This window comes from Sphingobacterium sp. 2149 (genome assembly GCF_031455655.1).
Classification (GTDB): domain Bacteria; phylum Bacteroidota; class Bacteroidia; order Sphingobacteriales; family Sphingobacteriaceae; genus Sphingobacterium.
In genome coordinates, this window is the sequence record NZ_JAVDTD010000008.1 from 1 (window position 1) to 57,671 (window position 57,671).

At 39.7% G+C, this 57,671-nt stretch carries 33 protein-coding genes (1 of these 33 running past the window's edge); 24 read left to right on the top strand and 9 right to left on the bottom strand.

Features of this window, described 5'->3' with window-relative positions; translation table 11 throughout:
* Positions 1–688: 688 nt before the first annotated feature.
* The 9 genes from J2X77_RS12465 to J2X77_RS12505 all read right to left on the bottom strand — a co-directional run bounded on the left by J2X77_RS12465 (position 689) and on the right by J2X77_RS12505 (position 13,874).
* On the bottom strand, positions 689–2,815 hold the full coding sequence (locus J2X77_RS12465) for a hybrid sensor histidine kinase/response regulator (protein WP_310080987.1): 2,127 nt from the start codon (positions 2,813–2,815) through the stop codon (positions 689–691).
* A 287-nt stretch (positions 2,816–3,102) separates the two neighbouring features.
* Complete coding sequence (locus J2X77_RS12470; RefSeq protein WP_070561781.1) at positions 3,103–3,381, bottom strand: DUF4342 domain-containing protein; 279 nt, start codon at positions 3,379–3,381, stop codon at positions 3,103–3,105.
* Between the two features lie 129 nt (positions 3,382–3,510).
* Positions 3,511–4,581, bottom strand: a complete 1,071-nt coding sequence (locus tag J2X77_RS12475; protein ID WP_310080990.1) for a glycoside hydrolase family 2 TIM barrel-domain containing protein — start codon at positions 4,579–4,581, stop codon at positions 3,511–3,513.
* Positions 4,582–4,708: 127 nt separating this feature from the next.
* On the bottom strand, positions 4,709–5,353 hold the full coding sequence (locus J2X77_RS12480; protein WP_209577406.1) for an HAD family hydrolase: 645 nt from the start codon (positions 5,351–5,353) through the stop codon (positions 4,709–4,711).
* 186 nt (positions 5,354–5,539) lie between these two features.
* On the bottom strand, positions 5,540–6,565 hold the full coding sequence (locus tag J2X77_RS12485) for an endonuclease/exonuclease/phosphatase family protein (RefSeq protein WP_209577409.1): 1,026 nt from the start codon (positions 6,563–6,565) through the stop codon (positions 5,540–5,542).
* Between the two features lie 7 nt (positions 6,566–6,572).
* Complete coding sequence (locus J2X77_RS12490; RefSeq protein ID WP_293938373.1) at positions 6,573–7,952, bottom strand: DUF5689 domain-containing protein; 1,380 nt, start codon at positions 7,950–7,952, stop codon at positions 6,573–6,575.
* 11 nt (positions 7,953–7,963) lie between these two features.
* Positions 7,964–10,699 carry a TonB-dependent receptor gene (locus J2X77_RS12495; protein ID WP_209577411.1) on the bottom strand — a complete coding sequence of 912 codons (2,736 nt, stop codon included), beginning with the start codon at positions 10,697–10,699 and terminating at the stop codon, positions 7,964–7,966.
* 87 nt (positions 10,700–10,786) lie between these two features.
* Entirely contained in the window at positions 10,787–12,232 is a 1,446-nt protein-coding gene (locus J2X77_RS12500; protein WP_209577412.1) for a fimbrillin family protein, read from the bottom strand.
* 37 nt (positions 12,233–12,269) lie between these two features.
* The gene (locus J2X77_RS12505) at positions 12,270–13,874 is read right to left on the bottom strand and encodes a fimbrillin family protein (protein ID WP_209577415.1); all 1,605 of its coding nucleotides are present in this window, start codon (positions 13,872–13,874) and stop codon (positions 12,270–12,272) included.
* Positions 13,875–14,032: 158 nt separating this feature from the next.
* Between J2X77_RS12505 and J2X77_RS12510 the strand changes: the two genes are divergently transcribed.
* The 24 genes from J2X77_RS12510 to J2X77_RS12625 form a co-directional block, all read left to right on the top strand.
* Positions 14,033–15,163 carry a clostripain-related cysteine peptidase gene (locus J2X77_RS12510; protein ID WP_293882514.1) on the top strand — a complete coding sequence of 377 codons (1,131 nt, stop codon included), beginning with the start codon at positions 14,033–14,035 and terminating at the stop codon, positions 15,161–15,163.
* A 154-nt stretch (positions 15,164–15,317) separates the two neighbouring features.
* A complete protein-coding gene (locus J2X77_RS12515) occupies positions 15,318–16,019 on the top strand; it encodes a hypothetical protein (protein WP_293882516.1) in 702 nt (233 codons plus the stop codon).
* A gap of 89 nt (positions 16,020–16,108) precedes the next feature.
* Entirely contained in the window at positions 16,109–18,079 is a 1,971-nt protein-coding gene (locus J2X77_RS12520; RefSeq protein ID WP_310080996.1) for a DUF4836 family protein, read from the top strand.
* A 174-nt stretch (positions 18,080–18,253) separates the two neighbouring features.
* Positions 18,254–19,054, top strand: a complete 801-nt coding sequence (locus tag J2X77_RS12525) for a tyrosine-protein phosphatase (RefSeq protein WP_209577423.1) — start codon at positions 18,254–18,256, stop codon at positions 19,052–19,054.
* 284 nt (positions 19,055–19,338) lie between these two features.
* On the top strand, positions 19,339–20,922 hold the full coding sequence (locus J2X77_RS12530; RefSeq protein ID WP_209577425.1) for a DUF3843 family protein: 1,584 nt from the start codon (positions 19,339–19,341) through the stop codon (positions 20,920–20,922).
* A 294-nt stretch (positions 20,923–21,216) separates the two neighbouring features.
* Positions 21,217–21,771 (top strand): RNA polymerase sigma factor, encoded by a 555-nt coding sequence (locus tag J2X77_RS12535; RefSeq protein WP_209577427.1) that lies wholly within the window; start codon positions 21,217–21,219, stop codon positions 21,769–21,771.
* Positions 21,772–21,828: 57 nt separating this feature from the next.
* The gene (locus J2X77_RS12540) at positions 21,829–22,788 is read left to right on the top strand and encodes a FecR domain-containing protein (RefSeq protein ID WP_209577429.1); all 960 of its coding nucleotides are present in this window, start codon (positions 21,829–21,831) and stop codon (positions 22,786–22,788) included.
* A gap of 3 nt (positions 22,789–22,791) precedes the next feature.
* Positions 22,792–26,130 (top strand): SusC/RagA family TonB-linked outer membrane protein, encoded by a 3,339-nt coding sequence (locus J2X77_RS12545; protein ID WP_209577431.1) that lies wholly within the window; start codon positions 22,792–22,794, stop codon positions 26,128–26,130.
* A gap of 17 nt (positions 26,131–26,147) precedes the next feature.
* Positions 26,148–27,677: a SusD/RagB family nutrient-binding outer membrane lipoprotein gene (locus tag J2X77_RS12550; protein WP_209577433.1), complete on the top strand. Its 1,530-nt coding sequence runs from the start codon at positions 26,148–26,150 to the stop codon at positions 27,675–27,677.
* A gap of 141 nt (positions 27,678–27,818) precedes the next feature.
* Entirely contained in the window at positions 27,819–30,296 is a 2,478-nt protein-coding gene (locus J2X77_RS12555) for a phosphocholine-specific phospholipase C (protein ID WP_209577435.1), read from the top strand.
* A 191-nt stretch (positions 30,297–30,487) separates the two neighbouring features.
* Positions 30,488–31,474 carry a LacI family DNA-binding transcriptional regulator gene (locus J2X77_RS12560; protein ID WP_293938378.1) on the top strand — a complete coding sequence of 329 codons (987 nt, stop codon included), beginning with the start codon at positions 30,488–30,490 and terminating at the stop codon, positions 31,472–31,474.
* Positions 31,475–31,621: 147 nt separating this feature from the next.
* On the top strand, positions 31,622–33,970 hold the full coding sequence (locus tag J2X77_RS12565) for a GH92 family glycosyl hydrolase (protein WP_209577439.1): 2,349 nt from the start codon (positions 31,622–31,624) through the stop codon (positions 33,968–33,970).
* 11 nt (positions 33,971–33,981) lie between these two features.
* A complete protein-coding gene (locus J2X77_RS12570; protein ID WP_209577441.1) occupies positions 33,982–34,704 on the top strand; it encodes a basic secretory protein-like protein in 723 nt (240 codons plus the stop codon).
* 10 nt (positions 34,705–34,714) lie between these two features.
* Positions 34,715–37,009 carry a GH92 family glycosyl hydrolase gene (locus J2X77_RS12575; RefSeq protein ID WP_310081003.1) on the top strand — a complete coding sequence of 765 codons (2,295 nt, stop codon included), beginning with the start codon at positions 34,715–34,717 and terminating at the stop codon, positions 37,007–37,009.
* Positions 37,010–37,102: 93 nt separating this feature from the next.
* Positions 37,103–38,419, top strand: coding sequence for a sensor histidine kinase KdpD (locus J2X77_RS12580; protein WP_209577444.1), 1,317 nt, complete (start codon positions 37,103–37,105; stop codon positions 38,417–38,419).
* Complete coding sequence (locus J2X77_RS12585; RefSeq protein ID WP_209577447.1) at positions 38,420–39,121, top strand: response regulator transcription factor; 702 nt, start codon at positions 38,420–38,422, stop codon at positions 39,119–39,121.
* A gap of 158 nt (positions 39,122–39,279) precedes the next feature.
* Positions 39,280–42,534, top strand: coding sequence for a TonB-dependent receptor (locus tag J2X77_RS12590; protein WP_209577449.1), 3,255 nt, complete (start codon positions 39,280–39,282; stop codon positions 42,532–42,534).
* Positions 42,535–42,552: 18 nt separating this feature from the next.
* Complete coding sequence (locus tag J2X77_RS12595) at positions 42,553–44,475, top strand: RagB/SusD family nutrient uptake outer membrane protein (RefSeq protein ID WP_209577451.1); 1,923 nt, start codon at positions 42,553–42,555, stop codon at positions 44,473–44,475.
* Between the two features lie 157 nt (positions 44,476–44,632).
* The gene (locus J2X77_RS12600; RefSeq protein ID WP_310081007.1) at positions 44,633–46,930 is read left to right on the top strand and encodes a GH92 family glycosyl hydrolase; all 2,298 of its coding nucleotides are present in this window, start codon (positions 44,633–44,635) and stop codon (positions 46,928–46,930) included.
* A 206-nt stretch (positions 46,931–47,136) separates the two neighbouring features.
* Positions 47,137–47,499, top strand: coding sequence for a hypothetical protein (locus tag J2X77_RS12605; protein ID WP_209577455.1), 363 nt, complete (start codon positions 47,137–47,139; stop codon positions 47,497–47,499).
* A 293-nt stretch (positions 47,500–47,792) separates the two neighbouring features.
* Positions 47,793–48,899, top strand: coding sequence for an efflux RND transporter periplasmic adaptor subunit (locus tag J2X77_RS12610; protein ID WP_209577457.1), 1,107 nt, complete (start codon positions 47,793–47,795; stop codon positions 48,897–48,899).
* A 13-nt stretch (positions 48,900–48,912) separates the two neighbouring features.
* Positions 48,913–53,463 (top strand): efflux RND transporter permease subunit, encoded by a 4,551-nt coding sequence (locus J2X77_RS12615; protein WP_209577459.1) that lies wholly within the window; start codon positions 48,913–48,915, stop codon positions 53,461–53,463.
* Positions 53,464–53,709: 246 nt separating this feature from the next.
* Positions 53,710–55,338: a DUF6377 domain-containing protein gene (locus tag J2X77_RS12620; protein WP_209577461.1), complete on the top strand. Its 1,629-nt coding sequence runs from the start codon at positions 53,710–53,712 to the stop codon at positions 55,336–55,338.
* A 254-nt stretch (positions 55,339–55,592) separates the two neighbouring features.
* Positions 55,593–57,671: the 5' portion of a TonB-dependent receptor gene (locus J2X77_RS12625; RefSeq protein ID WP_209577463.1), read on the top strand. 900 nt of this gene lie beyond the right edge of the window; the window shows 2,079 of its 2,979 coding nt (coding positions 1–2,079); it begins with the start codon at positions 55,593–55,595; its stop codon lies beyond the right edge, outside the window.

Here is a 57,671-nt window from a genome sequence, read left to right on the forward strand (position 1 = left end):
ATTGCCGTAACAGGTGGGAGAGTAGGTCGGTGCCTTTTTTTACACGGAAGCCCTTGCTGGAAACAGTCAAGGGCTTCTTTCGTTTAACTACCTCCGTGGCCGTCGACGGGGCTGGTCCATCGGCCATGCTCCGCAACCGGCACTGTCCTCAGTGACGGTCCACTTTCTATGTGCTATCATTCGTATTTCCAGTAGTTGCTACATGAATCTTCTATAACTGTATCCGGTTAAAAGATGTAAATAGTTTATTCGTTCCGGAATATAGTTTCATGATCGCCATAACGGTATAGCAACATTTTTCATGGACAGGAACTCGCTCTTCTGTGAGGTATATCAGCATAGTATCCATCTAGACAATCTAGCTTCAAGGGACAACATGGCTATAATCGTAATTTGGGAATACAGATTTTATGGCGAAATAATTCGTCATGGCCATATTGTTTTTCTATAATTGCTGTCACCATAAACTATTGTCCATATACAGAGCCGTTTCATCATCACTTTTCTGCTATTGTTTACTTTGGAGTCAGGCTAGTGGCCACTGTACTACGGATCGTTATCAATGATTGTAGCTTGGTCGGTAAGGGACAGGAAGATATTGGAATGGAGAGCATTTTCGGCTGATGGCAGCGCTGGCTGATTCTATGCCGTTGAAGATATAAGTATTAACGTGGGAAGATTATTTAATTTACGAAATGCGCGCAATGATTTCGGCAAGAATAGCTTTGTTTAAGGGTTTGGTCATAATGCCATCAAATTCATGTTGCTGGCCTTCTGGAGCCTGCATGGTTACCTGTGATTCGTCTGACGTTAATGCAATAACTTTACTATTCCATCCTCGCATAGGGTTGGTGTCTTTGACAGTATTTAGAATGTCCCAGCCCGTAGGACCATGCATTTTGAGATCGGTTATAATAATATCCGTTTTATTTTCTTTCAGGTAAGTTATTGCAGCAGTTGAATCTTGATAGATCTTTACATTTTCGAAATGTTGCAATGCTTGTTTTACAAATAGATTATTAATTGCATTATCATCAATAACGACAAAACTTAAATCTTTTGATAATTTGCTCAAATTTGTGATTGGTTTTCTGTTTTTCTTTTCTTCGGTAAATGGGACGACTAATGTAAATGTTGATCCTTTACCTTGTTGACTGTTAACACTTAACGTTCCGTTTAGCTGTGCAGCCATGAGTTTAGAAATATGCAATCCCAATCCAAAACTACTTTTGGATTTTTGATCAGTCATATAATACTGTTCAAAAATATGCTCTTGATCTTTTGCAGAAATACCCATTCCTGTATCGTTAACTACAATATGTAATTTTGATCCCTGATTTCTGGTGATATAGGCTTTCACTTCTATCGTCCCCTTATCCGTATATTTAATGGCGTTACTGAGGAGGTTGGAAACAATCTGTCTTACGCGATATGTTCCGCTTTTGATTAAGATGTCGCGATCGATATCAATGGAGCTAATAAGTTTTAGTCCTTTTTTATCTGCCTGTGACTGGAGCATTTTAATCACATTGAAGAGTAGTTGAGATGGTGAAAAATATTCGGCCTTTATTTCTAATGTACCAGACTCTAGCTTACCGAGATTTAAAATATCCTCAACGGTATCATTTATCACATGAATATCTTGTGTGATGGCATCTAATAAAATAGGATTGATCCTATTGCTTTCGGCGTTGTTTTTTAGTAAGTCAATAATGCTCACTAAAGAATTGACCGGTGTGCGTACATCATGACTTACATTGGCTAATATACTCGTCTTCTCCTTTGCTGTTTTCAAAGCGTAGTCTCTGGCAGCGGTCAGTTTCCGTTCATACACCAGTGTATTGTAGTGGTATGACAAGAGGAGTGTTACCATAATTATCATGAGAATAATAGAAGCGATAACCTGCTTTCCAAAAATGGAGGAGTTTTCACGATAAAGCTTGAAATCTCGAATTTCAGCAGCTCTTAACATTCCATCTTCATGAGTTTTAATTCGTAGCAATGCAGTACTAATCGTGTTGAATAAGTTGTAGTTAGATTGTAAAAGCTGCCTTTCTTTCTGCTGAAGCTCCATAAATGAACGGCGAATCTTACTGAAATCTTGGAGATGGAAAATCTCATTTTGCTCTATCAAATTTTGGATTTGGCTATGTATAGCTTTAATTTGGTTAACATTGAAATTTTGCTCCAGCCTATCTGCGACCAAGGTATCATTTTTGGCTTTGAAAATACGGGTGAATAGCTTCTCTTTTTTTCGAACTATCGTATCTTTCATGTTGACATTAAGAGCAGTATCGCGCAATATTTTGTTGACAACTGAATCTGCAAATATTCTATTATTTCCTGGACGGATGTTTTTATTTGTTTTGGTTAAGAGCGAAAGAGAGTCTTTCGCAAGAAAAATCATGTTGTCAACAGATTTTTTAATGCGTGCGAACTCATCCGAGAGGGAAATATTTTGTTCCAGGGAAGTATTTGTGGAGAAAATAAGTCCTTTTTGTGAAGATAATTCCGATAGTGAATCAATATAAAACCTGAGCGTATCCAAACTATTGCTGTAGTTCTTTAAATTTTTGGCACTAAAATCCACGGTGTAGGAACGAAACGCATTTCCGGAGTCGTTATATGATGAGAAGAGTTCATAAAAAAGATTTGTCAATTCATTCTTAGAGCTGTATGCTTTATTTAGACGGGATTCGGTTTTTTGGTATTCAATATATTGATAGGTAAATATCGAACCGATATAAGTCAAGGAAAGAATGAGGAAGGCAATTAAAACTGTCCTGATAATAAATAATTTTCTACTGTTTTTCACGTTATTGTTCTTTCACCCCAATAAATTAACTATAGCCTATTTTGTTTAGTTTGGAATTCAAATTTAGCACTAAAAAACCAAATCCAATTGTAAGCTTGTAGACAGGGAGCTACTTTTTGGAAATCTTATGTCATCTTTTGACTGAAAGCTAGCGTAGAGAGATCATTTTGATCATTTGCGGATGAATAGATGAAATTGTACTGTATGGATATATGCCGAGAATTTTATAAAAGAAGGGGCTATCCAAAAATTGGATAGCCCATCTTTGTAGGTGATAGTATAGTATTTTATTTGAGTTCAATCATCTTTTGATTTGCATGCTCTTCTTTTACTTCTTGAAGAATTGCAATTTCAATAGGTGCAATCAAACTTAGAATAATCAATGCAATAAAAGCTACAGGGAAAATAATTCCGATGATTACAGCTAAAAGCAGGGAAATATTTAAGTATTCTTGTCCATTCTTGGATGAAACTTTTAAACGGGAGCTTTTGAAGGAATCAAAAAGATCTTGAAAAACTTTAGTAATTGTTTTACTGTTGATGCTGAATGTCGTTTTAGTTGCCATGATGTTTATTTTTTTAAATCTTTATTTCTTATTTGATGACTCAAAGATAGGACGGAAATAGCGCACTGACCACGCTCATTAGGCCAATCTCGAAACAATCTCGGTAAACACCCGGCTTTTGTCGGTCAACTATAGACCGACGTGTTCTGTTTTTGATTTAGTAGGTCCCGATGGACCCTGTTTATACGCTGGATCATAGTTCCATTCAATATGGTCGGTTAATATCTTGCCATCTTTCGGACGTATTTTCGCTTCCACTGTATTTTTTAGCTTCACGTTTTCGAAGATGTAATGTACATTGGTCTGACCAATTTTGGCGCCTTTGATAAACTGTCCATTAACTATCAATGTAGGCTCACCTCTGTTGGAATAAACTGTAACAGCTGTGATTTCATTCCCTCTATTCATCATACGGCGTTGTGTGATATATAATACAGGTTCTTTGCTCCAGTTGGCTTTGTACCAATAAAAACCATCCTTCTTCAATTTACGGTCAAAGGACACCAATCCTTTATAATTTCGGGGATTGACATTGAGTGCGGTGATCGGCGTCGCAAAATCAAAGGTATTCCAAACATAGGAGCCTAAGAAAATCGGACTTTTAGCGATTACTCCCCAATGGACTTCATGGAATTTGGTGGCATATTCTTCGGGGAAAAAGGCAGGGTTGCTCCATTGATTGCCAAAGTTACCAATTTCTTCGGCCTGATCTTCGGGAATCGCTTCGGCACCATATTCCGAAAAGATGATTCGGTAATCTTTAAATGCTTCACTGATTCGTTTTGCCCAGGAGGCGACATCGTCGTCTTTGGCTGATTTATCTTCCAGTTCGCCGTTGTACCATCCAAAATAATGGTTGATGCCTTGCACGTCTGCATTGTTGTTGACCGGGTGGTCGATGACATTATAACCGCTGACAGAAACGGTATATCGGTCCGGATCTTCGGACTTTGCCAGATCATTTAATTTTGTGGTGAGATCAACGGTGTAGGCCGTAGGTGTATACACTTCGTTGTGCATGCCCCAGATATAAATCGACGGATGATTGAAATTTTGTCGAATCAGTTCTTTCAGTTGTTGTTGCACATTATTCTCTTCTAATGTCGTTACGCGGTTCACAAATGGAATTTCGGCCCAGATCAATAATCCGATACTGTCGCATTTTGAATAGAAGTATTTCGATTGCTGATAGTGTGCCAAAAGCGGGGTAACCTCAAAACACAAAACGAGCAATTAATGGATGCGAAAATGTAGTCACCTGCTTTAAAAAAAGCGGCATCTGGATCACGATTGATTTGAGTGCCGCTTTTCTTTTTATACTATACGATTATATAATACCTAGAAGCTCTTCTGGGCTGTGGATAATGTATTGGGCACCATGTTCCTTTAATTCATCTTCATCGCGAAAACCCCATGTCACGCCTATGGCTGTTACCCCGGCATTATTGGCGGTATCCATATCCACAGATGAATCGCCTACATAAAAGCATTCATGTTTGCCGACGCCCAGTGTTTGGAGGCTGTCTAAGACAATCGCTGGATCTGGTTTAGCTGGATGACCAGCGCGATGTCCCAAAATAAGGTCAAATTGAAGATCGGAGAAATATTGCTGCATCAGCGGGAGGACTGCCTCGTGGTACTTATTGGACGCTACGGAGATGAGATAACCTAAGGATTTCAATTCTTGGAGCAGCGGTATAATTCCGGTATATGGTTTTGTGTGTGTTATGGGTTTTTGCTCGTAATAGCTCTTAAAAGCGGCAAGTACGAGCGGCATCGTCTGTGGGGTTCGTGCTTCTTCGGGTAATGCCCTTTCGATAAGTTTCTCCACCCCATTGCCTACAAATTTCTTATAGGCTACGAGTGGATGAGTTGGATATCCATACTGTTGCAGAACTGCGTTACAACTGTCTCCAAGGTCTTGTAATGTATCTAGTAGTGTCCCGTCTAGATCAAATATGATAAGCTTCATGATTTAAATCTAGTAAAAAATTGCGTTTTAACTATGGTATAATAGTGCGATTAAATGGTAGTTTATATTTTGTGTATAATGATAGATTCCTGAAGACTGGCGATATCAAAAAAAGATAGGAGCTCGTATATAAGGAGCTCCTATATTTAAGTCCGTTTAAGAAGAGTTAATCGGATTTCATTTATATTATTTTACCAGAAAGATCAATGTTGGAAAGTGATCCGAGTAGCCATTGATAAATACGCCGCCTGAAAATGTCCGGTGCGGGTAACCTTTGTTGCGTCCTTCCTGTTGAACCAGAAAGTCTCTATTGAAGATTTCTGCTTTGACGAAACGTAAGCCTTTGTTTTTATTATCCAATAGTGGCCTGGAAATAATGATCTGATCAAAGAGGTTCCATTGCCCCTGATAACCCAGTGATCCAATTCCCTTATCGTAAAACTTCCACATGGTATTAAACAATCCTTGAGTTGGTACATCTTGTGGGTTTTTCTTGGCCTGCAAGACATCCTTCACGCTTTTATCTTTGGGGTCATCATTCAAATCGCCCATGATGATAATCTTGGCCTCCGGATTTTCACGATATAGGGAATCACATATCCCTTTAGTAATACCTGCGGCGAATTCGCGAAGTCCAGAAGATTTATTGCCATAACGCGAAGGCCAGTGGTTAACAATGATATGCACTGTATCGCCAGCAATAGTTCCGGATATTAAGAGCTGATCACGCGTCTTGAACCCGGGATTTTCCGGTAAATGAAAGGAATATGCCTGATCGCGATAGGGGGTAAAGAATTCTGGATTATAAAGGAATCCAACATCCACACCACGGCGGTCAGGGGAGTCATGATGAATGATCTTTAATCCCAGCTCACGGAGTTGGGGATCTCGTGTAAGATCTTCCAGAACCCGGCGGTTTTCAATTTCGGCTACGCCTAAAGCTATGGGCCCGAGGTTTGAACTCGGCGAACCAATAGCGCGAATTGCTCGCGCCATATTTTTAATCTTTTGCTGGTATTTGGCTTCTGTCCATGTGTTGGCACCCTTTGGCGTAAACTCATCGTCATTGATGGAAGAATCTTTTACGGCGTCATATAAATTCTCCAAATTGTAGAATGCGATGGGGTAAACCCGACGGTTGGTTTGTGCGAAACTCGGATTTACAGCAAATAAAAGGAGAAGTAAAATGCAGCTGATGTGTTTATAGTTCATCTTTCATCTATTTAGTAACGATAATCGTGTTGTCTGAACCGCTTCCGCCAGTTGCGCTTACGATTTTAATATTATCTAAACGGAAGCCAAATGCATTGTCCGCGCCAGTCATTATAAATTCGACGGTACTTGTTGCTGCAGGTGTAATGTTAGGAATACTGACCGTGTAATATTTATTACGGTCATCTGTTGAGGTGATCGCTACTGGTGTGCTTGGAATTGTATAAGTTGTTCCGTTTACCTTCACCTTCATGGCATTAAGGTTGGTCGCTTCACCAATATTGTAAATATTAGGAACGAGCTGATAACTCAATGTAAGGTCCGTTTTGTTGGCCGTTTGTATTCCAGCGATTTTCAGTGTAATATCTTTGTTTGCCGGAAGCCAAACCGAGGCACTGATTCCTGTCGCTGTTCGAATATCGGCGGAATTGCTTTCTTCGGTGTAGGTCACCGGAGCTTTCATGTCGAAATCGGTGAAATCTGCAATTTTTGGACGGTTGCCACTTGGATAAGTGCCATTGCCAAATGTTTCACTGAATAGTGTCCCTCCGGTTTCGGGATCAGTCGGTGTTGTTCCCGCATCTGTACCATCAAAGTCAATAACATCTGTCTTGTCACGTAAGAAGAGCTGCCAACCACCATTGTAACGACCTAATATTCCGACTAGTGTTCCGTTTCCTTTAGGAAGGATCTCTTTAGCAAAGGTAGAGAAGTTGCTGTTGCGAACATCCAATGTTTTGGCATTCGCATCTTTGACGACTTCGCTGACAGTAGCGGTTCCACCTGCGAAGGCGTTAATGCCGCCGTTGTTGAAGCGTACATTTTTAATAATGACCAATTTGTTGACCATTGATGCGTCTAACTTGGACAGGTCGACTTCCAACGGCGTTAAATTAGCTGCATCAGACCACTTATTTCGTAGTACATGCTCTTGAAAAACAAGCCACGAGATACGATTCGCATTGGTTCCGCTAAAACCAATTTGCAATTCACCACCATATTTGACCATGGATAAACCCTTTAGGTTAACGTAAACTTCTTGGCCAGCTCTAAAGGATGAATAAACGCTGTTTTGATCGACGCCGATATTAATGGCTGCAGTTTCGTCCTGAATGTATAGCTGCTTGTAGATATTTCCCGAAATATCGTTACCTGTGACAAATGCTTTAATAATTAAATCTTCTTCAATTACTTTTGGATCCACAATGTTAGCATATTTTTCTTTTAATGCTCCTATTGTGATGTTAGCACCTGGACCACTGTATATGGGTTCAGTCAATGGCGGCTCAGTATAGTCGCGCTTACACGCATTGGTAAATAGGATAAGTCCGACACAGATGACTGATAACATCGTGGTATAGACAGCTTGTATATTTTTTTTATTCATGATTATTGAAGTTAAAATCTATAGGATACATTCAAAAAACAGTTGATCCCCTGCATATAATAATATTTCGAATTAAACTTATTAGGTGCGGTAATGTCCAGGCGTGCATTTTCGTAACCGCCTGTTCGAATGTTTTTGTCGTTTAATACGTTATTGACAGCCAAATTGAAATTGATTGATTTACCACGATCTTTTAGGTATAAAATCTTTCCGATAGAAAGATCTACAGTCGCACTGTTCTTAAATTTCTCTTGATGCGTCAAATTTTGGTATGCCTCGTAAAGTTCTGCATCATCCGGACTGATGGTCGAATAGTCGGACATCAACTGGCGAAGCGGTGCTTTGGCTAAGTACATATCGCCTGCATAGTTTACATTGGCACCAAAGAACCAATAATCGACAAAATAGCGGAGGCCAAATGTTCCTGTTGTTTGTGGCATTCCGCCAACATAATAATTATTAAGATATACTGTTTCACGTACATTAGTCGCAGGAATACCATTGATATATCCATTTTCAGAGTTCATGACCCCCATTGGATTATTACTATAGTAGTATTCGGCTTTTGTAGCAGCAAGATCAATACTCCAGTTGTTATCGATCTTGTATGTTAAGCCTAACTCAACCCCCCTATGAATTTGATCCATATCTTCTAAACCGTGGTTGATAAATGTACGTGCAGCATCGTTGTAATAACTTTGACGGCTAATTAGATCCGTAAAATTAGTCTGAAATACCGACAAGCGTCCATTTAACTTTGGCAAGGAGAAAATATAGCTAATATCTGTTGAGAAGATCTTCGCACTTTTTAAGTCCGCTAAGGTGAAGTCACTTACACGTGGTGAGACGTAGGCATCATTGGCCAAAGGAGCCTTGGTTTGGTAACTGATTTTCGCATTCAACAAATGACGTCCATTGAATTTGTAGGTCATCCCCCCTTTAAATGCATAGTCTACAAAATGATGCTCCTGTCCTTTTCCATAAGAATCATTTGGGAAACGTCCATTTTTCATATAACCAATCCGTTCAAAACTGGTATAGGAAAGTTGTGTCCCGTAGAAGAAATCGATATTCGAATAGCTGTATTCATTTTGTAGCCAAGCATTCGCCGACTTCATATTGATATTGAAGCGGTAACCAAATGTATCACCCTCACGAGCTTTAAAGTCTGGATTTAACAGGTTATTCTGGGCTGGTAAAGCTCCTTGTCCAAAATCCTGTTCTGCGTATTTATCGGTGTCCAATACATATTCGGCACCTAACAAGTCGTCTACTGTTTTATATTGCTGTGATTGTGAGCCTTTAACTGCAATGCCTGCCGTTAACTTTGAATGTTCGTTAATGGTCTTGTTTAACGTCGAATTGAAACTACTTTCCAGCAGGTCGCTGTGACGTTTTTCGACCATATATAGTGCTGAAAGCTCACCTTTCATTACCGCTTCCTTGTTTTGATTATATAAACTAGCCCAGTCGACTTGAGATACTGCTTTGGATTTCCATGCTTCGGTATATTTGTCAATATCCTCTTGCTGTGTATAGTAGCTAGGTAAATTGCGGTAGTAGTCAGGCCTTGGGTCTTTTGCTCTGTACCAGTTTAATGCAGTACTGGCATATTTGCCATAATGCAGTGATATACCTGTAGTCAGTTTTGTGTTCGGATCGATTTTCCAGATATGTGAAAGGATTGCGGTAGGGTCGTAAGCCGTTACTACACGCGAATTCCTGATTTTTCCATCTTGGTAACCCCAATTGGGGTTGTATAGGTTATTGTCGAGGAGATCGTAGGCTTCCTGAAAGGAGCCTGATTGTTGACCGCGCTCTACGGGTGAACCAAAGGTAACTAGGGATAAGCTGTGTTTTCCTTGTTGGAATTGTTTTTCAATCGACAGGGCATAAGAGACATTCTTGTAGAATGTTCCTTCTACATAACCTTTATCGGCATAACGACCACCGATCAACCCTGTAAATGCCCAGCCATTGTCCATGAGACCGGTAGAATAGCTCAGCATGCCGCGGCTATAGTAATTCCGGTTGGTATAGGTAGCTGTTGCCTTTGCGCCTTTCGCAAAGGTGCTTGCACGCATGTTGATGTTTTCAGAGCCGCCAATGGAGCCGAATGTAAAAGTCGAGGCATCCATGGCGTTGTCTTCGTCACCATTTCGGGTCAAATCATTGATGGCTCCGATGGAGGCGTAGTTGAAGACACCACGCAACTGGTCATTGAAATGTACACCGTTGATATATTTTTGTTCGTATCGGTTGTTGTATCCGCGAAGGCGGAAACGGAACTGTGAGAGCTGATAACCAATTTTGTTAACGTATACGTCATTGGAAAGGATAATTTTGGCCGAAATGTTTTGATCGAAAGATTCGTTATCATCATCCAATAAATCATCTGCAGCCATGCTCAGTTGTACCATATTATCATTGTCAGTACTTGGAAGAACATAAATGTCTTCCATTTTGAGCAGACCGGAGGTCGGGATTTGAACAGTAATTTTAGTTTCTTGGATGTTACCGCCCGTGATCAGGATGGTTTCCTCGCCTGAATTTAACTTCGGTAGATTGAAGTTTCCTTTGGAATCCGTAACCACTGTTTTTTGATTTTTTTCAAAGACGAGACGTACATTGGAAAAAGGTTCTTTGCTCAACTGATTGCGTACGATACCCTGTACGTTGGCCTTTTGGGCAAAGATAGGGGTACTGGCCGCCGATAAGAGCGCAAAAAGTATGTATTTTTTATACATAGCTTGAGGTTAAAAAGTGAAATGTATTTAGCTAACAAATGCAACACATGATGGATGTGTTGCATTTGAAGATGTTTTTATTGTATTTTATTTTTGGCCTTTTAAGACGATATTATCGATGCGGACACCAACAGTATTATTTGTAACAGTTGTTGTTAATGTAATTTTAGAGCTAGCAGGAACTGATGTTGCTGCGGAAAGATCAACCTCTACCGTGTAAAAAATATTTGCATCATTATTTTCTTTCGATAATACTTTGGAAGTTGGACTAAATTTTTGTCCATTTAAATCTATTGAGAGATCTTTGATGTCGAATTTTGTACCTGCGTTAAACACATTAGCGGCGATATCAAATGTAAGTTTTAATTTGGATGATTTTTCGGTGTTAATGTTGCTAATAGCCAATTCAGCATCTTTATTTGCCGGTAGCCATACGTGGTTTGTTAAGTTATCTCCCGATTTTAATACGCGAATATCAGACACCGCAAATTGATCTGTATAGGTTACAGCCGTATTTGACCAGCCTGTAAATGCTGCGATCTTCGTATTTGATGAAACTATTGTTGAACCAAAATCTTCAGTATATAATGTCTGCTCAACGGGATCAGTTGTGCCACCGCCATTTTCTTCGTCTTTCCCGATAGTATAAGACCCCGAAGGTACATCGGTCCAGTCAACAATACTTCCTGAAGCTACAATAGCTGTATTGTTGCCTGCTTCCTCCTGTAAAGTAATGTTATAGCTATATTTTTTACCAGCTTCGTAAGTTGTTGATGATGGTAAAGTCCACGTATAGATTTCATTGCCAATTTTGAATTCAACTTTTGCTCCAGAAATGTTGGCGACAGGCAATAAGATGGCTTCTGCTGATGTAGTGGTTGTTCCAGCGGTTGTTTTTGCTTTGATAGCCGCCGGGTTAGTGCCAGCAGCTAATGTACCTGTTGCAAGGTCGAAATTTGCAGTTGTATTGAATCCATTGTAAGTTACGGTAAGACCTGATAGGGAACTAACGCCAGTTCCGGCCGCAATCGTCAATTCAATTTTACTTAGTTTGTGGCTAAATTGTAATTGGGCGTTTGCTGTATTTTTATTGGCACCAGTTACATTATTAGCATATAATAAGTCGATTTTATTTTGTTGACTTTGATCGCTTACATTGACTGGGTAGACATTGTTGCTGATGGTTGTTTGATAAGGGTAGTAGGCAATGAAATCTACGTTGGAACCATCAGCAGGATAAGAGATTTCTTCGGTAGTGCCATTCGCTTTGAAGTTTCCGTCTCCACTCGATGTAACATACTGTTTGTTGCTTGCCAATGCATTGCTTAGGCCGCTGCCGGTTTTCATGAAAACACCGATAGCATCGTTGCTTTCCCAGTTTGCTCCAGTTGCTTTGGTCGTAACTTGATTGGAGATTGTTGACGAAAAAGTTACCGCTTTAGTAATTTCTTGTTCTGAAACAGGTGCCTTTTGGCAGGAACTTGTAATGGCTGCTGCTGCAGTCGCTAGGAATAAAAGTTGGTTTACTTTCATAATTAAAATGAATTGATATGACTAAGTCGTTTATTAATTATTTCCAAATAGAGGTGTTAATATTTGCTTTTTGAGCGTCATTGAGATCGGGGAAGAACATGAATCCTGTAGCCTTTTCAAGGTCGCTTACCGATAATCTATAGTTTTCAAAGGTTACTCCAGAAGGTGGGGTTTCATTATTTATCTTATAGGCAATGGTATAATATTCGGATCCTTTTTTCATTGCTAGTGCTTTGAAGTAATATTTGGGTTTGGCGATATCTTTGCCATCATTGTCCTGCGCGAAATCCAATACTGTATTGGTACTTGTTGTAGGCATTGCTCCTGTTACGACATACATCGTATCACACTGTGCCGTCCAGGTTCTGACTTTCGTTTCCAGGTTTGCCCAAATACCTTGGTTCAGACGTGAAGCTTGTGCGGTCATGTTGGTGAAGTAAAACGTTGTTTTATTTTGGGTTGTATTTAAGTTGCGGTCCGCACTTGGTAATTGGTGTCCTCTGTCGTAGCCGCTTGGCTTGAAACCATTAAATAAATTAGGTTGAAAAGCCGTAGAGACTTGCGGATCATATCCCCATGCATCCGTGCGATTGCCCGATCCCAAAATGCTGCTGTATAACGGATAAGCTACCCAATACGCCATTTTTAATTTTTTGTCATATAACATCGCATAGTTTCTACTGTCGCTGGCGTCCGGCATAAAATGCTGTATAAAAACCTCATCATTGCTGAGACTGTTCATCTTGGGAATTTCTAGATAGGCTTGTGAATCACCGACTCCACCGCTCGGTTTACCGTTGTCGATTTTGATGTCAAAGCTGTATCTGTTACCTGCGGTCAGTTGCTTTAGGTTTTGATTTTGTGGTACCGTCCAGGTATAGCTATCGCCATTAGAAGCAACAAACTTAATTGCCTTTCCGGTGATATCTTCACCCGGAAGGAGTAGAAATTCAATTAAAGCTGTTTTATTAGCATTTACCGTTAATTTTCCCTGAACATCTTTTTTCTCCGTTGAATTCACCGTCAATTTTCCAGATGTTAAGTCGAATCCCCCTTGCGTGCTTATTGCTGGTAATTTAACCGTAACTTGATTTGCCTCCAGTACAGCGGTATTGGTAATGGAGAGATGAATACTGATTTTACTCAATTGCCTTACAAAGTTAAGCGGGATGGTGTTGTTACTTTTATCGATGTTTTTAGCGTTATTTGCGTACATCAGATCTAAAGCTGCGGGATTGGACTGATCACTTAAATCAATTGGATATTGAAAATCTGTTAGCGATTTATACGGATAGTATGCGATGAAATCCACTTTTTCAGCGTTTAAGAAAATTGAATTGTTGCTTTGAAAGAGCGAACCATTAAAAGTGAACAAGTGATTGTTGACCTGGTCGATAACAGTCGCTGACTCCAACGGTTGACCTGATCTGTACATGTATACACCGATTTGGTCATTCTGTTCCCAGGTAGTTCCGGTAGCTTTTGTGTTGATTTGGCCGACGATGGTGGGGGTAAATTTTACTGCCGGCTGCTCGATTCGAGATTCAGGCTTCTGACAGGAATTAAATGTAAGCGATGCAATCATAAAGCAAGCTATTCGCAACATATGCTGTTGTGGAATAGTTATGATCTTCTTAATCATATTGATAGTTAGTGTTTGTTAATAAAGTAATGGCAAAAATACTTAAGTTAAGTTAAATTAATATGAAGTCTTCGTATTCTTTTGTGTAAATAATTATTTTATTGATGTATCAGTTTGATTTTTAGATATATTTGTTACTGTTTTTAAGTGTTTTTACTATGAATTTGATTATGTTCCGCGTATTGATGGTATTGTCTATTTTATCTATGACGCTGTTAAATAGTTGCAATGACAAAAGAGACAAGTTAATGGAGAGCGATAGCCGTGTGTTGTTGGTTTATATTGGTGCTAATAATAACCTGGTTTCAGATGCTTATAACAGCATCAATGCAATGGAAGAGGGGTTGGTTGGATTGGACGCCGATGTTTATGTATATGCCTCTTTGGCGGGCACCACGCCCAAAATCTACAAAATTGTAGCCGATCAAAGTCAAGAAATTAAAAGTACAGTCATCAAATCATATGGGGATCAAGATTCGGCAAGCCCCCAAGTAATGAAACAAATCCTATTGACTATGAATGCATATGCAGGCAGTCGTCCAGTAGGGCTTGTGTTATGGTCACATGCAACAAACTGGCTGCCAAATGTTGGTGTCAAATTGATGTCTTTTAACGAAGACAGGGGAAGCAAAACTGAACTCAGGGATCTGCAAACGGTTATTCCTTCTGGGCTTGACTTTTTAATGTTCGATGCCTGTTCCATGGCGAGTGTGGAAGTCTTATATCAGCTTCGGGAAAAAGCTAAATATACGATTGCTTCACCAGCTGAAGTGTTATCCACTAGTATGCCTTATCATTTGGTCTTGAAAGATTTATTTGATCCTAATCTAGAGCGGGGGCTGAGGTCTGCAGCGGCAACATATTTTAATTTTTATAATCAGTTAACAGGCCTCTATCAGTCTGCTACGATAGCTGTAGTGAATAATGCCTATTGGTCGGATCTTGCAAACAACGTCCATATTGCACTGAATAAATCCCCCCTGACAACGGTATATCGCGACAACTTACAGCGACTGGATTTTGACGAGAAGTCTTTATCCGCTGGTTTTGATTTTCTTGATTTTGTGCATCAGAACATGTTGCCCTCAGAGACAACAGCTATCGAGGCTACAGTTTCGAAATTGGTTATCTATAAGGCGAATACGGCCAGGTTTCTGGGTAAACCCATTTTGCGGTACTCCGGACTGTCCTGTTATGTCCCTAATGATTTAAATAAGTGGATACATCCCTATTATAATACACTGCAATGGTCTAAAGATAGCGGCTTTAATTCTTTCGTGAAGGAGTAGGTTTAATATATGTATTCTCATTTTTCCCTGAATTCAGGTAGTGAAATGCTTTCGCGACTTTAATAATTTTGTCAATAAGAAAAAATAGCACAATGTTTGCTGCTGATGTAAAACATATATTGATTTGACAAATTATTAATCGTACCGAGTTCTAATGAATGGATTTAAAGCAAAAAGAAAATTGAGAAGATTCTATGGCGTGATTTGTGCCTTTTTAATGACTTTGACATTGTCAAGTTGTTTTGATTTTGTTGAACAGATTGATTTAAAATCAGACGGTTCTGGGCATATTGCGGCGACATTAAATTTGAGTAAAAGTAAGACGAAGGTGTCTTCTTTAATGAAGATGAAAAGTATAAAGGGAATCCGAATACCTTCTCAAGCCGAAATGGAGAAGGAAATTCGATCTGCTGTTCAGTTATTGAAGCAGACTAAAGGTATTTCTAATGTAGCGTACAAGACGGATTTTACCAATTACATTGTTAATATTTCCTGTGATTTTAGCCAGATTGAATCGTTGAATGCTTTTTCGGATATCTTGGCAAACCGTTTTAAAACTAAGATATCGAATTCGAACCGATATTATTATCATGCGCAATCTCATGTATTTGAACGCAAATTTGTGGCTTCCAATGAGTGGAAAGCAAAATTCAATCAGTTGGGAAGCGACAATACAACCCAGTTTGCAGACGCATTCTATACACAGATCGTACGTTTTGAAAAGCCAGTAATCTCTCAGGGAAACAGTTTGGCAAAGGTTGCAGGAAATAAAAAAGGGGTACTGCTGAAGTTGCCTTTTATGGATCTGGTGTATGGTAAATCGAGTTTGGCGAATAAAATCACACTAACAAAATAACCTCATAATAGGGTGAAAACCGAGACGTGCTTAGCGCATAAACTGCAAATGAACAACAAGTCCGGTTCAGCTGAAAAATTATTTATAAGATGAAATCAAAATTTATATTAGTTGCATTCGCCTGTTTGTCCTTCGGGGCAAGTGCTCAGGCGCAGGACCTAATCAAACAGGTCCCCGAAGATGTGGAAGTGATTGCTGCTTTCAACCTGAAAGATATTGTACAGAAAGCAAATGCGAACAAACTGAACGAGTTACTTCAAAAAGCGGGTTTTTTTGAAAAAGCTGGTATTTCTGCGAACAATGATATCAAAAATTTAGGCGTCGACCTTTCTAAGCCTGCTTATTTTTATACCAGGAAAACTGATAGTATTAGTTTTACGGAATTCTTATTTTCTTTGAACAATAAGGGGCAATTTGAACAATTGCTCCATGCAGCCGGTGAACCAAAAGCATTTTCAAATGGCTACAGCAGCGTCAGTCTCAAAGCGGGCAGCATGTTGGTCTATAACGATCATATTGCTCGATTTATTTCGGCGACGGCAAATCCCACTTTTTTCGATAATGATTCAATCGCTGGTCGGTATGGTATTAAGAAGGTAGACTATATCGCACGTCCGGCCGATGACGAGGACGCCTGGGCAGATACTACAGTGGTGGCAATGGATTCCGCAGCGGTCGTGTGGGATGAGGCTGTAAAGCTTCCTGAGCAGGTATCGCCTCCTGTTGCTATCGATGTAGACCCGGATACCGTTGAATTAGCTGCTGCAGAAATTCAGCCGCCGGTAGTGGATGTTGTTGGGAGTGAAGAAGTTGAAATGCATGACCCGAGTTACTATGATTCACTTTATACAGCATATGAAGATCAAAATCGAAAAAATGATTCTATCCGCAATGGCTTACTTGAAAAGTGGTTGTTGAACGAAGCTAACCGGTTGCTTGCAGGGAATTACAAGTCCCTATCAAGTGCTGATCAGGAGAAAGTTCAGAAAAACATGGGACTTATTCGCTTGTACGTTCCCCGTGTAGAGGATCTTTATCGTGGCCTTACTCCGTATACCTCACTTCCTTATTATTACATGGGGATTAAGCTGGATAAGTTCAAAACCGGATATCAAGATGGTATATTGGATTTTGCGCAAGAAGGAAGTGTGCTGAAATTAAAAGGTTCTATTGGATTGGATAAAGGGCTTGCTGAGATGTCCAAAAGAATGTATGCTAAAAAGCCTAATGCTAAGTTTAATAAATATTTGACCGATAAGACTTTAGGTTTCTTCAATGTGAATATTAATTCGGAAGCTTATCTGACAGAAATGCCGGCCTATATGGCAAAATATTATGGTGGTTTGCTGGGGCCGCAACAGGATGTTTTAGAATGGGGGCTGATGGCGCTCGAAATAGCACTAGATGAAAAAGCAATTGCTCAAGTAATGCCGGGCGACCATCTTGTAGTTGTTAACGGTCTTCGTAAATTCAAGAAAGACTACATCGATTATACTTATGACGATGATTACAATGCAACCGAAGTGAAAAAGACCAAAGAAGAAACACTTCCTGTATTTATTTGGATGTTTACATCAAAGGATCAACGCTTGATCAAAAAAGGCTTAGAAATGGCTGTTTCAAAGCATGTTGGCCAAGTCCATGATGGTATTTATGCATTTTCAACCAAGAAAAATGTGGATGTTCCAATGTATGTTCTTCTAAAGGAGGATTTGGTTATGGTCAGTAATGATTCTCTGTCTTTAAATGACATCCGTCAAAATAAGATGAGTGGTCCAACAAACAAAGATTTCATCAAGCTGATGAAGCAAAATAAGATGTCGGCGGCGATGGATTTAAAAAAGCTGCCTGATATGTTAAAGGAAATGGGTGTTTCACCAGGGAAACAATGGGAAGAAATGTTGACACAACTCAATCAATATGGCAGTACTGCAATTACTTCCAAAGGAATCGTAGGCAACCGCGCTGAAGTTGAAATGTCTACACGGTTACCTCAGACAAGCGATGGCGCAGTCAGTTATTTAATGGATCAGATTATCAAAGAATTAAATAAAAAGTAACTAAAAGGCGGTCAAAACAAATTTATTACACTATTGTTTTGATCAATTTTGTAATATTATGGTTATATTTTCATAATGTTAAAATAATATTAAGTTTATTTGGCTTGTTTATGGTACATTTGGTGTTTAACAAACTACTTTAATAGACTAACTAAACGATTTATACAGCACAATATGGGGATATTTTCAAAACTGTTTGGGAAAAAAACTCAGGATTCAAAAGTAAAGGTTGTGGGAAAATTGGCCTTCTTGGAAGTGGATATGCACAACCATATTCTGCCTGGAATAGACGATGGAAGTCAATCTATTGAGCAATCCTTGACACTGTTGAAAGGACTTGGAAGGATGGGCTTTGAGAAATATGTCTGTACACCGCATATTATGGATGGTGTACATCCAAATTCAATTCGTACGATTGAAGCGGCTAAGGGTAAGCTTTTAGCTGGTATGAAGGGGCTCCCTAATATGCCGGAAATCCATTCCGCTGCAGAGCATATGATTGATGACGGTATTGTAAATCTCATCCAATCGAATGAGTTGTGTGTTATGCCGGGGGGATATGTATTGATCGAGATGTCCTATTTACAAGAATCCAAAGCGCTATTTCAAACCATATTGGATATACAAAATCTGGGCTATCAACCTATTTTGGCACATCCAGAGCGTTATAACTACTATCATTACAACTTCAATATGTATAAGCAGATCAAGGATGCAGGGTGCATGTTACAGCTTAATTTGCTCTCAATTAGTCGTTATTATGGTGTTGAAGTGAAATCTACAGCCTTAACTATGATTAAATCGGGGATGTATGATTTTGTAGGAACAGATGTACACCACGAACGGCATTTGGCGGCCCTGGAAGATGTTGTGGCCAAATATCCGGTACGTGATTTATTGAAAACATGCGCTATTTTGAATCCTACGTTGCAAGATCATTTTGGTGATAGTAAGAATGTGATTGCTACAGGGTGATTGACAGATCCCTTTTAACTTTTAATAAAAAGAAGAGATATCTATTTGGGTATCTCTTCTTTTTATTTGTGGCAATTTTATTCTTTTGGCGGGTATAATTTCTCGAATTACGCTAATTGCAAGTGCTTCAGTGGACAGTGTTAGTAAATTATACCTCGAATAGTTAGGTATCTTTTGCTATTTGTGACTGCTTTAACCACAGTCTACTATTTTAATTGATGTTTATATTTTGCCCATATGGATATTTCGAAAATTTGGCTACTTTTGGTTTTAGCATTTTTCATATGAGAGGAAACAGAATTTTTATTCAAGATTGGATTGCACACCACACTTATCAAAAAACAAATGAAATAGATAGTTATTATTTACGTGTTGCAAATGAAATCAATGATAGTTTATCTACGCTTTGGTTTGAGGAGCAAGAAACGAATGATCTAATACATACAGATACTTTAAAAACATTGAGTATCTATCTGACCTGTTACTTAGAAGATGTTATCGCAAAAACAGGAATTTTTTCCGCATTTAGAACAATCCATACAGAACTGTATAATCAACTTCTACCTTTCTATACTGATGATGCCTTGACAGATTATTACGCCGAGGATATTAATAGCGAAGATATTGCTGTATTGACTTGGTTGTTTTTCAGCGAACGTAATCCACATTTGTTTATCGATCCACGTGGACGTTTGATTCAGTTGATTACAGATTTGGCCTATTCAATTTTGGAAGAGCATTATGAGGTTGCGCCTGAAAATGAGAAGTTAAAGCTAGAATATGTTTTGGAAGAAGGTGCGAGTTATTTTGACGTCCGTAATTTTATAGAGAAACTTGTTGCTACAAATTACCTGACGGCGGGCGAATATAATACCAATTTGAATCATTTGATGCAAGTTGCTGAGATTGGACGATATCAACACGACCAAAATCAATTACAACAGATGATCTATCGTGTGCGAGACAACCACTTCAATAATTATAGACTACATTTGTTTGCATTGAAGGCTTCTGAATTTGTCGCTGAGGTGATAGGAAAGGAACATGCGCTATACCGTATTGTCAAAACGCTAGGTAACCGCATCAATAGCTTTTTTGAATATGTAAAGACAGACGAGCTGTATGTGCATGTAAAGCATATCGGCACAAAAACTCCGTTTAAGATCTTTAAGGACTCCATACAGCAATTTGTTGAGCCTACAGAAACGTTATCTTTCTACATGGAAATTGTACCATGGAAAGATGCCTGGAACTTATCTGGAATCATGACCGTTGTTAACCCCGACGAAGTAAATTTTGATTTACCTGAGCAGTATGAGATGACGTATCGTATTGAGGCATTGAATGGAAAGGATAAGAGCTTAAAGAAAACTGAAAAGCAGCTGAAAGATATGGGCAAATTATTCCAAGCAGAACATAAGGCAGCAGTTGCGTTTATGGAAGGAAAAGAAGTAAAGGAATTTGCAACTGATTTTTTTAAGAAATATCAGCAAAAATATCCCAGTAAAGAAGAATCCCCGCTTCCTGAATCAAACCTGGATCTTACAGAAGATGCTAAAGTGACGGTTTTCTTTAATCCTAAAACTGGTTTGGAAGTGTTCGGCGGCATAGAAGAATTTTTTCCATTAGATACTAACAGCTTTATAGTGAAGGATAGTGAGGAAGAACTGCCTTATGCACGGTATTTCTTGAATCTTTTGGTTGAAGATTTCTTTCCAAGCGAGTTACCTAAGTATTATATTAATCTATTTAAGGCAGAGGTGGATAAGCAATTTTTCTTTCCTGTGAACGATAAGGTACTTGATTTCTTTCTCCGTTTCTATAAACGCGGAACTTACTTTTTAGGACCATTTCCGTTATTAAAATAGCTCGTGTAGTCTGCTATAAAATTACAGGACCATAAAAAAAAGTCTCCTTGCTTATTGCAAAGAGACTTTTTTATTTCCAGCTTGTCCAGGATGTATAAGGTTATATGATTCAGTGATCACAGTATTTTTAATGGAGCGCCGATTACCCATTGTGTTAATTTAATATAAATTCATTATAATTAAAGTGTTATCACTTGTAAAACTGCGATTTATAGGTCGTATATGATGTGCGTCTCATGGTATATTTTAAAAAATTCTCACTAAACTTGTAGGATCAATTATAAGTGATGAAGAATGCCTATTGAAAATAATAATGTCCTGGATTTTAAAACATTCTTTTTGCTGTACAAGGATAAAGTGTATAAATATGCTTATTTACACCTTAAAGAAGAACCAGCTGCCGCAGATTTGGTACAAGAAGCCTTCTCCCGCATTTGGAAAAAATGGGAAGAATTGGATGGTAATAAAAATCCACAGTCTTATCTCTATACGATTGCCCGGAACCTTGTGTTTGACGAATTGCGGAAACAAAAGGTCAGATTCCAATTTCAGGCTACAGATATCGATTGGACCAAATTGGTAGACAATTCGAATGAGGAAGCAATTCGGTTTAAAGATTTGGAGCGAGTTTATCGTGAGGCCATTTCAAAACTCCCAAAATCGCGACTCGAAATCTTTTTGTTGAGTAAAGAAGAGTTTTTGGATAATCAGGAAATTGCAGATAGGCTTGGGATTTCCGTCAATACCGTCCGTGATCAATTGGTTAAGGGCAACAAGTTTGTTCGGCAATATATTCTTGATCATTTTGAGATTTCAATAGCCCTATTGATTTTTTTAAAAATTTTTTAGAACCGCATCGTCTTTCGGTCATCTAGGTACGTATATGTATTTAAAGATGGGCATAGAATGATGAATTCCAAAATAGCTGCTTTATATAAAAAATTCCTTAAGGGAGAACTTAGTCCCGAAGAAAACGCCATATTTCTTGATTTACTGACTTCTTGTGACAGGGATGAACTTCCAGATGTCGAGGAGATAGTTTCGCTGGACAATCGCGATTGTGAACTAAATAAAACGACTTCCGAGGATATCTTCTTTACAATTACAGGTTCGTCATTGACTCCGCGCTTAATACCTATTTGGAAAAGACGGTGGTCTGTCATTTCCGCCGCTGCCTGTTTACTTTTAATCGGTCTTGCTGGCCTCTTCCAATTTAAATTTAAGGGCCAACAAGAGATTAATAAAGTTTCTGAAATTGTTCATTATTCCAATCCGACAAAATTTGTTAAGCAGCTTGTATTGCCCGATGGTACACATGTTTCTCTTCGGCAAGGTGCACATATTGAATTGTTGTCAGATTTTGATACAGACAGTTTACGTCGGATTAAGCTTTCGGGGGAAGCTTTTTTTGAAGTAGCTAAGAATGCTGAACAACCTTTTGTAATCGCCAGTTCTGGCGACTTTGATGTACGCGTATTAGGCACCGCATTTAATTTAAATTGTTCTGAAGGACGTAGCAGTCTCGTGTTGAGTCATGGTAAAGTACGGGTCTCACGTGCCGGGCAATATTCATTTGTTACCCCTGGCCAAAAAGTCGCCTACGATATGCGACAAAGACAATTTAATGTTGCCAAAGCGGATACGAGCATTGCATCGAACTGGAAGAGTGATCTCTTGTCATTTAATCAAGTTCCACTCATGCAGATCGTAGCCGATCTAAATAATCTTTATCCCGATAGTCATCTTGAATTAATCGATTCCTTCCGGACTGAAAGTTATACGGGTTATCTACCTGCTAGTGATTTAGAAAAGTCACTCAAGATGCTTAATACCGCATTTAATCAAACAATTATCTATAAGAAGTAATTTATGAAAAGGACCAATTACTATTTAAAACTTATGGGAAGTGCACTGCTCTTTCAGTCGCTCGCACTTCATACCTTGGCCTCACAATTTTCTACCAGTGAAGGGATTGGGAAACTCCTCACGCGAATGGAACAGAAATTTAACGTCAAATTTGGTTATGATGCTTCTATCTCGAACCAAAAGATCAATGAAGCCGCCGACCTTGATAAACTGAAAAAGGAGCAAATCGTTCAATTTATACAGACCATTTCTAACGGAAATCTTGAGGTCAAAAAAATTGATGAGAAGCTTTATGTGATCTCGAGGAAAACGGGCAACGATACTAAGGTTAAAAACGAAAAGCCGGTTTCTAATGCAGCCAAAGAGATCCGAGGAAAGGTTGTCGACCAAGAAACGGGGCAGCCTATCGCTGGAGTCACGGTACGTGTTAAAGGCAGTACACAAGTAACAACGACCGATCAGCAAGGCACTTTTCGATTTGCAAATGTGGCAGACGATGCCATTTTATTGATCTCCTATATTGGTTATCAGACAAGTGAAGTATCCGCTTCAAATGCTGATGTTATTAAGTTAGGCAAATCTTCCGAAGAGCTCGGTGAAGTTGTTGTAACGGCACTGGGTATAAAGAGAGAACAAAAAGCACTGGGATATGCAACGCAAAGCATTAAAGGTGATGATCTGACGCGTGTAAAGGGGGTTGATGTAGGAACCACATTGACCGGACGTATTTCGGGTGTCCGTGTTTTGAACAGTACGGAGTTTAACAGTACACCCCAAATCCAAGTAAGGGGACTAACACCTATTTTGGTGATCGATGGTGTCGCCTATGAAAATCTTACCCTACGTGATGTGCCGGTAGATAATATCGAAGATATGAACGTTCTGAAAGGTGCAACCGCAACGGCCTTGTACGGTAGCATGGGGGCTGGTGGGGCCATTATGATTACGACAAAAAAGGGACTTGCGGAAAAAGGAACGGAGATCTCCGTCAATAGCAATAACATGTTTTTTTCGGGTTATCTAGCTTTGCCCGAGGTACAACATGGTTACTCTTCAGGTGAAGGGGGAAAGTTTAATAATGATGATTATGTGTGGGGAGATAAACTGGATATTGGGCGTACAGCCAAACAATGGAACCCACAGACAAAACAACTAGAAGAGATGGAGTTGCTTTCCCGGGGCAAGGACAATTTTAAGAATTTCCTTGAGCCGGGATTTATATCCAATAACTCCGTGAGTTTTACCAATCAGGGTGAACACGGAAGTATTAGAACGTCGATCAATCATATCTATAATAAAGGGCAATATCCAAACCAAAAGCTGAATATGACAAACATGTCTGTCGCTGGGCAGACCAAGATTAGCGAAAAAGTTGATATAGAAACGCGCCTTGCCTATAACCGTCGTTCAGCAACAAGTAATTTTGGCGCAGGATATAATGATCAGGGATATATTTACAATATTCTCGTCTGGACTGGGCCTGAGTATAATTTACAGGATTACAAAGATTATTGGTTGATTAAAGATCAATCTCAAAATTGGATGTATAAAGCCTGGTATGATAATCCATATTTAACGGCCTATGAGAAGGTTACCCCTGAGCTGGTTAATAAGATGAACGCTGCCTTGACCTTGAATTATAAGGTTTCTGATTGGGGGAAACTGATGGTACGTACAGGATATGATTATTATGGACAAAGACGAGAGCAACGCAATCCAATGGGCATTTATGGTACGAGGGGGGGATATTCCGGCTTTGACAGTAAAGGAAAGTATTGGATGCAAAATCAGGATGGTTTTAGTACAACAAATGACGTAATCTTTACAGCGAAAAAGAAAGTTGGTGATTTTGGCTTCGACGGATTAGTGGGCGGTGCTCTTTTTTATCGACGTGACAATGCCGTTACAGCTACGACAGTCAATGGGTTATCGATTCCAGGTTTTTACTCACTTCGAAACTCAATTGATCCAGTGTCGACTGTTGAAAGTAAAACAAAAGAAATGGTCAACAGCACCTATGGACGCCTTTCTGTCTCCTGGCGTAATGCTGTTTTTGTAGAAGCGACAGGACGTAACGATTGGTCTTCGGCTTTATCTAAAGAACAACGTTCCTATTTTTATCCTTCAGTTTCAAGTAGTATAGTCGTAAGTGATCTTATAGGAAATAAGCCAGCTTGGTTGGATATGTTTAAAATCCGTGGATCTTGGGCCGTTACGAAGACAGTACCTTCTCCATATGAAATAAACCAGGCCTTTACAATTAGCAACAATGTGTGGGATGGATTGCCAACCGCTTCTTATCCGAATTCAATCAAGGATTACTCCATATCACCTACGCAGCGCGATTTAACAGAGTTCGGTTTTGATTTTGGATTATGGAAAAATCGATTCTATGGTAATTATACCCGCTATTATCGTCTACTACATAATGTAACAACTTATGCAACCATATCGGGGTCATCAGGCTTTACTTCGCGGTTAATTAATACGCAAGAGGAGAAAATGACCAAAGGTCATGAAATTACATTGGGTACAGCTGCTATCAAAAAGGAAAATTTCCAATGGGATATTATTTTAAATATGTCGCAAAACTTGGAATTCTTCCACAAGCTTGATCCTGTTTATTCTGCAGATGCATTATACGTTAAAACAGGAGCTAGGACGGATTATATTACAGTAAAGGATTGGGAAAGATCGCCTGACGGTCAGATTGTTAACAATGCTTCGGGAATGCCAATATCTGCAAAATATGCTGCTCAGTTGTATGGTTATACTGCCCCAAAATGGTTCGGTGGATTGACAAATCAATTTCGTTACAAAGACTTCTCGCTTTCTTTGAGTGTTGACGGTCGAATAAAAGGAATGTCTTATTCAGGTATGAACGCTCGTTTATGGCAGACGGGTGCGCATCCTGATTCAGACAATCCATATCGTTACGAAGAGGTCGTTAATGGTAATAAAACGTTTGTTGCACCTGGTGTGAAGATCGTTTCAGGAGGTGTTACGTATGATAAATACGGACAAATTGCAGAAGACACGCGTGTTTTTGCAGACAATGATAAAGTAGTTTCTTATGAGACCTATTGGAAATCTGCGTATTCTGGAAGACGTAATTATTGGGATGAGACATTTATTAAACTTCGCGAGCTATCGCTCAATTATCGCGTCCCTGAGAAATTAGCATCTAAATTTAAAGCTAAGCGTGCCAGTGTGGGGGTTACTGGGCAGAATTTGCTTCTTTGGACAAAAGAATACCGTTTTTCTGATCCAGATGTAGGTTCAGAAGATTTGAACTCACCATCTATGCGTTACATAGGTTTTAATTTAAATGTAACTTTCTAAAAACCAGTAAAATTAAGATGAAAACGAAAAAAATGTGTATATATATTGCCATGGGGAGTTTAATCTCATTGGCAAGTTGTTCAAAATTTGATGAGATAAACACGAATCCGGAAACTCCTGTTCAAGTGAATTCTTCGATGTTAGCGACTCGTATCATATTAAATTTAGCGAACCAGCCTACTCAGAAATCATTTATGCAGCCCTATTTATTAACAAAGGAGATTGCATGGACGGAATTGGTTGAAGGGTATCAATATAACGGATTCGGTGAAGGGAGTATATCGATGAATGCAATCAATGATGCTCACTTTATGGGACAGTATGCTTCGACAGATGTGTTAGCAAATTCCTACAATGGATTAATGTATTTCGCTAGGGCTGTAAAATTTTATGAGGCTACCATGAGTGTTGGAGATATACCTTATAAAGAAGCATTAAAAGGGGAGTCTGACAAAACATATTTTCCAAAATACGACAGCCAAAAGGAAGTCTTTTTGGGTATTCTTGATGAATTAGAAAAAGCAGATCAGCTCTTTGCAAGCGGAGCAAAATTTGCAGGCGATCCGATGTATGGTGGAGATATAACAAAATGGAGAAAGCTTGTCAACAGTTTTGCGTTAAATGTACTGATCCAATTGAGCAAAAAGGAAGCTGATGCAGATTTGAATTTAAAGGGACGGTTTCAATCGATTCTAACGAACAAGCCTATATTCACAGCGAATGCCGATAATTTTCAGTTAGTACGCTCGGATAAAAGTGGTCAAACCTATCCTTTTTATAAAATCAGTAATAGTTTCGTTATTTATCCCGTTGTGTCTACGGAGATTATCGATCGTTTGAAGCAGTATAAAGATAGAAGGCTATTTTTCTATGCAAATCCATCAGCTTTGCAAATTGCCAATGGCAAGCAAGTGAGTGATTTCGAAGCATACGTTGGTATTGATCCATCATTGGCATTTGGCGATATTGCGGACTTGAAGAAGAAAAACGATTATTCTAAATTGAATGATCGCTATACTGAGCTCGTAAGTGGCGAACCAACGCAACAGTACAGCTATGCGCATCTATGTTTTGTAGTTGCTGAAGCAGCTGCAAGAGGATGGGTTACAGAGTCTTCAGTCAATTGGTATAAAAAAGGTATTGAGTCAGCAATGAAATTCATTGCTGACAACACCCCAAATACTAGCCAATACACACACAATATGCCCTTGGATGAAGCCTATATCGCCAGTGCTACTGCTTCCTATGGTAATCAATTCCCTGCTGCTAAAGAAGCGCAGATTGAGGCAATTATGACGCAAAAGTATTTAGCTAGTTTCTTGCAGGGACGAATAAATCCCTACTACGATTATCGTCGTACGGGTTACCCAAAATGGAAAATCAACCCAGAATCCAGTTTAAATGCAGATGATCCAACCAAAATACCTGTTCGTTGGCGTTATCCAGCCAGTGAGTACAACTATAACGGACAAAATCTGGATGAAGCACTCGCCCGCCAATATGGCGGTAAGGATGAAATCAACCAATTGATGTGGCTTTTGAAATAATTCCTTCGAAAAAAACAATCCCCGCAGATGAGATCAATCGTTTGCGGGGATTTTTGTTAAAAACGTTACATTAAAAACGACAGCGAATGGATATATTCGCTTTAGACCATTGAATTTAGTAGAGAGATAACAAATTTATTTATGGATAGCAGGAGAGATTTTATTAAGAAGGCTTCATTGTTAGCTGGTGTTTTTGGCTTACAGAGTGCTATGCCAGATGCCATACAGCGTGCATTGGCGATTGAACCTATAACAGGAAGTACCTTTTTAGATGCCGAACATATTGTATTATTAATGCAAGAGAATCGTTCTTTTGATCATAGTTTTGGAACACTTCATGGTGTTCGGGGATTCAATGATCCACGGGCGATTAAATTGCCTAATGGTAACCCTGTATGGTTGCAGTCCTCGGCTGCAGGTAAGACCTATTCGCCGTTCCGACTGGATATCAAAAACTCAAATGCTGCCTGGACGGGAGATTTACCGCATTCTTGGGAAAATCAGATGGCAGCCCGTAACAATGGAAAGCATGATAACTGGATCGACGCTAAACGCCCAGGGGGCAAGAGCTTAAAAGAGATCCCTTTGACAATGGGTTATTATACACGTGAAGATATCCCTTTTTATTATGCATTGGCTGATGCCTTTACAATCTGTGACCAGCATTTCTGTTCGTCTATTACAGGTACAACAACCAATAGGCATTTCTTTTGGACGGGAACCTGTGTACCACATAAAGGAGCGAAGCCATTAGTGCGGAATTCAGATATCTATTTTAACCGTTGGGCACATTGGAAGACTTTTCCTGAGCGTTTGGAAGAAGCAGGGATCTCCTGGAAAGTCTACCAAAATGAAGTCAGCATAGAAAGCGGCTTAGACGGTGAGGATCTGTTGGGTAATTTCACGGACAATAATTTGGAATGGTTTGCACAATATCATATTGAATTCAAGAAAAGCCATCTTGATTTTATGCGTAGACGTGTTGCAGAATTACCAGCGGAGATTCAAGAACTTGAAAAAGCATTAGCTAATAATAGCTCTGAGAGTGTCCAGAAAACACAGAATAAACTCAAGCAGAAGAAGGAGCAGCTGAATAGCTATCAAAAACATTTGGCACGACTTACGGATCATGCTTTTCAGCAGCTTCCTAAAGAACAGCGTGCCTTGCATGAACGCGCTTTCCAAACGAATGAGGGTGATTCTTTCTATCGTGAGACAAGCGTGGTGACACATGAAGGTGAAAAGATTACTGTTCCTAAGGGAGATGTTTTACACCAATTTAGACATGATGTGAAATCTGGGAAGTTACCCGCAGTGTCTTGGCTTGTAGCACCGCAAAGCTTCTCAGACCATCCGAGTGCACCTATGTATGGTGCTTGGTATGTGTCTGAACTATTGAATATTCTGACGGAGAATCCCGAAATCTGGAAGAAGACTATCTTTATTCTCAATTATGATGAGAACGATGGGTATTTCGACCACGTTCCACCTTTTGTGGCACCTAATCCTGCAGATGAGCGTTCTGGAAAAACTTCACCTACATTAGATTATAGTGGTGAATATGTGAGTTTGGCTCAGGAGATCGCCGATGTTGCGGATAGAGGCAATGCAACGGAAGGTCCTGTTGGACTTGGTTACCGCGTACCGTTGATTGTCGCATCTCCTTGGTCAAGAGGGGGGTGGGTAAACTCTGAGATTTGCGATATTACATCGACCATTCAGTTTATGGAACATTTCTTTGAGAAAAAGCTCGGTAGGCAGGTGAAGGAGGACAATATCAGTTCGTGGCGCCGGGCGATTACGGGCGATTTGACATCGGTATTTCGAAAAGCTGAAGGAGCGGATGTTGTTGATTTACCCTTTCTGGATAGGAATCAGCAGATCTATGTTATTGATCAGGCAAAATCGAAACCGCTACCCAATAATTTTCACGTATGGTCGGAAGAGGAGGCTGCGAGGTTGCGGGCTAAGGGTCATTCCACTTTACTGGCAAGACAGGAAAAAGGTCAGAAAAACTCGAGTGCGCTAGCGTATGAACTTTATGTGAATGAGTCTTTTGTTAAACATCAAAAACAGATTCATCTGACAATGGAAGCAGGTAATCGCATCTTTGGCAATAAATCGCTAAATAGCCCATTTAATATCTATAGTGGACCCAGCTATAAAGATGGCGTAAGCTTTTGGCCATTTGCTGTTATTGCGGGGCAACAGCTTAGTTTTGACTGGAACTTAGCGGATTTTAGCGATGGTTATTATGATCTGACCGTATATGGACCAAACGGATTCATGCGCGGATTCAAAGGAGAGGGCGAACCGCTGTCTGTTAAAGCAAGTTATGAAATCGGGAAGAAAGGCCAGTTGACAGGCAATCTTGTGCTGGAGATTTATAATCATGGAAAAAACCCGGTCCGTGTACATGCCGTGGATAACGCTTACAGCACCTGGAAGAAATCCAGTGTACTTGCCGAAGGAATGTCTATCAAATGGATTGTGGAATCCCACAAAATCCATGGTTGGTATGATGTGACTGTACATGCGGCGGATACCAAATTTGTACGTGAGTTTGCCGGTCGCGTCGAGACTGGAAGCCATTCGAAGACTGACCCGCAGTTGGGGTGATGTTTTACCAATCTACATGTAGTCAGAAATATCTTTTGGGGTAAAGGAGCCTTTGTTTGTTATTCATTGTCAGTCTAATTCTTTTGTATAGTAAAGAGTGGAATGTTAATTTATTGTCTGCTATCAATTGTAATTTCCGATATGTTCATATTTATTTTCTAATTTCACCTTAATTTTATGAAAATGCTTTTATGGCCAAATCAATTAAAGAAATTGCACAGGAGCTCAATGTTTCTAAATCCACTGTTTCATTAGTCATCAATCACAAAGCCGAGCGAGCTCGCATTAGTAAGGAATTGGAAAATCGCGTACTTGCTTACGTTGAGAAAGTTGGTTATAAGCCTAATGCGCTTGCAAAGAGTTTAGCAACAGGGCGATCAAATACCATTGGTCTGATTGTGGAAAATATCGGGGATTCTTTTTTTGGGCCATTTGCTTTGTATGTGGAGGAATTATTTCGAAAAAAAGGGTATCACGTCCTCTACAGTAGTACCCTTGGAGATTCACAAAATGCGCGGGATATCATCGATTCAATGTTGGAAAAGAAGGTGGAGGGGATTATTTTAGCTCCAACAGTAGATCTGGAAGCATATCAGCGAAAAATATTGGAACATAGGGTTCCACTAGTAGTCTTTGATAGAAATTCTCCAGATGTGGATACCCATTATGTGCACATTGATAATGACGTTAGTGCAAAAAAAGCCTGCGATCATTTGAAATCTATCGGTTGCCAAGATTTTGGATTAGTAACCATCGATTCCGATCAGCCGCAAATGTTGGGGCGTAAAGGTGCCTATTTGGATTTTTGTGAAGCCTACGGTATGGAGCCTCGCATCCTGCAATTACACTATCAAGAACTGAAGCAAAAGGGGGCGCGTATGTTGAAAAATTGGGCAGCGAAGCAGACTGGGTTAGATGGTCTCTTTTTTACGACAAATTATCTGTGTATCCTTGGGTTAAAAGCACTGCGGCCAGCGGATGAAAATCACTATGCCTTTCCGATGCTTTCTTTTGATGATCATGAGTTGTTTGATATTTTAAACCCTAAAATTTCCTGTATACAACAGCCATTAGAACCTTTGGCTAAAACTTGTGTGAAAGTTTTGTTAAAGGAAATAGATCAGGGGATATCCACGCCTAAAGAATATATTATTTCAACCAAATTGATCCGGAGGTAGCATACGGCGATAGCTCGATTTGTAACCCCTGTATTGTAAAAATCATAAGACCTTCCGGCTCAATTCCTATGGTTTGTTTTGATTTAGTATTCTTTTTTATATCTTTACTAATACGTTTTAGTAGAAATAATTTATATATCCTAAATAATGAATAAATCTTTAAGCCTTTTTCTGGGTTCATTATTGTCTTTTGGTTTGTTTTGCGCAAAACCGGTTTTGGCTCAGAAATTTAGAGGACAGCAAATGGATGCTGTCGATCTTGTTAATCCATTAATGGGTACCGAATCCAAATTTGAGTTGTCCAATGGAAATACCTATCCCTCAATCGCGCGGCCTTGGGGAATGAATATGTGGACTCCGCAAACAGGAAAAAATGGTGATGGATGGCAGTATCAATATACTGCTGATAAGATCCGTGGTTTGAAACAAACCCACCAACCGTCGCCTTGGATGAATGATTATGGCGTCTTTTCCATTATGCCAGTGACAGGAAAGCCTGTCTTTGATCAAGATGAACGTGCAAGCTGGTTTTCACATAAAGCTGAGATCGTAAAACCTTATTATTATTCGGTCTATCTGGCAGATCACGATGTCACTGCGGAAATGACACCAACGGAACGAGCAGCTATGTTTAGGATTTCGTTTAATAAGACAGACGACGCTTATATCGTGTTGGACGCGTATGAAAAGGGGTCTGAAGTTCAGATTATCCCTGAAAAAAATATGATCGTTGGCTATTCATCAAAATACGCCCGTGGTCCACTGCCTGCGAATTTCAAGAATTATTTTGTTTTGGTTTTCGATCAACCGTTTGCAAATGTTGCTACTTGGGAAGGGAAAGAGAAAAAGGATGGCCAGCTCCAGATCAAAGGTGACCACACTGGCGCTATTGTTGGATTTAAGGTAAAGGATAAAACGAAACCCGTTCAGGTGAAAGTTGCCTCGTCCTTTATCAGTGCCGAACAAGCCTTATTAAACTTAAATGAGTTGGGGGACAAGTCGTTTGATCAAGTTAAAGAAGATGGACGTCAGATCTGGAATTCCACGTTAGGGAAAATTAAAGTTGAAGGCGATGATATTGATCAATTGCGCACATTTTATTCGACCATGTATCGGACCTTATTCTTTCCGAATAAACTCTACGAAATTGATGCGCAGGGTAAAGTTGTCCATTACAGTCCGTATAATGGAAAAACACTTCCGGGCTATTTGTTTGGAGGAACTGGATTTTGGGATACCTTTAGAGCATTGTATCCGTTCTTAAACTTGATGTATCCTTCTATCAATAAGGAAATGCAGGAAGGTCTCTTAAATGCTTACTTGGAGGGCGGTTTCTTACCTGAGTGGAGTAGTCCTGGATACGCGGATATTATGGTTGGTAACAACTCTGCTTCGGTAGTTTCGGATGCCTACATCAAGGGAATACGCGGTTACGATATCAATAAGTTGTACGAAGCGTTGCAGCATGGGGCCAATAACGAGGGACCAATGAGTGCAGTTGGTAGAAAGGGTGTTGATTATTATAATAGCTTGGGCTATGTGCCCTATGACGTTAAAATCAATGAAAATGCGGCACGTACCTTGGAATATGCCTACGACGATTTTACAATTTATCAATTAGCAAAAGCGTTGAACCGTCCGAAAGCTGAAATTGATCTCTATGCGAAGCGTGCACAGAACTACAGGAACCTGTTCGATCCATCGACCAATCTTATGCGTGGAAAAAATAAAGATGGAAAATTCCAGACTCCTTTCAATCCATTGAAATGGGGGGATGCGTTTACAGAAGGAAACAGCTGGCATTATTCATGGAGCGTATTCCATGACGTTCAAGGGCTGATCGATCTGATGGGCGGAGAAAAAACATTTGTGAGCATGTTGGATTCTGTATTTGTTCAGTCTCCAGATTTCGATGATAGCTATTATGGGGGTATTATCCATGAAATTCGCGAAATGCAAGTTGCCAATATGGGACAGTACGCGCATGGTAATCAGCCCATTCAACATATGCCGTATCTTTACAATTACGCTGGTCAACCTTGGAAAACGCAATATTGGGTGCGTCAGGTAATGGACAGAATGTACAAACCAACGCCTGATGGCTATTGTGGTGATGAAGATAATGGTCAAACCTCGGCATGGTATGTTTTTTCAGCCTTAGGATTCTATCCGGTTTGTCCTGCGACCGATGAATATGTGCTTGGAGCGCCATTATTTAAAAAGGCGACGTTAACGTTTGAAAATGGCAAGACACTGATCATCGATGCTCCTAAGAATTCGGCCGAAAATGTATATGTAAATGCACTACAGATGAACGGTAAGGAGTATGGAAAAAACTGGTTAAGTCACAAAGCTTTGCATGAAGGTGGGGCACTGCATTTTGATATGGGGGCAAAACCTAACTATACTAGGGGAGCATCCAAAAATGCTGTGCCATATTCTATGACAACAGATTTGCAATCAAATATCAAGGTGAAATCGAACAAAAAGAAATAAGCATTTGAGTTATGATAAACTTTAGAAATCTAAAAGTAGGCCTTACCATCTTTGGCTTGGCCTGTTCTTGTTCGATTTTCGCGCAAGATAACTGGAGACATACAGAAAGTGACCGTAAGGTTGCTGTGGATGTTGATAGTATCAGCAAAGGTGGTTTTACATTGATTTGGATTAATAAGGACAAAGATTTTAGTCCATCTTTAAAAGATCGGCTCATTACGGCTTATTTTGAAAACTACCCCAAACTAGCCAAGAAATATAATAATAAGACCCTAAAAAAAGTGTCTTTTGTTATTGATCCAGACTACAAAGGTGTTGCTGCTACGGCTGGCGGAATTGTCCGTTACAGCCCGGGATGGTTTGCCAAAAATCCAGGTGATATTGACGTAGTTACCCATGAGGTAATGCATATTGTTCAAGCGTATCCTGATGGGGCCGGTCCGTGGTGGATTACGGAAGGGATAGCGGATTTTGTCCGATTTGATGATGGAATTGACAATGCAGGTGCAAATTGGAAGCTGCCAGATTATAGCGACAATCAGAAATACACCGATTCTTATCGCGTTACTGCCAGATTTCTCTATTGGATCAACACGCATGTAAAAAAAGACTTTGTTAAAAAATTGGATGCGGCAATGCGTAGCAAAAGCTATAACGATTCATTCTGGAAAGCACAAACTGGAAAGACGATCGATGAGCTATGGACGGATTACAGTAAAAATCCTAAATTATAATTCATAAGTGATGAATATAAAACGTTTGGCTTTTTGGGGATTACTTAGTATTCCATTTGTATTAAAGGCCCAGGAAACTAAGTTAGTCCAGTACGTTAAACCGCTTATTGGTACGGCGCGGATGGGTCATACGTTTCCGGGCGCTACAGTTCCTTTTGGTGCTATACAGTTAAGCCCGGATACGGATACGCTATCTTATGCTGTCAATGGCCGCTATAATGGTGATGTTTATAAATATTGTGCCGGTTATCAGTATGATGATCCCACGATTGTGGGATTCAGTCATACGCATTTTAGCGGTACCGGTCACTCCGATCTTGGTGATATACAGATTATGCCTACCCAAGGTAAAATTCAGTTAAATCCAGGTACAGCTGATCGTCCTCAAGATGGTTATCGATCTCCATATAGCCATACGAACGAATTGGCCGAAGCCAATTATTACCGTGTTTTACTGGATAAACATCAGATTAAAGCAGAGTTGACGACGACCACGCGAGTGGGTATACATCGGTATACTTTCAACCAGTCTGATGCGTCACATCTAATTGTTGATTTAACTGCTGGGATCTATAATTACGAAGGAAAAAATGTTTGGACTGTTGTGAAAGTACTGAACGATTCCACGTTAGTTGGATACCGTCAGACAAACGGTTGGTCAAGAACCCGTACGGTGTACTTTGCTATAAAGACATCCAAAGCTTTTAAAAATTATGGCGCTAAATATGAAGATGGGAAATCTGTCTATAATGGTTTTTGGCGTAAGTTCGATCAACGCAATAATTTCCCCGATTTAGCAGCTCATAACATGAAGCTTCATTTGGATTTCGATACAAAGGCACACGAAGCAATACTGCTGAAAGTAGCTTTAAGTCCTGTAAGTATGAAGAATGCATTGGCCAATATGGAGGCTGAGGCTCCCGACTGGAATTTTGATGGGTACGTGAAGAAAGGCCAGGAGGCTTGGGAAAAGGAACTGCATAAGATAGAAGCTGAAATGTTGAACAAGGAAGATCTTGTCAATTTTTATACAGCGATGTATCATGCCAGCTTAATGCCGACGGTTTATATGGACGTTAATGGTGAGTATAAAGGCTTGGATCAGGAGGTGCACAGCGCCAAAGGTTTTACGAATTATACCTCTTTTTCGCTATGGGATACATTTCGGGCTTTTCATCCCTTGTTGAATTTAATCAACCCTTCCCGTAATGCAGATATTGTGGCATCCATGCTGGCTCATTATGACCAGAGTGTATTGAAGATGTTGCCCATCTGGTCGCATTATGCGAATGACAACTGGTGCATGAGCGGCTATCATTCGGTGTCTGTTATTGTTGATGCCATACTTAAGGGCGTCTATAAAGGTGATGCGGAAGCGGCGTTAGCGGCGTGCGTTCAAACAGCAAATACGCGTCAATATGAGGGGATCGGTGCTTATATTGATAAGGGATATGTTCCTGCAGATGTATCGGGAACATCAGTTTCTAATACATTGGAGTATGCATATGACGATTGGTGTATCGCGCAACTAGCGAAAAAATTGGGGAAAGAGGATATCTATAACACATTTTCTAAGCGGGCTGAAAGCTGGAAATCACTCTATGATCCCGCTATTGGATTTATGCGCCCCAAGGATTCAGCGGGTAAATTTCAGGAGAAATTTGATGTGCTGGATACACATGGACAGGGATTTATTGAAGGTAATTCATGGAATTACAGCCTTTATGTACCGCATCAGCCTACCGAAATGATGGCAGTCATGGGAGGTAAGCAGCGTTTAGAGACTTATTTGGATTCTCTTTTTACAATGGAATTACCGGATAAGTATTTTGAGCATACAGAGGATATTACGCGAGATGGTATTATCGGAAATTACGTGCACGGAAATGAGCCTTCCCACCATGTGGCTTATTTGTACAACATCACCAAGAATCCTTGGAAAGCTCAAGCACGTGTCAGACAAATCATCCGAAATCAGTACCATAATGGTCATGCGGGATTAGGCGGTAATGACGACTGTGGACAGATGTCGGCCTGGTATCTATTTACTGCACTGGGTTTTTATCCTGTTGCACCTGGGGAAGATAGTTATTGGATTGGCAGTCCTCTGGTAAAATCGGCAAAGGTAAATTTTGAAAATGGACGCAGCCTGTCTATAGTTGCCCATAATCAGTCTGAAAGGAATATTTACGTTAAATCCGTTTCTTTAAATGGACGAAGATTAGCTGATCTGCGACTACCTTATAGTAGCATTATAGATGGCGGTGAACTAGTCTTCGAGATGAGTAATAAACCGAAAAAATAGGAGCATTCCGGAAGGATGAAGCGATCAGGGTTATACAAAGGCATAGCGATCAGTTGTCTTATGTTGTTTTTAATATTACAATATCTCCTGATTGTGCAATCATATGAGATCAAAAGAAGCGAACTATTTTGGAAAGAAAAAAAGGAGATTAAGGTTGTTTACGATAGACATATTGCGAACGATAAGATCTTTCCAGGCGGTCAAAAACTTATCGATTCAACCTTAATCCCTCATTTAGATCGTTTAGAAGCATATTATCAGCATGATAACTATGCTTTTTTTAATCTGAAGGATAGTATTGCAAAGGAGTTGATTTCCAAACTCCTAAATCATCCTGCAATGGACAGCCTCTTTAAGATCATCAAGTCTGAAGTGAATTTGGGACAAAATTTTGGTTATGCGATTGTACTGAGAGATGTGTCGGTGACTTTCGACGCGAAGAAGTTTATTCCGATAGTTGATTATGATGTTGATCAGTATACCCTTATTGGTGGTGAAGATCAATTTATTGATAAAGACAATCTTGTGTCATCAATTGCTATAAGTGCAAATAGTAAGAGGTCAAATCGTGTAGCTTTCACATTATACGTAGGTAATATTGATAAAAATGTTTCTGCGTTAAGATCCATTTTTCCACTATTATTATTGTCTGGTTGCTGTATCATCGGAATTATTAGTGTATACTGTTGGACTTACAATAATTGGATAAAACAGAAAAGAATGGCTGAAATGGCTTCCGACTTTATCAATAATGTTACTCACGAGTTTAACACTCCATTAACAACCATCCGAATTGGTTTGTCGAATATAGCCGTGAAGGTTTCTAGCGATGATAAAATGAAAATATCAACCACTTTGGAAACCATGATGCGTCAAATAAAGCGTTTAGATAGGTTAGTTAATAAAGCGATTGATTTAAGTGTGTTTAATCAGGAAGAAGTAGTACTTGAAGAACACTTTTTGGCAGAACTGTTGGATCATTTGGAACGAGATCTGACAATTTTAGCTTCAGAAACCATCGGAATTCAGACTTTTGTGGATGAAGAAGTAAAAGGGATTAAAGTACTTGTCAATCCATTTATGTTTGTTACAGCATTGAATAATATAGTAGATAATGGTCTTAAATATAATAATGAGTCCATAAAGCAGATTTGTATTCATGTAGGACTGTATGAAAACAATACAATCCTGATGACTATACGTGATAATGGAATAGGCATTTCAAATAACGAATTGCCACATATATTTACGAAGGGATACCGTGTTAAAAGAGACGCTTCTCCTAACGGTCTAGGACTTGGACTTTTTTTCGTTAAAGAAGTTATGCGGATTCACAATTGGAAAATTGATGTTAAATCAGATATTAACAATGGGACGACATTTTTTATTTTGATACCAATGATAAAATAGATGATAGGAGAATATGGACATATATTGCTGATTGAGGATGACGTTGATCTAGCCTCAATGCTCATTGACTATCTTACAAATTTTGGTTTTGATGTTAGTCATGCATTATCTGCCGAAGAAGGAATTTTATATTACAAAACAAATAAGTATAATATTCTTATCGTCGATATACAACTTCCCAAATCCGATGGTTTTCAATTTGTCGAGTATATATCGAAATTAAATAAAAACCAATTTTTTCTTTTCCTTACGGCTAGGTTATCAAAAACAGACCGTTTGAAAGGACTTCATCTAGGGGGGAACGATTATATTACAAAGCCTTTTGATGTGGAAGAACTCTCGCTGAAACTTCAAAATTATAGCATAAAGCAGAGCACAGTTTTACCAAGCCAGCTTAATATTGGAGATATTAAACTCAATCGTCATTTACTATCAATAGAATTTAGTGATAGATCAAAGCAGGTCGTTTCGCCACGGGAATTTGAACTATGGGCTTTCTTAGCTAACAAACCAAACGTTGTGTTGAAGAGAGAAGAAATCTTATTAGCGCTATGGGGAGACAGTGACTATTTCTTAGGCCGGAGCCTCGATGTTTTTATATGCAAAATCAGAAAAATGCTGAAAAGATCACGCTTTGTTGAAATTAAAACTGTCTATAAAGTTGGCTTTATTTTAGAAGTCAATATCGATAATTGTCATTAACAATCGATTAACAACTTTCTTTTCTCTTTCTTTATAAATTTACTAAAACGAATTAGTTCTTAAGCTCGTTGTTGTTCCGTGACGCTTATTTTTGAAGCGAGCTACTAACTCATTGACGACCAATTGTTGATTTAGTAAACCAATAACTAATATTATTTATGAAAAGAAAGGTGATTCCATTATTTCTTACGCTTTCTGTATGTGGTACTTTTAGTTCGCATATGGATTTAAAAGCTGCAGCTAGCTACACCAATTTCCAACAAGAAGGTATTATTGTAGAAGGAACAGTTGTAAACAGTTCGACAGGTAAAGTCTTGCAAGGTGTTACAATTATTGTTAAGGCAAGCGGGAAATCCACAAAAACCGACGCCGAGGGCCGATACCGAATTGAAATTCCTTATAAGGATGCTCTATTGACCTTTTCATATGTTGGATTTCAACCTCAGCAAATTATTGCGGGAGGTAGGACAACCTTACAAGTTAGTCTTGTAGAGGATGTAAAAGCATTAGAAGATGTGGTTGTTGTCGGGTATACGACACAGAAGAAAAGAAATGTGGTCGGTGCTGTTGCAACGATCACGACCAAGGATCTCGTTCAAAGTCCTGCAGCAAATATTAACAACATGCTGGCCGGAAGATTGCCGGGCCTAGTTGTTAACCAATATGCAGGTGGCGAACCTGGTGTAGATCGTTCTGAACTGTTTATCCGTGGTAAGTCTACATATGGGAATCAATCCCCTATTGTGATAGTCGATGGAATCGAACGCGACATGAGTTATTTGGCTCCAGATGAAATTGAGACCGTTTCGATTTTGAAGGATGCAGCGGCTACTGCTCCGTACGGAATAAGGGGAGCAAATGGTGTTATCGTGGTTACGACAAAACGGGGTCAATCTGCTGATAAGGCAACTGTTGATTTTAAAGCTTCCTATGGTTTAAATACACCAGCACAGTTGCCGATGCTTTTGGGATCTGCTGATTATGCAACGCTTTATAATGAGGCTTTAACTAATGATGCGAAGTTATCAGGTGGAAATATTGATAATTTAAAATTATTTAGTCAGGAGGCGATAGATAAATTTAGAGGCGCAAAGGGGGATAATTCTGATGGTCGAGGTTATAATTGGGATTATTTTGATTATATCTTCAGAACAGCGCCTCAACATGAATACAATCTATCCATACGAGGCGGGAATGATGTGGCGAAATATTTCGTTATGGGTGGCTATATGGGGCAGGAAAATAATTATGATCATGTTGATTTATCGAAATATAATGTATCTCCTAAATTTCAGCGCTATAATTTCAGATCCAATATTGACGTCAACATCACAAAAAACTTGTGGGTTAAACTCAATTTGGGTGCGCGAATTACCAATCGAACATCACCCGGAACTTCTGCTAGTAGATTAATGACACTGGCGATGACGCAGCCACCGTATTTGCCTATTGTTCTTGACGCCAATAGTCAGCCTTCTACGCAGGGCTATCTGTTGAATAATCCCTCTGGATTGCTGTTTGGCAATCAAATTTATCGGTTTAATGTTCTTGGTGAATTGACTAGGTCTGGATATCATACGGAGAAAAATACGTATCTGGAAGGGAGTTTTGCTGTTGGGTGGAATATGGATTTCATTACTAAAGGCCTTTCTGTCGATGGCATATTTTCTTATGATGCTCGTGAACAACAGTGGGTTCGACGTGAACTTGGTACATATAGTGAAGGCTATAGGGTGTATCCTAATTACGCCACCTTTCAACCTACAGATGGTATAGATCTATTTATGAACCCACAATACTATGAAGGCACTTATAGAAATGGTAACAAGTATACAGTTGATCAAACTGTTGGGAACTCATTTACGCAAAGTAGTCCATTTAATAGAACTTTCATTCAAGGAAAAATCAATTACAACCGGCTATTTAATGATAAGCATAATGTGACGGGGATGTTGCTTTTTAATCGCTCAAGCCAGTCTGTCTATGATGCGACAAATTCAAGAGCAAGTGTTGATATTCGTTATCAAGGTATGACAGGACAGTTTACCTATAATTATCTCGAAAAATATTTAGCAGAATTTAACTTTGGTTACAATGGATCTGAAAATTTTATCGAAGGAAAGCGTTATGGCTTTTTTCCGGCGGGAGCATTGGGTTGGGTAATTAGTAAAGAGAAGTTTATGTCCACTACGAAAGACTGGTTGAGCTTTTTGAAGCTTAGGGCATCTATGGGACTCGTTGGGAATGATAAAATGCCCGGTGATGCCCGATTTGGATACTTGGCATTTTTCCAGGGGGGGGATGGTTATAGCTTTGGTGAACAGAATTTTAATAATGGGCTAAGTGGTGTGCGTGAAGGGCGTTTGGCAAACGAAAATATAACATGGGAGAAATCTAGAAAAACGAATATCGGTCTTGATATGGGATTTTTAAAGAACAAAATTAATTTTAGCATGGATGTCTTTGAAGATTATCGTTATGACATTATTACCGAATTAGGATCGGATGATATTGGTTTTCCAGGTGTGGTTGGAAAAACATCACCATTGATCAATATTGGAAAAGTCCGAAATCGAGGTATTGATATTGAAATGAGTTATTCTGATATGATCGGGGATAATCTTCGACTTTCGGTGAAACCTAATTTTACCTTTTCTAGGAACAAGTTGATCTACCGACAAGAAGTTCCACGCCAATATGAGTATAGGCAGGCAACAGGCAAGCGACTTTATGAAAATTTTGTCTATGTTTTTGATCATTTTGTTAAAGATCAAACAGAGGCAGATCAAGTAAATCAGAGTAATTTTCAGCCTTGGGGAAAAGTGGGGCCAGGAGACGTGATCTATAAAGATTTGAATGGTGATGGTAAGATTACCGACTTAGGAGACCGAACTGTTATGGGGAATCCAAGGAGCCCGGAGATTCAATTTGGCTTACCAATCTCTTTACAATATAAGGGCTTTGATTTTAGCCTTCTGTTTCAAGGTGCATTAAATTCCTCCATTTTGTTGAAAGATGCTGCAGTGTGGGATTTCCCAACTTTTGATCAGGACAAACTCGGTTCTGTTCGACCAATTCATTTGGGGCGCTGGACCCCAGAAACTGCTGCAACAGCTACCTATCCTGCATTACATATCGGTAATTCAGAGAATAACAAAAATAGCAATAGCAGTTTGTTTTTATATGACGCTAAATATTTGAGACTTAAAAATATAGAGATTGGCTATAATCTACCGAAGGATCTTATAAAAAAAATTGGTTTGAACCAATTGCGTGTTTACGCCCAAGGAATGAATTTATTTACTTGGTCAGGTCTCAAGGATTTAAGTATAGACCCGGAGATGGGAAATACAAGTGGTTACTGGTACCCGATTTTGAAAGTTTACAACTTTGGGTTAAATCTTAATTTCTAACCTTATGAATGTGTAAATATGAAAAGAATACTTTTTTTTATGGCAGTTGTTGTACTTTCTTTAATCGTAGGCTGCAACAAATATTTAGATAAATTACCTGATGATCAAATCAGGGAAGATGAGGTTTTTACTCGATATGAAAAAGTTAATCAGCTAGTTACGGATGTTTATGCTAAAGCTAAGGGTGTAAATCAGCCTATTTCTTGGTTCTATCATTTTTCGAGTGCTGCAATAACTGATGAGGCAGAGGGATCGACAGTAGAGGGGAATATTACAAACAGATATAACAATGGTGATTGGAATATCAATGAATTGCCAGGAGACAATGGACAGTTTTGGAATAGCATGTTTGACGGCATCCGTAGAACAAACATTATTTTGGAAGGGATCAAGAAGTACAGCACGCCCGATGACATTTTGGAGCCGGGGTCGTTGCCTATGCGTGTAGGAGAGGTTTACTTTTTAAGAGCCTACTTTCATTTGATGGCTGTTCGTATATATGGTGAAATACCTTATATAGACCATGTCATCACAGCTACTGAAAATATGAATTTCGAAAGAGAGTCAGTACATAAGGTTATCGATAAAATTATCGCTGATGCGACAATAGCATATAATGCTGTCCCCGAAAGATGGGAGGGACAGAATTTCGGGCGTATTGATAAAGGTGCATGTCTTGGGCTGATCGCGGAGGCGCGTTGGATGGCCGCTACACCACTTTGGAATGGATCTGCGGCAAAAGGCTACAATGGGACACGTAAGTTTGAATCCGAATATGCCACATATGATCCGCAACGTTGGGTGAAAGCTAAAGAGGCCGCTAAGGCTGTTTTGGACAGCAAGGTTGCTGGAGGAAAACGTTATAGTCTTTATCAAAAGTATTCAAATACCGATTTTGGCGATAGTGGGGGGCAAAATACCAGCAATTCAACGGTTTACACTCGTTTATGGCAAATGTTTTATGATATGGAGGCCTTCAAAAATGAGTATGTACTATTTTTTACCCGCTACAAGGGCGAAGGGTGGTTTGGAGATGTATACCCACCAAGCCGCGGCGGGGGGGCTCGCCAAATGCCGGTGCAGGAGCAGGTCGATGAATATGAGTACCTCTCTCCGGATGGTTTTGGTTATCCTATTTATAGTGGTAAGGCTAAACAAGATGGTTACGATGATGGCAACCCATATACTTCAGTCAAAAGGGATCCACGTTTTTATCGTGATATTATATTCCATGGAGCTGCATTTCGAGGAGGTAACAATAATCCTTCTCAGACTAATATTGCCAGTGGTGCTGATCAGATTGGCGCTAATAATGCGACCCGAACAGGATATTATTTACGAAAATTTTTGCAGGAAGCTTGGAATAAGAATGGGAGTGTTATCATCAGTGCGCCTCCAGTATGGCGTTTACCAGACTTCATTTACATTTACGCCGAAGCAGTTAATGAAGTTGATGGACCAACACAGGAGATCTATGATTTAGTTAATCAGGTACGAGCTAGGTCTTTTATGGCGCCCATGCCTTTGACAACACTTGCTGATAAAAATTTGATGCGTGAGTACATTTATCGTGAACGAAGGGTTGAATTCTTTTACGAGAACAAGAGAGCCTTTGATAGTCGTTTGTATCTAGAACCAAGTAGTTCGGCGGAGAAATCTAAATATCAAACCTTTACTGCATCAGGTAGTACGAATAACGAACGCAGTGTTAATTATTGGAAAAATGGTAATACAAGCTATCCGAAACTTCAGAATATGATTAATGGTATGCGGGCTGTCGAAGACGCAAATGGTAAAATTCAAATTGGAGATAAGCGTTATCGAATGGAGCGTTTCTTTGTAGAAAGTAGGGTCTTTACGGCGCCAACTCACTATCTGTTTCCTATATTAAATTCAGAGATCCAAAAGTCTCCCTCCTTGGGTCAGAATCCTGGATGGTAGTAGTTAAAATGAAAATCCCACATCATTTGATTGTGGGATTTTTTGTAACCATCTTGTGAAAAACAGCTGGTCAATCCGTTATATTTAAATTTCTTCCCTATATTTACTAATACGTTTTAGCTTTTTTCTTAATGACGTTCAACCCAAAAGCATAAATATGTTTAATATTAAAAAACTTACAGGTAGCATTCTTTTTCTATGCGCTATTCATGCAGCTATGGCGCAGCAGCCCTCACCGGTTGATTTTGTGAATCCTCTGATCGGTACCGAATCGAAGTATGAATTGTCTAACGGGAATACCTATCCTGCGATCGCAAGGCCATGGGGTATGAATTTCTGGACACCACAGACGGGCAAGATGGGAGACGGCTGGGTATATACTTACACTGCAGATAAAATCAAAGGGTTCAAGCAAACCCATCAACCAAGCCCTTGGAATAATGATTATGGGCAGTTTTCAATCATGCCTGTCACGGGAACTCCGCAATTTGATCAGGAGAAACGAGCAAGCTGGTTTTCACATAAAGCCGAAATTGCAAAACCTTACTATTATAGTGTTTATCTCGCAGATCACGATGTAACAACTGAATTGTCTCCGTCGCAACGAGCGGCAATCTTCCAGTTTACCTTTCCTAAAACAGATAGTGCTTACGTTATCGTCGATGCCTTTGATAAGGGCTCTTATATTAAAGTAATTCCTCAGGAAAATAAGATCATCGGTTATTCAACAAAGAATAGCGGCGGCGTTCCGGATAATTTTAAAAATTATTTCGTCGTTACTTTTGATAAACCTTTTTCCTACAAAGCTGCTGTTAAAAGCGGCGCGATAAGAACAGATGAATTGGAAATTCAGGATAATCACGCCGGAGCAGTCGTTGGCTTCCCTTCCCTGAAGAGAGGCGAGAAAGTCATTGCTCGGATCGCTTCCTCTTTTATAAGTTTTGAACAGGCAGAAATTAATTTGAAAGAAGTTGAGTCGAAGACATTTCAACAGGTTATTGACGAAGGTAAAGCACAGTGGAATGACGTTCTGGGACGTGTACAAGTTGAAGACCATAATATTGACAGGCTGCGTACATTTTATTCCTGTCTGTACCGATCAACACTTTTCCCTAGAGATTTTTCGGAGATCGACGCAAGGGGTAACCGTATTCACTATAGCCCCTACAATGGCCAGGTGTTACCTGGAGAAATGTTTACAGATACAGGTTTTTGGGACACATTCCGCAGTTTATTTCCACTATTGAATTTATTATACCCTTCTATGAACGATCGCATGCAAGAAGGCTTGGTAAATGCTTATAAAGAGAGCGGTTATCTTCCTGAGTGGGCTTCGCCAGGACACCGCGCATCGATGATTGGAAACAATTCTGCGTCTATTGTCGCGGATGCGTTAATTACTGGTCGGAAGGGATATGATAAAGAGTTATTGTGGGAAGCATTGAAACATGGTGCCAATAATGCCTATCCCAAACACACATCTACTGGCCGTTTTGGTTATGAATACTATAACAAATTAGGCTATATCCCCGCCGATGTAAAGGTCGACCAAAATGTAGCGCGTTCACTGGAGTATGCTTATAACGACTGGTGTATCTATGAGTTTGGTAAAATGTTGGGTAAACCCCAGGCGGAAACAGCTATTTATGCCAAACGGGCAATGAACTATAGAAATCTGTTTGATCCAAGTACTAAACTGATGCGCGGAAAAAATGCCGACGGTTCATTCGTTCCCAATTTTGACCCGAGTGCTTGGTCAAGAGAATATACGGAAGGAAATGCTTGGCATTGGAGTTTTTGTGTATTCCACGATCCTCAAGGTTTAATTGATTTAATGGGTGGTAATAAGTCATTTGTATCCATGTTGGATACCGTATTTGTTATTCCGAGTTATGAGGGGATGAAGAGTCGCGGTATGATACACGAAATGCGTGAGATGCAGGTGATGAATATGGGGCAGTATGCGCATGGTAATCAGCCGATTCAACATATGCCCTACCTCTATAATTATGCTGCAGAGCCATGGAAAGCACAATATTGGGTACGTAAAATAATGGATAAACTCTATTTGCCCACACCGGATGGCTATTGTGGAGACGAAGACAATGGGCAGACCTCGGCGTGGTATGTTTTTTCTTCATTGGGATTTTATCCCGTTTCACCCGGATCAGGAGAATATGTGATCGGTTCTCCACAATTTGATAAGGTGACCCTAAGTCTTGAAAACGGTAAAAAAGTGCTGATTGAAGCTAAGCAAAAGGAGGGAAATCAGGTTTATGTGGACCAACTTTCCTGGAATGGAAAACCTTATGACAGGAATTATATCCGTTATAAAGACTTACTGCAGGGTGCCAACCTTCAGTTCAAAATGAGCGATGCCCCAAATAAAAATAGAGGTACAAAAAAAGAGGACGCTCCGTATTCCTTTAGTCGTGAAAACATAGATAAGAAATAAAATTACTACAGCAATAAGTTCCGTGCGCTCTAATCTATACGAAGATCCGGCGACTTCATTGAACGTTAAAAGTTCTTAACAATCGATGAAAATTGAGTTGTATTTGAAAACCATGATAGTTAATTTTGAGGCTGTCATGGTTTTTTTACATGAATACAATAATCTTGGGTATTTAAAATCATACCTTTGTGGTTCTTAATTAGAATATGTTAGGTAAAATATTTCATTTGTTAATACTCTTTGCATACCTTAATTTGTTGACGTATGATTCTTTCTCGTCAGCAACGGGACAGGTTGTGCATGCGGGTGAGACTATTGTGGAGTATTTTTTAGATGATGTATTGGATTTGGATCCTATTCAATCTTCCCATGAGGAAAAAGTGCTGTTGCAGGATGATTATCGCATATTTGCCGTCAATAGTCAAGTGTTACCAATATTCATTTTTGTTTTCGGTATTGTTTTTACCGCTTTATGCTTTGCAAAGGATGACGAACATCCTTTTTACCGTTCTAAAACCATCTGTCGGCCGGGTTACTATCGGTTCCTATACCGGTTTCGACCGTTCTAACTATTTTCTATTTATCTTTTCATTCAAAGCTCATTTCATTAAAGTTGAAAAGTATGACAGTTTTTGTGCGTCATACGACTGAGGTTATAGCGTACAACTCAGACTTGATGAAGTTATCGTAGTCCCTTTGCTTACATGATCCCTTCAGTCATTGAAATTTAATGGCTAGCAAGAGAATTTAACATTTTACATTTTATTATCGTTTATGAAATACCCATGTCTGGTTAACGCCTACATGGATGAAAATTAATTGGGTATTCCATAGTGACCACTAAAAAGAAGATTATTTCCCTATGAACAAATTACGGATACTGTGCCTTTTACTTGGTGCGGTTGGGATGCTGGCATCATGCCGCTCCTCTAATGCTAACGCTGATCAGAAAGAAGAACTCAAAAATATCCCTGTTGCATCTTTGATGGTGATGGACACCACTGTTTACCAGGAGTATATTGCTGATGTTCAAGCCTTAAAAAACGTCGAGATTCGCTCTAAACTGAATGGTTTTTTGGATAAAATCTATGTCGATGAAGGCGTCTGGGTAAAGAAAGGACAGCTATTATTTAAATATAATAATGAGGAATACCGTTCAGAATTAGCCAAAGCCAAAGCACAGTATGATAATGCTATTGCCGAATCTCAAAAGATAAAACTGGAGATGGAACGAACTCAAAAATTGGTTGACAAGAATATTGTGAGTCCTTCGGAATATAATCTATTAAAGATTCAGCTAAAAGCGTCCAATTCTAAAATAGAGGAAGCTCGTGCGTTGGTTAATCAGGCACAGACAAGATTGGATTATACGGTTATACGGGCCCCTTTTGACGGCCGTATAGACCGTATTTTATTGCGCGAGGGCTCTCTTTTGACCGAAGGAAGTTTGATTACAACAATCTCTGACCTCAGCAAAGTGAATGTTTATTTTGATATTTCTGAACGGGAGTATCTAGCACTTATGCGCGATAAGCTGAATGGCAAAGAAACGCAAAAGTCGGTGAAATTAATTTTAGCCAATGGTGAGCTTTATCCACATGAAGGAATTGCGCATCTTGTTGAAAGTGAGTTTGAAGCCAATACAGGGTCGATTGCCCTCCGGGTCCAATTCCCAAATGCCGAACATATCCTAAAACACGGTGCAACTGGTAAGATCGCGGTACCTATGGAGACAGGGGAGCACACTTTTGTACATCAAAAATCAGTATTTGAGATTCAGGATAAGACCTATGTGTATACACTACAGGCAGATAGTACCGTTAAAATGACACCTTTTAGTGCAGGCCCCCGTGTGGGCCATTATTACATTGTGGACGGAGGTTTGGATTCCAATGCCAAAGTTGTTTATGAAGGAGTGCAAGGACTGCGGAGTGGAATGAAGATTAATCCAAAAATGAGGAAATTGTAGCGGAGGATAGATTATGTTTGAAACATTTATAAAACGGCCTATACTGTCGTTGGTTATTTCGGTGTTTATTACACTTTTGGGTCTGTTGGCCTTATTTACATTGCCCATTACACAATTTCCGGATATTGTTCCACCTTCGGTAGTCGTCAATGCCAATTACACAGGAGCTAACGCCGAAGTGAGTACAAATGCAGTTGCTATTCCTTTAGAAAAGGCAATTAACGGTGTTGCAGGGATGACTTACATGAACTCGGTGTCTACCAATAACGGGAGCACAGTGATTCAGATCTTTTTCGAAGTCGGCACGGATCCAGATATCGCTGCTGTAAACGTACAAAATCGCGTTACAACAGTATTGGATGAGCTACCCGAGGAAGTAATTAAAGCAGGGGTTACTACAGAGAAAGAGGTCAATTCGATGTTGATGTATCTGAATGTTTTTACGGACGATGAAACGGCAGATGAAAGATTCATTTACAACTTCGCGGACATTAACATTCTAAAGGAACTTAAACGTATTGAGGGGGTTGGACTTGCTCAGATTATGGGGATGCGCGACTATGCGATGCGTGTTTGGGTGAAGCCTGACCGTATGGCAGCTTATAATATTTCTGCTGAGGATGTGGTTGCTGCATTGCGGAAACAGAATATAGAGGCGGCGCCAGGTCAAACAGGTATCAGCTCGGATAAAATGCGTAATATGCAACAATATGTTTTGCGTTATCCGGGTAAATTCACTGAAATTGAGGAATATGCTAACGTTCCTATTCGCGCCACGGCAAATGGCTCTATTATTCGTATAAAAGACGTTGCCGATGTTGAATTTGGCTCATTAGATTACGAAATGGTGTCCAAGACCGATGGTCGGCCCTCGGCTTCCATCATGTTGAAGCAATTGCCTGGATCAAACGCGCAGGAGGTTATTCAGCGTGTCAAGGATCGGATGGCAGAGCTGAAACAGACCCAGTTCCCGACGGGCATGACCTATACGATGGGATATGATGTGTCGCGGTTTTTGGATGCTTCAATATCCTCTGTTATCAAAACCTTATTAGAGGCATTCCTTTTGGTTTTTATTGTGGTATTTATCTTTTTGCAAGATTTTAGAGCCACAATTATCCCTATTTTGGCCGTGCCCGTGTGTTTGATTGGCGCATTGTTTTGTATGCAGATGCTCGGTTTCTCCATCAATCTGTTGACCTTATTTGCATTGGTATTGGCGATAGGAATTGTGGTAGATAATGGTATTGTTGTCGTGGAAGCTGTGTATGCCAAAATGGAAGAGGAACATCTCCAACCCATGGAGGCAACATTGGAAGCCATGAAAGAAGTTGGTGGTGCCGTTGTGGCCATCACCTTAGTTATGTCGGCTGTTTTTGTTCCAGTAGCCTTTCTTGCAGGACCGGTCGGAATATTTTATCGTCAATTTTCGCTGACACTCGCAGCAGCTATTGTTATTTCCGGAATCAACGCTTTAACATTGACTCCTGCGTTGTGTGCACTTTTCCTAAAATCACCACACGACCGTAAACCATCGAATAACTGGTTGGACCGTTTCTTTAAAAAATTCAACCAAATCTATGATAAAACTGCCTTTGGATATAAAGGTATTTTGGTAAAAACGAGTGCACGACGCGGACTGACACTTCTTTTGTTGGGAGGATTTTTTGTAGCAACTTGGGGCAGTAGTGCCATCTTACCCTCTGGATTTATTCCAACAGAAGATCAAGGGATGATCTATGTCGCGGTAACGACACCGCCGGGTGCAACTGTAGACCGCACAGAACGCGTTTTGGATAAAATTGACTCCGTATCAAGAAAGCTTGATATTGTTGAAACTGTTTCTACCTTGTCAGGATATAGTATTGTTACCGAAGTATCAGGAGCTTCCTATGGAATGGGTATGATTAACCTTAAGCCTTGGAAAGAGCGGGACCAGACTGTCGATGATGTCATTAAGGAGCTACGCGATAAAACCAAGGATTTTGCTGACGCACAGATTGATTTCTTTCCGCCGCCAACGGTGCCGGGATTTGGTAATTCGTCGGGTTTTGAGTTGCGACTTTTGGATCGAAGTGGTAATGAGGATCTCAATAAAACGGCGGAGGTGCTGCAGAAGTTTATGGACGATATGGAGAAAAGCGAGGTCCTTCAGGATATCAGCTCCAGCTTTGATGTGAACTTCCCGCAATATATGCTGAAGGTTGACTACGATATGGCTGCAAAAAAGGGGATATCAGTAGAAAATGCTATGAATACACTGCAGACCTTGATGGGAAGTCTTTATGCAACAAACTTTATTCGCTATGGACAAATGTATAAAGTGATGGTTCAGGCTGGCCCCGAATATCGCCAACGGCCAGAAGATGTATTGCGCCTATATGTAAAGAATGAGACAGGTGAGATGGTACCTTACAATGCCTTTATTTCCATGGAAAGAATTTATGGGCCTGAACAAATAACGCGTTATAATATGTTTAGTTCAGCCATGATCACAGGGCAGTCTTCAGCGGGTTTCAGCTCAGGTCAAGCCATTGAAGAAGTGGAGAAAATTGCTTCTTCTTTGCCGCAAGGCTATAGTATTGAATGGTCGGGTATGACCCGTGAGCAAAAGATTTCTGGAAACCAGGCTTTGTATATTTTTGCCCTATGTCTTCTATTTGTCTACCTGTTGTTATGTGCGCAGTATGAAAGCTTTCTGTTGCCTTTACCGGTTCTCCTCTGTCTTCCGGCAGGGATCTTTGGCGCATTTATTTTCTTGAAAGTCTTCGGATTGGAAAACAATATTTATGCTCAGGTAGCATTGGTGATGCTGATTGGTTTGTTGGGTAAGAACGCCATCCTGATTGTGGAATATGCCAATTTGAAATATAAGCAGGGAATGGATATCGTGACAGCTTCAATTGAAGGAGCGGTAGCCCGTTTGCGTCCCATATTAATGACTTCCTTTGCATTTATAGCAGGTTTGATTCCTTTAATGATGGCCAGTGGAGCCGGAGCATTGGGCAATCGGAGTATTGGTACCGCTGCGGTAGGCGGGATGCTTATCGGAACTATACTTGGGATTCTTGTCATCCCTGGATTAGTGATTTTATTCTCAAAAAAGGATAATAAGAAACAAGTGGTCAAACAAGCGTCTTTAGTCATAGCCGCACTTATTTTATTGGGTAGTTGTTCGGTGCCTAAAAAGGCCCATCAACCCGAGAAAGTAAATGTACCGACCTCATTTTCCAAAAGCATTTCGCCGGATAGTTTAAATGTAGGCCGCAGGTCCTGGAAGGAAATCTTTAGGGATCCAAAATTAGTTTCTCTGATTGATTCTGCTTTGCTGAATAATATGGATATTCGTCAATCGATCTTGCGACTGGAATCTGCACAAGCTTATTTTAAACAGCGTAAGGCGGCATTAGGGCCAACCGTTGAAGCTGCAGTGGAAGGTGGAATACGGAAATATGGACATTATACAGAATCGGGAATAGGCAACTACGATTCAAATTTTTCGGAAAACCTGAAAAGTGATGAAAAATTGCCTGAGCCCTTTATTCCAGATTATTTTATAGGACTTCGCTCCTCCTGGGAGATTGACCTTTGGGGAAAGTTGAAGAGCCAAAAACAAGCAGCTTATTTTGGCTTTTTAGCTGAACAGGAAGGTAAGCGCCTTTTAGAAACAGAGTTGGTTTCCAATATTGCCACGGCTTATTATGAACTGATAGCGTTGGACCAAAAAATAAAGGTATACGATCGGAATATTGCCTTGCATAAAAATGCATTAGAAGTTGTTGAGCTAAAAAAGGATGCTGGTTATGCAACAGAATTATCTGTACAGCAATTTAAGGCTTTATTAGCCAACTCCAAAGCTGCCAAGGAGCAGTTACTTCAAGAGATAGCTTTGTGGGAACATCATATCAATGGATTACTGGGACGCTTTTATCAACCTATTGTAAGAAGTATCTATACCGAAAATGCAGATTTATATCATGCTATGCAATTTGGTACACCAGATGACCTAGTGAATCAACGTCCGGATATTAAAGCTGCCTATCTCAAGGTGATTGCATCTTCAAACAGCCAAGAAGCTTCACGTCTGGCATTTCTACCTTCTGTTGCAATAAGTCCATTTGTAGGATTACAGAGCTTTAGCTTTGGTAAGCTATTTAACTTGGATAGATCTATTGCTTATAATCTTTTTGGCGGTATCACACTTCCTTTATTTAATCAAAGACAGCTTAAAACGCAGTATGAGATTGCTAAAGCAGACTATGGAATAGCATTTGTGGACTATGAAAAAACGGTTTTAAATGCTTACAATGAGGTTTCTAATGTGATTATGACGCAAGAGGCAATCGTCAAACGACGTAATTTCGTAGATGAGCATGTTCAGGCATTGGAATTATCTATTGAAGCTGCCCAAGAGCTGTTTATTGCCGGGAGGGTGTCATCATTGGATGTTGTGACGGCTCAAAAAGAATCTTTGGAAGCCCAAGTTGGAAAAGTGGAGCTGGAGAAAGAGAGTACGTTAAACCAGATTCTACTCTATAAAGCCCTAGGAGGGGGCTGGCAATAAGATTTTTATTTCAATAGGAAAACTATTTTTCATGCGATAAAGAATTAACTTGTTAATTCTTGGACCCAAAAAGGTCAGGGAAAGAGGCCGTCGTGAGACGTCCTCTTTTTTTCTGATAGTCCTTCATGTTATAGGGCAGAAAGAACATTCAGTTTGTTGTCATTGCTAATGGTTGCTGCAAAGTCATGCATGTTTTGTAGTTATTTTTATGTAGTTTAGGCAACAGAATGTTGAACCGATTTTAGTATGTTGCAGCGCATTTTTCTTTTCCTACTTTTTTCTCATTTTAGTATTTACCTATCTGCCCAAGTGACTTCGGATAGTATTGGCGTTTTACAACGTTTGGAATATTTAATGGACAACCAAAAGATTTACGTCAAAAATCGTGAAGATAAGCTGGAAAAACTGAAACAAGAAGCAAAAGCTCTCGAAAGTAATCCTGCTGAATTTTTGAAGAAAAACTACGAAATCTTTGAAAATTATAAGAAATTTGATTCTGACGCAGCGCTTTCTTATATTTTACTGTGTCAAAAACTGGCTCCGCTAGATAATGATTCTTTACAGGCAGTGATTCATCTCGATTTGGCATGGGTCTATTCCACTATCGGACGATACATCGAAGCCGCACAATTATTGAAGCAAGTCGAGTCAGCTCATCTTGGCAGGGATCTCCTGGCAAAGTATTATGATACCTACAGCTCTTTCTATAGCCATTATGGTCAGAGCAATAATCGATCAGAGTATTATCAGGCAAGTGAAAAGTATCGTGATTCATTGTTGACGGTACTGCCAAAGTCTTCATTGGAATATCGTACCACCATTGCCATAAAAACGTTGTTCAACGGTAATCGTGAGGATGCTAAAAGACAACTGTTAATGCTTTGGAATGAAAACAAGAAGGATGTTGAGCAGCGCGCCCTGATAGCGTATTTTATGGGACTCATATATAAGTATGAGAAGGATATAAAAAGTCAGATCTATTATCTTTCCATATCGGCGAGTGCTGATATTGAAATGGCTAATCGTGACAACGCATCTTTTCACGACCTCGCCCTAACATATTATGATCAGCAAGATTTTGACCGAGCTTTTCAGTTTATCGAAAAAGCAATTGACGATGCGATGTTATGTAAAGTCCGTTATCGGATTATCGAAGGTACCTCTTCATATCCTATCATCAATGCAGCCTATCAGCAGAAAATCAGTAGTCAAAATAGGCAGTTGGTTGGCTTAGTCGTTATCGTCAGTATTTTATTGATTGGTGTCATCATTGCACTCCTTATTATTTATAGACAGGTGCAACATTTGCGAAGAATACGATCACAGCTTTCAGCAACAAATCAGCAGCTTCGATCATTAAATAATGAAATTAATCAGACTAACCTTAAATTATCGGAATCCAACCACATCAAAGAAGAGTATATCGCTCAATTTTTTGATATGTGCTCCAGCTATATCGATAAAATGGAAGATATTAGAAAGGTTTTATTAAAGAAAGCTACAAATCAACAATGGGATGCTCTTCGTGAGCAGTTGAAGTCAACACAAATGGAGGAACGGGAGGTAAAACAACTGTATGTTAATTTTGATCGTATTTTCTTAAACTTATATCCGACCTTTGTTGATGAATTCAATGCTTTGCTCCAGGAGGACGAGAAGATATACCCCAAAAAGACAGAGCTGTTAAATACCGAACTTCGCATCTTTGCCTTAATTCGATTGGGCATTGATGATTCGGTAAAGATTGCAAGCTTCCTGCGTTATTCTCTTCGGACTGTTTATAATTATAGAACAAAGGTACGTAATAAAGCTGCCGGAAATCGGGACGCCTTTGAAGCTGCTGTCTGCCAGATTGCGGTAATTGACCGTGCGTAGACGCAGTTTTCTATACCAAAAAACAGTTGATAATTCGATTCTTTCGCTTATTTAGGTACTTTTTAAAGCGCTCTGGTTTTTGTATTAATCTTATTATTAGGTTGTTGTGTTTTTTAACCGGTACTTTTTAAGTACTCACTCTTTTTTCTGTATCAAGGTGACCTTAGTTTTGTTTTGAGCAATGAAGCAGGGGAAACTCATTGCCATTTTTGGAATAACCAAAAGATGAAACAATAACCAATTTTTTATTTCATATGATTTACTTTACACGAAAAGTTGCCTTTTCTATGGGGTTGGCTTTCCTGTTCACCTTGATGAATTTGGTGTTTGCCCAAGACCGGATCCAAATCAGTGGACGTGTCCTGGATGCCAATGATCAGAAACCACTTTCTGGGGTAACCATTACACAGAAGGGAAGTAGCAATGCAGTCTCCAGTAACGGAGATGGGCGTTTTCAAATGTCAGCTAGTACGGGCAGTACACTCCAATTTACATTTGTTGGATACGATACCAAAGAAGTGCCTGCCAATAGTACCATGGTGGTCCAATTAAACTCTTCTAACAATGTGCTTGAGGACGTCATTGTAATCGGTTATGGTAGTGTGAAAAGAAAAGACGTGACAACTGCAATTTCTTCTGTCTCTACCAAAGATCTAGAGAAGAGACCCGTTACTAATTTTGGCCAAGCTATTCAAGGCAAAGCGGCCGGGGTAACTGTTATTCAGCCGAGTGGTCAACCAGGTGCAGCACCTCAAATACAAATTCGCGGAATAACATCTTTTAATAGCAATACTACTCCTTTGTATGTCGTTGATGGGGTTCCTGTTGAGGATATTAAATTCTTGTCACCAAATGATATAGTGGATATCCAAATTCTAAAGGACGCTTCATCCGGCGCCATTTATGGTTCTCGCGGTTCGAATGGCGTTATTTTAGTAACGACCAAGTCCGGTAAAGCTGGTGAAGCAAAAATAACGCTTGGAACACAATGGACAGCCAATGTTGTCAATAACACTGTCCAGGTTTTAAATACCAGCCAATACAAAGATTTACAGGATGAGATCGGCCTAGTCAACCTTCCGGAAGGGTTGTTGGATCAGACCGACTGGTTTAAAGAGACCTACAAAACAGGTATTCAGCAAAACCATCAAATATCGATTTCGGATGGTAATGAGAAAATCCGTTACTATTTGGGTGGCGGTTATTTGAATGAAAAAGGGACATTACAAGGCTCGTTCTTTAGACGGTATAATTTCCGTGCTAATATTGACAATCAGGTTCGAAAATGGTTAAAGGTCAATGCGAATATCAATTATTCGGATAACAATGATAATGGTATTACCTCGGGCTTGGGATCCAATCGTGGCGGTGTTGTTACCTCCGTGATTACAACACCCACTTATGCGCCGGTATGGGATCTGGCAAATCCGGATCGATTCTATAATAATTTCTATGGGATCAGCAACATCACCAGTCCTTTGGAAAACTTAGCGCGGACAAAAAATAATAATAACCGAGAAAATCGGATTGTCGCCACAGGAAGTGCATTGGTTTCTTTTATGCCGAACCTCACTTGGAAAACTTCGTTTTCATTCGATCGAAGATCTGGCATTATGACTACCTTCCTGGATCCTTGGACGACAGCATGGGGAAGAAATCAATTTGGCGAGGCCTCCGACATGCGTAATACAAACACCGTATTAACTTGGGATAATATCTTAACGTATAGCAAAAGCTTTGGTAAGCATAATCTGGAAGTAATGGGTGGTTCTTCCTGGACAGATTCTAAGTACGCTAGAAGTGAGATTTTTGGCTCAAACTATGCAAATGGCATCATTGAAACGCTGAATGCTGCCAATAAGATTTCTTGGGACAGGACAGGATCTACGGCATCAAACTGGGGAATTATGTCCTATTTTGCTCGTGCCATGTATAATTATGATGGCAAGTATTTAGTGACTGCGAATATGCGTGCAGACGGTTCGTCGAAGCTTAGCCCAGAACACCGTTGGGGATATTTTCCATCGGTTTCGGCTGCATGGAGAATCTCTTCGGAAGACTTTATGAAAGATATTGCCTGGATTAATGATTTTAAAATACGCGGTGGATGGGGACAAACTGGTAATCAATACGGATTAGGCGATTATGCATATCTACAATTAAGCGGTATCCAACGTCAACAGTGGTTTGTAGAGGGGAAAGAAAATTCATTGCCCAATATCAACAAACCAACAATCTTACGAGCGAAAGACCTGACTTGGGAAACAACAAGTACCACCAGCATCGGTTTTGATATCACCATGTTGAGCAACAGGTTAACGGTCAGTGCCGAT

Coding starts and splice junctions, on each gene's coding strand:
- J2X77_RS12470 (WP_070561781.1), bottom strand. CDS start 3,381: ATGGCAACTAAAACGACATTCAGCATCAACAGTAAAACAATTACTAAA.
- J2X77_RS12480 (WP_209577406.1), bottom strand. CDS start 5,353: ATGAAGCTTATCATATTTGATCTAGACGGGACACTACTAGATACATTA.
- J2X77_RS12485 (WP_209577409.1), bottom strand. CDS start 6,565: ATGAACTATAAACACATCAGCTGCATTTTACTTCTCCTTTTATTTGCT.
- J2X77_RS12490 (WP_293938373.1), bottom strand. CDS start 7,952: ATGAATAAAAAAAATATACAAGCTGTCTATACCACGATGTTATCAGTC.
- J2X77_RS12495 (WP_209577411.1), bottom strand. CDS start 10,699: ATGTATAAAAAATACATACTTTTTGCGCTCTTATCGGCGGCCAGTACC.
- J2X77_RS12500 (WP_209577412.1), bottom strand. CDS start 12,232: ATGAAAGTAAACCAACTTTTATTCCTAGCGACTGCAGCAGCAGCCATT.
- J2X77_RS12505 (WP_209577415.1), bottom strand. CDS start 13,874: ATGATTAAGAAGATCATAACTATTCCACAACAGCATATGTTGCGAATA.
- J2X77_RS12510 (WP_293882514.1), top strand. CDS start 14,033: ATGAATTTGATTATGTTCCGCGTATTGATGGTATTGTCTATTTTATCT.
- J2X77_RS12515 (WP_293882516.1), top strand. CDS start 15,318: ATGAATGGATTTAAAGCAAAAAGAAAATTGAGAAGATTCTATGGCGTG.
- J2X77_RS12520 (WP_310080996.1), top strand. CDS start 16,109: ATGAAATCAAAATTTATATTAGTTGCATTCGCCTGTTTGTCCTTCGGG.
- J2X77_RS12525 (WP_209577423.1), top strand. CDS start 18,254: ATGGGGATATTTTCAAAACTGTTTGGGAAAAAAACTCAGGATTCAAAA.
- J2X77_RS12530 (WP_209577425.1), top strand. CDS start 19,339: ATGAGAGGAAACAGAATTTTTATTCAAGATTGGATTGCACACCACACT.
- J2X77_RS12535 (WP_209577427.1), top strand. CDS start 21,217: ATGCCTATTGAAAATAATAATGTCCTGGATTTTAAAACATTCTTTTTG.
- J2X77_RS12540 (WP_209577429.1), top strand. CDS start 21,829: ATGATGAATTCCAAAATAGCTGCTTTATATAAAAAATTCCTTAAGGGA.
- J2X77_RS12545 (WP_209577431.1), top strand. CDS start 22,792: ATGAAAAGGACCAATTACTATTTAAAACTTATGGGAAGTGCACTGCTC.
- J2X77_RS12550 (WP_209577433.1), top strand. CDS start 26,148: ATGAAAACGAAAAAAATGTGTATATATATTGCCATGGGGAGTTTAATC.
- J2X77_RS12555 (WP_209577435.1), top strand. CDS start 27,819: ATGGATAGCAGGAGAGATTTTATTAAGAAGGCTTCATTGTTAGCTGGT.
- J2X77_RS12560 (WP_293938378.1), top strand. CDS start 30,488: ATGGCCAAATCAATTAAAGAAATTGCACAGGAGCTCAATGTTTCTAAA.
- J2X77_RS12565 (WP_209577439.1), top strand. CDS start 31,622: ATGAATAAATCTTTAAGCCTTTTTCTGGGTTCATTATTGTCTTTTGGT.
- J2X77_RS12570 (WP_209577441.1), top strand. CDS start 33,982: ATGATAAACTTTAGAAATCTAAAAGTAGGCCTTACCATCTTTGGCTTG.
- J2X77_RS12575 (WP_310081003.1), top strand. CDS start 34,715: ATGAATATAAAACGTTTGGCTTTTTGGGGATTACTTAGTATTCCATTT.
- J2X77_RS12585 (WP_209577447.1), top strand. CDS start 38,420: ATGATAGGAGAATATGGACATATATTGCTGATTGAGGATGACGTTGAT.
- J2X77_RS12590 (WP_209577449.1), top strand. CDS start 39,280: ATGAAAAGAAAGGTGATTCCATTATTTCTTACGCTTTCTGTATGTGGT.
- J2X77_RS12595 (WP_209577451.1), top strand. CDS start 42,553: ATGAAAAGAATACTTTTTTTTATGGCAGTTGTTGTACTTTCTTTAATC.
- J2X77_RS12600 (WP_310081007.1), top strand. CDS start 44,633: ATGTTTAATATTAAAAAACTTACAGGTAGCATTCTTTTTCTATGCGCT.
- J2X77_RS12605 (WP_209577455.1), top strand. CDS start 47,137: ATGTTAGGTAAAATATTTCATTTGTTAATACTCTTTGCATACCTTAAT.
- J2X77_RS12610 (WP_209577457.1), top strand. CDS start 47,793: ATGAACAAATTACGGATACTGTGCCTTTTACTTGGTGCGGTTGGGATG.
- J2X77_RS12615 (WP_209577459.1), top strand. CDS start 48,913: ATGTTTGAAACATTTATAAAACGGCCTATACTGTCGTTGGTTATTTCG.
- J2X77_RS12620 (WP_209577461.1), top strand. CDS start 53,710: ATGTTGCAGCGCATTTTTCTTTTCCTACTTTTTTCTCATTTTAGTATT.